Source organism: Streptomyces sp. NPDC111744 (assembly GCF_055634995.1).
Genome location: NZ_JBVKCG010000018.1, coordinates 1 through 56,845, shown reverse-complemented (window position 1 = coordinate 56,845; position 56,845 = coordinate 1). Strand labels below are relative to the sequence as shown.

Here is a 56,845-nt window from a genome sequence, read left to right as displayed (position 1 = left end):
CCCGAGGAAGCGAGGCACGACCGAGGTGGCGACATTCGCGAGGTCCGATCAGCTGCTTGTGATCATCGATCCGGCGGCACGGCAAACGGACGGTGAATCCGTCCGGATCGCGAAAGACGTGCTCAGCGCGGGTGCTACCACGAAGGTGTGCCTGCCGGACGGCCCCGAGGAATTCGCCCGGGTACTTTCCCGGCGGGGGTCGCGGCGACCGGTGGTGGTGGGCGACGACGCCGCGCTGATCCGTGCGGTGACCTTTCTGCACAGGCAGCGGGAGCTGGCCGAATGTGTGCTGTCCGTGGTCCCGGTGGGGGGCACGCTGGGCGTCGCGCACGCGCTGGGGGTGCCCACCGGTGCGGTGGCGGCGGCACGCGCGGTCCTGGACGGCGTGGAACGGCGCCTGGACCTGCTGGTCGACGACAGCGACGGGGTGGTGCTGGGCGCGCTGCGGATCCCGCCGGTGGCGGCGGTGCCGGAGGACGCGGACACGGTTGCGGCCCGGGGGTGGCTGCGGCCGTACCAGACCCTCGTACGGTCCCTTTCCGCCCGCCCGGCCCAGGCAGTGCCCCGCCCCGGGCCCGCGCGGCTGCGGGTCGAGGTCGACGGGGAGACGGTGGTGGACCTGGACCAGCCGGTGGAGGGCATCTCGGTGACCCCGGGCGGCCGCGACGGGCTGGCCGAGGTGGAGGTACGGCCGCTGTCGGTGGGCGCGGAGGCGACGCCGGTACGGGCCGCCGGGCGGACGGTGACGGTGACGGGGGCGGACTTCCGGTACCGGGCCGACGTCGGGGTGGCGGGTCCGGTACGGCGGCGGACCTGGCGGGTGGTCGAGGGGGCCTGGGGGCTCATGGTGCCGGGGGCCCCGTAGCAGCGGGCTCGGCGGTGCGGGCGACTCACTCCCCCGTGCCACTCCGCGGCGCGGGAGAACTCCCGGTGGCGTGGGACGGCCGCGGCTCAGTGGGGCCGCTCGGGCACCTTCCCGTGATCGGGTTCGGATTCGTCCTTCAGCGCCACGCCCGTGACCCCCAGCTCCCGCGCCCTCCTCAGCAACGCCGCCAGCTTCCCCGCCGCCGCCTCGTAGGTCAGCCCCAGCGGCGGCCGGATGTTGCTCAGGCAGTTCCGGTCCGCGTCCGTGGTCACGCCCGGCACCGGCCGGTACGTCAGGTAGGCGCCCAGGGAGTCCGCCGCCGACATCCCGGGCCGTTCGCCGATCAGGACCACCACCAGGGCCATACCCATCGCGTGGGCGATGTCGTCGCCGAGGGCCACCCGGGCCTGCTCGGCCAGGACGACCGGGGCGATGCGCCGGTCGGGGAGGCGGGCCGCGGTGGCCCGCACCATCGCCGCCCCGTGCTCGTGCACCGCCCGGCTGGACAGCCCGTCGGCGACCACGAAGACGACGTCCCAGTCACCGGCCGGCAGGTGCGCCCGGTCCACGGGGTGGAGTCGTCGGCCCAGGTCGGGGCGCTGGAGGTAGGTCGTCCGGTCGCCGGCCGCGCTGCGGACCCGTACCGTCGCGAGCCCCGCCAGCCCCGCCGCCACCGCGTCCGGGTCGAAGGGCGAGTGCACCGCGTCCCGGGCGGCCGCATGCGCGGACTGGAGGCCCAGCCGGTGCCGGGTGGGAAGCGCGGAGCCGGAGCGGCCGAGGCCGATCCTGGCCTGGGTGTGGCGGCGCAGCAGCGGCCACAGGTCGTCGGGTCCGGCGGCGGGCGCCTCGGTCAGGTCGGTCATGCGGCCAGTTCCCTTCCGATCGCCGTCAGCGGATGGCCGCTGACCTCGCGCAGACCGCCGTCCCCGTCCAGCAGCCCGATCGACTCCAGCCACGCCTCGAACTCCGGCGCCGGGCGCAGGCCGAGCACCTCCCGCAGGTAGAGCGCGTCGTGGTAGGAGGCGGACTGGTAGTTGAGCATGATGTCGTCGCCGCCCGGTGTGCAGATCACGAAGGAGGCGCCCGCGACGGCCAGCATGGTCAGCATGGTGGCGATGTCGTCGTCGTCCGCGTCGGCGTGGTTCGTGTAGCAGATGTCCAGGCCCATGGGCAGGCCGAGGAGTTTGCCGCAGAAGTGGTCCTCCAGGGCGGCCCGCAGGATCTGCCGGCCGTCGTAGAGGTACTCCGGGCCGATGAAGCCCACGACGGTGTTCACCAGCAGGGGCCGGTAGCGGCGGGCCACCGCGTACGCCCGCGCCTCCACCGTCTGCTGGTCCACGCCGTGGTGCGCGTCCGCCGACAGGGCGCTGCCCTGGCCGGTCTCGAAGTACATGACGTGGTCGCCGACCGTGCCCCGCCCCAGCCCGCGGGCCGCCTCGTACGCCTCGTCCAGCAGGCCGAGGGTGACGCCGAAGGAGGCGTTCGCCGCCTGGGTGCCGGCGATGGACTGGAAGACGAGGTCGACCGGGGCGCCGCGCTCCATCAGGTCCACGCTCGTCGTGACGTGGCACAGGACGCAGGACTGGGTGGGGATCGCGTAGCAGTCGATCACTCCGGCCAGGAGTTCCAGCAGGTCCCGTACCGCCTTCGGGCTGTCGGTCGCCGGGTTGATGCCGATCACCGCGTCTCCGGAGCCGAGCAGCAGACCGTCCAGGAGGGCGGCCGCCACTCCGGCCGGGTCGTCGGTGGGGTGGTTGGGCTGGAGGCGGGTGGCGAGGCGGCCGGGCAGGCCGATCGTCGAGCGGAAGGCGGTGACCACCCGCGCCTTGCGGGCGACGGACACCAGGTCGGCGTTCCCCATCAGCTTGGACACGGCGGCGGCCATCTCCGGCGTGACCCCGGGCGCCAGCGCGGCGAGAGCGCCGGCGTCCGCGGCCAGCAGCCACTCCCGGAACTCGCCGACCGTCAGCCCGGCCACCGGCGCGAAGGCCGCCGCGTCGTGGGTGTCGAGGATCAGCCGGGTCACGTCGTCGGTCTCGTAGGGGATCACCGGCTCGGTCAGGAAGGTGGCGAGCGGCACCTCCGCCAGCGCCCAGCGGGCCGCGACCCGCTGCCGCGCGCTCGCGGCGGCGAGGCCGGCCAGCCGGTCGCCGGAGCGTTCCGGACTCGCGGCGGCCAGCAGGCGGGCCAGGGAGTCGAAGCGGTGGCGTTCGCCGCCGAGGGTGGCCGTGTACGTGCTCATGGCGGCGACCGTACGGGCCGGGTGTTGCGGCCGGATTTCTAAAGGTCTGGTTGACAAACATTTAACGCACCGAGACCCTCTACCGACTCATTCGGGCTACAGAGTTCCGGTCCAGTACAGCCAGCGATCAGCAGGAGAGGGGCCACCCCGATGGCAGTGGACGAGGGAGTCGCCCCAGCGGCGAAGACAGACGGGGACAGCACGGTCCACCGGCTGAAGCCCAACGCGATCGGTCTGCTCGGGGTGGTCTTCATGGCCGTCGCGACCGCCGCGCCGATCACCGCGATGACCGGCAACGTGCCCTTCATGGTGTCGTCCGGCAACGGCATCGGTGCCCCGGCGAGCTACCTCGTCGCAATGGTCGTCCTGGCAATCTTTTCCGTCGGTTTCACGTCGATGGCTAAGCACATCACGTCGACGGGCGCCTTCTACGGCTTCATCTCCTACGGTCTCGGCCGCACCGCGGGCCTGGCGTCGGGGCTGCTCGCCACCTTCGCGTACGCCGTCTTCGAGCCTGCGCTGATCGGCATCTTCTCGGTCTTCGCCAACACGACCCTCAAGGACCAGACCGGACTTGACGTCCCGTGGTGGGCGTTCGCGATCCTGATGCTCGCCGTCAACGCGACCGGCACCTGGTTCGGCGTCAGCGTCGCCGAGAAGCTCCTCGTCGTCCTCCTCGGCACCGAGGTGACCGTCCTCGCCGCGATGGCGATCTCGGTGGCCCTGCACGGCGGCGGCCCGCACGGCTTCACCTTCGGCCCGGTCAACCCGGTCAACGCCTTCAAGGGCACGTCCGCGGGGCTCGGTCTCTTCTTCGCCTTCTGGTCGTGGGTGGGCTTCGAGTCCACGGCGATGTACGGCGAGGAGTCCCGCGACCCGAAGAAGATCATCCCCAAGGCGACGATGATCTCGGTCCTCGGCGTCGGCGTCTTCTACGTCTTCGTCTCCTGGATGGCCATCATCGGCAACGGCGAGACGGAGGCCGTCAAGGCCGCCTCCTCCGCCAACCCGCTCGCCCTCTTCTTCAACCCCACCGAGCACTACGTCGGCCACTGGGCGGTCGTCCTCATGCAGTGGCTGATGGTCACCGGCTCGCTGGCCTGTGGCATGGCCTTCCACAACTGCGCCGCCCGCTACATGTACGCGCTGGGCCGGGAAGGGGTCATCCCCTCGCTCCGGAACACCGTCGGCCGCACCCACGCCCGGCACGGCTCCCCGCACATCGCGGGCCTGGTCCAGACGGTGATCTCGGCCGTCCTGATCGGGGCGTTCTGGGCCGCGGGCAAGGACCCGTACAACGCCCTCTACGTGCTGCTGGCCATCCTCGGCACGATGGCGATCCTGGTCGTGCAGGCCGTGTGCTCGTTCGCGGTGCTGGTCTACTTCCGGAAGAACCACCCCGAGAGCCGGCACTGGTTCAGGACCTTCGCCGCCCCGCTCATCGGCGGCGTCGCGATGCTCGCCGTGGTCGTCCTGCTGGTGTCCAACATGGGCGTCGCGGCCGGCACCGAGTCCGGCTCACTGCTGCTGAAGGCGACGCCGTGGCTGGTGGCACTGGTGGCGGCGACGGGCGTCGGCTACGCGCAGTACCTCAAGCGCCGGTCGCCGGAGCGGTACGCGCTGCTGGGACGGACGGTACTGGAGGAGACGAAGGAGCGGTAGGGGCGCGTGCGCCCAACGGTTCGTGGAAGCGGAGTGAAGGTCCCACCGTCCGGGCAGACGCCCACGCATCCGCGTCCGTAAGGTGCGCACATGCCAGGTGAATTACGAGCGGGGCATACGGTCGCCGCATTAGCCGGACGTACGGTCGCCGCATGGGTGGCCGGTGTCCTCCTCGCCGTCACACCGGGGGCCGCGAGCGCGGCACCCGCTCCCCGCACCTTCCAGTACACCTGCGACTTCGGGATCCTCAGCGGCCAGTCGATGACGGCCTCGGTCGTGTGGGACGTCTCGGACACCCACGTGGTCGGCCGGCCCACTCCCCGACTGCCGGTGACCGCGTCGGCGACGGTCGGGGCGCTCATCCCGCAAGGGCTGCGGGTGGCCGGCGCGACGAGCCTCGAGGGCACGGCGAAGGTGACCGCCGTCGTGGCCGCACCGCAGGGGAACGTCCCCGTCACCATGTCGATGGACGTGCCCGTGACCCAGATCCCGTCCTCCGGGTCCATGACGGTCCCGGCGAACGGGACCGCGCCGTCGCTGACCTTCACCAAGGCGGGCACCGCGAGCATCGTCGTCGGCGCGATCAGGCTGAGCGTCACGCCGAGGCGGGCGGACGGCAGCACGACCCCGCTGGGCACGGTGAACGCGTCGTGCAGCGTGGACTCGGACCAGGACAAGGTTCTGGCGTCGTTCCGGATCCTGCCCAAAGCGCAGCGACAGCCGTCGCCCACGGCGTCGGGGACGGGGACCGGGACCGGGGGCGGGAGCCGTGGCTCGGGCTCCGGGTCAGGGTCAGGGGCAGGGGCGGGGTCTGGTTCCGGGTCCGGCTCGGGGGCGGGGGCGGGGGCGGGGGGCCAGGGAGGTAGGGGGACCTCAGGGACTCACCCCGGCGCCTCCCGCAGCCCCGACCCGAGCGGCTCGGTCACCGCGAGCGGTACGGCATCGGTGTCGGCGTCGCCCGCCTCGGGCGGCGCTCCGACCTTCGCCGCGCCCAAGGCCGGCTCCGACCTGCGCTCCAGCGCGCAGGACCGCACGGCTTTCCCGGTCGCGCTGCGCGCGGCGGCCGGCGTGCTGATCGTGGCCCTGGCCGCGGTGGGCAGCGCGATGTGGTTCCGGCGACGCCGGGGTGACGATGGCTGAGGGCACGGCAGGCGGGGAGGAGCAGCCGCCGCGCAGCATGAATGCGAACCAGTACGGCGACGGCACGCAGATCGTCGCCGGATCCATCGGGGTGCAGAACAACAACTACACCTACACCGAGCGACCTCAGAGCGGACTGCTGGCGAAAGCCGACCAGTTGGCCGAGTTCGTCCGGCAACGCCGGCAAGAAGAGGAGACACAGCTCGGTATCAGGGATCCCCAGCTGCTGCCCGTGCGCTGGGAGCCTCCGAACGACGAGACGTTGGCGAGGGATCACCCGGAACTCATCTGGGAAGACCTGGGCGAGGGGAACCTGAGCGGAGGTCTGAACGGGATCGCGGAGTTCTACGAGAGCATCCCGTCCGGCCGCCTGGTGGTACTGGGCAGGGCCGGTTCGGGAAAGAGTGTACTGGCCATGCAGTTCGTGCTGCAGTGGCTCAAGAAACGCCCCGCCGGCGCACCCGTGCCGGAGATCTTCAGTCTCGCCTCGTGGAACCCGGAAGAGGAACCGCTGAACGACCGGCTGAGTCACCAGCTGAGCCGTGACCAGCCCTGGCTGACCGCAGTCGACTCCGACGGGGAGATGACGCTGGCCGAGAAGCTGGTGAGCGTCGGGCTGATCCTGCCCGTCCTGGACGGTTTCGACGAGATCTCCAAAAGCCTCCGCGGGGCCGCGCTGAAGCAGCTCTCCGAGACCTCCCTGCCGTTGGTCCTCACCAGCCGCTACGGCGAGTACAAGAACGCGGTCAAGGGCAGGGGGCTGCACAAGGCCGCCGTCGTACGACTGGCCGATCTGCCTCCGGCCGACTCGGTGACGTATCTCCGGTTCAGCAGTCCCCCGGACGCCAAGTCGGCGTGGGACCCGGTGCTGGACGACATGGACGCCAACCCTGACGGTCCACTGCGCCGGGCGCTCTCCACACCGCTGATGGTGGTCCTGGCCGCGGCCGTCCACGGCGAGCGCGGCACCAGCGGTCCGGATGCGCTGCTGGACGCCGCGGAGTTCCCGACCCCGGACCGCCTTGAGCGGCACCTTCTCACCGCGTTCCTCCCCTCGGTGTACCGGCGCCCGTCGCAGGCGCGACGCGCCCAACGCTGGCTCACCTACCTCGCCCACGATCTGGAGCGGCGCAAGACCGGCAACCTGGCCTGGTGGGAACTGGGCACCACGTTGCCGCTGCGGCAGCGGACCGCCGTGATCGCAGTCCTCGCCGGGCTGTCCTTCGCCTTCGTCACCGCGGTCGGAAACATCCCCGTCGACCTGATCGGCACCTCGCACGGGCTCGGCTTCGCCGTCCGGCGCGGGCTGGTCGTCGGCTCCTTGCACGGGCTGCTGATCGGAGCGGCATTCGGCTTCATCTACCACCGGGCGAGCGGCAACCACCTGCTGAAACCGTCCCCGATCGAGATCACCTTCCGCCGTGATGCCCAACGGCAGCTGGGCGAGAGGTTGTTGACCAGGATGACCATTGGTTCACTGGTCGCTCTGGCGGGCGCGGTCGCCATCGTCGGTGTCGACCGCACCGTCGTGCCGTGGCTCGGACTCGACGACGGGCTCGGCGGCGGGCTGGTGTCCGCGGCCCAGTTCCCGCTCATCGTGGGTCTCGGAACCGGCCTGGTGCTCGGCATCACGGCCTGGCTGGAGGCAACGGTCGACCTGGACAAGTCCGTGAGCTGCGTCGGCCTGTTGCGGGTCAACCGAAGGAACGTCCACGCCCACATCCTCGTCTGGGCGATCGTGTTCGGCTTCATCGCCTGGTTCGCAGGCAGCTTCACCGAGACCCCGCTCCGCAGCCTCCAGCAGGGCCTCGTCTTCGGCATCGAGGGCGCGTTCGCCGGCGGCCTCGGGTACGGGCTCTGTCTGACCGCGTGGGGGCAGTGGATCGCACTCGCCCGCGTCTGGCTGCCGCTGACGGGCCGGCTCCCCTGGCGGCTGGTCACGTTCCTGGAGGACGCGTGCGACCGAAGGGCGTTGCGGCGGGCGGGGGCGGTGTACCAGTTCCGGCACGGACGGTTGCAGGAGCAGCTGACGGCACCGCCCGAGGGGCCGTCGGACGGCACCCCCTGACGGCTGACGGGGGCGCTTCACTCCTGCCCGAAGAGCTCCACCCGGCGCGCCCGCCACCGCTCCATCATCTCCGCGATCTCCTCGTCCACGAACTCGAAGAACGCGAGCGTCTCGGCCATCCGCCGCCCCGTTCGGCCGCACCCATGCCCTGGACGGCCTCGACCTGGACGTCGAGACCGGCGAGGTGCACGGCTTCCTCGGCCCCAACGGCGCCGGGAAGTCCACCGCCATCCGGGTCCTGCTCGGCCTGCTGCGCCCCGACTCCGGCGCCGCGCAGACGCGCAGATCCTCGGCCGCGACCCCCGGAAGGACGCCGTGGCGGTGCACCGCAGGATCGCCTACGTCCCGGATACGTGACCCTCTGGCGCAACCTCTCGGGCGGCGAGGTCATCAACCTCTACGGCCGGCTCCGCGGCGGCCTCGACAAGACGCGCCGCGCCGACCTGATCGAAGGCTGCTCAGTCGACGTAGTCCCTGAGCTCCTCGGTGTCGAGCTCGATGCCCACGGGGTTGGGGAGAGTGACCTTGCCCCCGAGCTTCACGACATGGATGTCCCGGTATCCGTCTTCCGGGTCCGGATCGCTGTGGACCAGAATCGAGAGAGCATCGCGGTCGATCAGCAGGTAGACGGGAATCCCGGCCTCGGCATAGGCCTTCGGCTTCTCCACACGGTCACGGTTGTGGGTGTCCGAGTCGTAGGAGGTGATCTCGACTGCCATCAACACACCGTCGGGGTCGGCCCAGTCGCCCTTCCCGCTGAAGTGTCCCGTCGGCGCGAGCACGGCGTCGGGCTTGGCGCGGCCCCCGCGATACGCCTCGACCTTCAACCCCTGACCGGTTGGGTTGAGGGTGAGGTCGGGCCGTGCTTGCTTGCAGCGGAAGACCAACCACATCGCGATCTCGCCGTGGCTGCCGTTTGTCACCTTCTTGACCCCGATCCGTCCGCCGATGAACTCGAAACCGACGGTCTCGTCTTCACGGGCGGCGAATTCGGCAATCCGCTCGAACACGTCCACGGACAACTGTGACGACGCGCGCTCTGCCATAACCGTCATGGTGCCTCCCCTCGCAGGCGTGCACCAACTTGACCGGTCGTTCGCGTCCATCGGCCGGAATCAGTCGGTGATCATCCGAACGGGTGATCACCTCACTTCCACGCCCAGCCCCTCCAACCCCCGGATCACGAAGTTCGGCTTCCGCCGCGGCTCCGCCGCCAGGCTCAGCGTCGGGGCCTTCTCCAGCAGGGCCGCCATCGAGGCCGCCAGCTCGATGCGGGCCAGCGGGGCGCCGATGCAGTAGTGGATGCCGGCGCTGAAGGAGATGTGGGGGTTGTCGCGGCGGGTGAGGTCCAGCCGGCCGGGGTCGGTGAAGACGGCCGGGTCATGGTTGGCGGAGCCGAAGAGCATCGCGACCTCCGCGCCCCTCGGGATCGTCGTGCCGTCGATCTCGATCTCGTCCAGTACCCAGCGTTCGAAGAGCTGGAGCGGGGTGTCGTAGCGCATCAGCTCTTCTACGGCGGTGGGGATCAGGGAGTGGTCGGCGCGGAGGGCGGCCAGCTGGGCGGGGTTGCGGAAGAGGGCGTACCAGCCGTTGACCGTGGCGTTGACGGTCGCCTCGTGGCCTGCGTTGAGGAGCAGGACGGCCGTGGAGATCATCTCCTGCTCGGTGAGCCGGTCGCCCTCGTCGTGCGCGGCGATCAGCCCGGAGATCAGGTCCTCGCCGGGCTGTGCCCGCCGCTCGGCGATCAGCTCCCGCAGGTATTCGGAGAACTCGACCGAGGCCCTGACGGCCTTCGCGGCCGTGTCCTCCGAGGGATTCAGCTCGTACATGCCGCAGATGTCGGCCGACCAGGGCCGCAGCGGCGCCCGGTCCGCCTCCGGGATGCCCAGCATCTCGGCGATGACGGCGACGGGGAGCGGTTCGGCCACATCGGCGAGGAGATCGCCGCCGCCCCTGTGGACCAGCCCGTCGACGAGTTCACCGGCGAGCTTCGCCACGTACGGTTTCAGCCGCTCGACCGTGCGCGGGGTGAACGCCTTCGACACCAGGCGGCGGATGCGGGTGTGGTCCGGGGGTTCGAGGTCGAGCATGCCGTGGTCGTTGAGCGTGTGGAACGGCTCGTGCTCCGGCGGGGGTGCGGTCCGCCCGAAGTCCTCGTGGCTGAACCGGTGCTGGTACGTCCGGCCCAGCCGCCGGTCCCGCAGCAGCGCCGAGACATCGGCGTGGTGCGGGACCAGCCACTGGTCGGTGGGCTCGTAGTACTGCACCCGGCCCCGGGCGCGGAGCTCGGCGTAGGAGGGGTACGGGTCGGCCAGGAAGTCCGGGTCCCAGGGGTCGAAGGCTGCCATGGACGGACGTTAGACCGACGGTCCCCCTCCTGACCAGGGGTGTCTCAGATGCTTACTGGGTGGGCAGGGTCCACCACTGCCAGGTGTTCGAGCCGCAGTTGCGCAGGTTGATGCCCGCGTGCTCGCGCTGGTCGCCGTTGTCCTGGATGCTCAGGCACTGGTTGTTGACATCCGTGCGCAGCCAGCTGCCGTCCTTGTACCAGCGCTGGTTGGCCAGTCCGTGGCAGTCGCCGACGACCTGGGCCGCGGCGTTGACCTCGCCGTTCCTGACGTCGAGGCAGTGCTGCTCGGCGCCGTTGACGAGCTTCTTGCCCGCCCAGTACCACAGCTGGTTGCCGGTGCCGTCGTTGCAGGTCTGCACCTCGACGTTGTCGCCGTCGGTGGCCAGGCACTTGCCGTTCAGCTGCGTGGTGATCTGGAAGTACTGCGGCACCGCGGCGGCCGAGTGCGCGCCCATGTGGATGGGCAAGGTGGAGAAGAGGAGAGGCAGAGCGGTCAGCGCGAGCGCGGTCAGGCCGCGCTCCAGGGGCTTGATCATGTCTCTTGATGTAGCCGGATCATGTGCTCTACCAACAGGCCGTGAGCAGGGCCTTCACCCGACTGGCGGAACGGTTTCACCGGCTCCGAGGTGATCGTTGCGGGAGCCACCGAGCCTTCCTGCAAGCACGCCCCGGAGATCGACTGAGCTCAGGAGGTGAAACGCCGGCTCGGCACGGGTCCCGGGTGCTCGGTGGGTCGCCGGTCGCGCCGGCCGCCCACGACCTCCGGGTCGAACATGACGATCGCTCCGACCGCGGTGTCGTAGTGCACGGTGCCGCCGGTGTGCACCGCCGTCATGCCGAGGTAGTGCATCGCCGCCACCCCGAGACCGGTGAGAACGCCCGCCGTGCCCAGGGAGACCGGGCCCGAGCCTCGATAGCCGACCAGGAAAACGTGCTGTACCGCATCGCCCCGCGCTAGCCCGGTGTCACCAGCCGTGCCTCGTAGGCGAAGACCGCCGCCTGGGTGCGGTCGCGCAGGCCCAGCTTCACCAGGATGCGGCTGACGTGGGTCTTGATCGTGGACTCGGCCACCACCAGGCGCTCGGCCATCTCCGCGTTCGAGAGGCCCTGGGCGATGAGGACCAGGACCTCCGTCTCGCGGTCGGTGAGGTCACCGTAGGCCGCATGGGCCGTGGGCATCAGGCGTGGGGTGCCGGAGAGTTTGGAGAACTCCGTGATCAGGCGCTTGGTGACCGAGGGTGCGAGGAGGGCCTCGCCTGCCGCCACGACCCGTACGCCGTCGGCCAGTTGGCGGGCCGAGGCGTCCTTCAGGAGGAAACCGGAGGCTCCGGCGCGCAGGGCCTGGTAGACGTACTCGTCCAGGTCGAAGGTGGTCAGGACCAGGACCTTGGCCGTGCTGTCGACGGCCACGATCTCCCTCGTCGCCTCGATGCCGTTCAGCTCGGGCATCCGGATGTCCATCAGGACCACGTCGGGGGCGAGTTCACGGACGCGGTCCACCGCCTCACGGCCGTTGACCGCCTCGCCGACGACCTCGATGTCCGGCATCGCGTTCAGCAGGACCGAGAAGCCCTCGCGCACCATCATCTGGTCGTCCGCGATCAGTACGCGGATGGTCATGCATCACCTTCGGTAGGGGTGGCGGCCGGCAGGAAGACCGTCACCTCATAGCCTCCCTCGGCCGTCGGGGCCGCTGTCATCTCGCCGTTCAGCATCGACACACGCTCCCGCATGCCCGTGATGCCGTGGCCGGCGCCGGGAGAGGGCTTGAGGAGGGCGGGCTGGGGCGGGGGACCGTTGACTATGCGCAGGCCGAGGCCGCCGAGGACGTAGCCGATCTCCACCCGGGCGGGCGCGCCCGGCGCATGGCGCAGGGTGTTGCTCAGCGCCTCCTGGACTATGCGGTACGCCGACAGCTCCACGCCCTGCGGGAGTTCACGGACCGCGCCGGTCACCGCCTTGTCGACGGTCAGGCCCGCCTCCCGCACATTGGCGAGCAGCCCGTCCAGGTCGGCGAGGGTGGGCTGCGGGGCGTCGGGGGCCTCGTAGTCCTCGGCGCGGACCACGCCCAGGACGCGGCGCAGCTCGGTGAGCGCCGCCACCGCGTTCTCCCGGATCGTGGCGAACGCCTTCTCCAGCTCCGGCGGCGGGTTCTCCACCCGGTACGGGGCGGCCTCCGCCTGGATGGCGACGACGGACATGTGGTGGGCCACCACGTCGTGCAGTTCGCGGGCGATCGTGGTCCGTTCTTCGAGGAGCGTGCGCCGGGAACGCTCGTGTGCCGTCTCCGACTGCTGGGCGGTCACCGTCTGTTCGGCCTCCCGGCGGATCTGCCGGACGGTGACGGCCAGCAGGGCTATCGCGGAGACGACCAGCATCGAGCCGACGTCGTTGGTGTAGTGGCCCCCGCCGAGGACCGAGACGAACGCGAAACCGTAGAACGCGGTGATCGCCCACATCCAGGCTGCCGTGCGCGGACGGGTGCGGATCGCGACGACGGTGAGCACCACCAGGTGGGAGATGAAGTTGCCCACCGTCCACGGCCAGTCGTCCCAGGATCTGTCCAGCAGGGTGCCGGCCCAGCTCGCGACGAGCGACAGCCAGAAGGCGCCGACCGGACGCGCCAGCGTGAGCAGCACCGGTGCCAGCACGGTCAGGCCGACCAGCAGGGTCCCGGCCGATCCCATCGGGCGGTCCGCGACGGTCGCCAGCAGCGCCACCCCGCCGGCCGCGGCCACCGCGAGATGCGGGGTCCAGGCCGCGTACTCCCGCCACCGCACAGGGAGGTGGCGGACGAACGGGCGGTCGATGCTCATCCGGGGCAACGGCCGGTAGGCGAAGGCATCCTGGAACAGGTCCTGCCGCAGCCTGCGCAGGGCGTCCAGCGCCGCCCGGATCTCCGGGCTGCGCGGCTTGTACGGCTCGAACATGCCGTCCGGTGGCTCCGGTGGCATCGACTGCGTCTGGGTCGTCTCGGTCACGTACACGACGGTATGCGGCGGGCAGGGTCACCGTCGTCACCAGTGAGACGGGTCCTTCGGCGTCCCTCTCAGGTACTACGGGGGGCGCCACCAGGGGTCCGGCTCCGTCAGTATCCCGACGGCCGTACCAACCCCGACTCGTACGCGAACACCGCTGCCTGCGTACGGTCCCTGAGGCCCAGCTTCACCGGGATGCGGCCCACATGGGTCTTCACGGTCTGCTCGGCGACGACCAGCCGTTCGGCGATCTCCGCGTTCGACAGGCCCTGCGCGATCAGTGCGAGCACCTCCGTCTCGCGCTCGGTCAGATCGCCGACGCGTGTCTTCAGTGGGGCGCGCACCCTGCCGCCGTCCAACTGGGAGAACTGGGCGATCAGCCGCCGGGTGATGCCGGGCGCGAGCAGCGCGTCGCCGGCCGCCACCACCCGGACCGCCTCGGCGAGCTTGTCGGCGGACGCGTCCTTGGCCTGGGCGGTGGTGTAGCTGCGGGTGGCGACATGGCCGCCGACCAGGAAGAACACGGCCAGGGTCTGGAAAAGCCAGGAGATCGGGGCCAGCCAGGGCAGATGCTGGAGGGGGCTGCTGGCGTGCAGCCTGCCGCCGTCCGCCACCAGTGCGGTGACCAGCCAGTGGCCGAAAACCACGCCGAGGACGGCGAACGCGCGGAGGGCGTCCACTGCGCGGTCCCGGTCGGGTGGGGTGGTGGTGTCGACGCGGTGGGCGAGATGACGTATGCGGTTCGGGAGCCGGGTCGGCGGCTTAGGCACGGGTGACCTCCGTTGTCTCGCCGAGGACGATCCGGGCGAGGTTGGCCAGGGAGGCCGAGCCCGGGGTGAAGTAGTCGCTGTGGCCGCCGGGGCCCGCCGCGAAGACGCGGGCGCCGAAGGGTGGGGACACGGGGTCGGTGCCGAAGCCGACGGTCGTGCCGAAGAGGTCGGCGTGAACGTGCGGGACCTCGGCTGTCCAGTCATCAGCGCCTCGGGCCGCCCAGATGCGGGCGGACGTATGCAGGGCAGCGGCCGAGTCGGCGCCGGTGCCGGGGCTGCCGACCAGCGCGATGTCGGTGACACCGAGGCCGGTGAGGGTGGGGGCGGTTCGGGCGCAGACCACCGTGCCGTAGGAGTGGCAGAGGAGGGAGACGGCCGCCGGCTCGGGGGCGGTGAGGGTGTGGACTTCGTGCATGAACTCGCGGAGTCGCGGGGCCGCTTGGTCGGCCCGGCCCGGGGTGAGGACGGCGGCGCTGATCGTGGCGGGGGTCTGGTAGCCGAGCCAGGCGACGACGGCGGTTCGGGTACGTGGGCGCTCGTGGGCGAGGCGTCGGTAGAGGGCCTCGGCCGCGGTGTGGAAGCGGGCGTAGGTGTCGAGGGTGGTGTCCGAGCCGGGGACGAGGACGGCGACGCGGGTGGCGTGCGCCAGGTCGCCGAAGACCTCGGTGGCTCGGCCGGTTCCTCGCGCGTCGAAGTGGAGGAGGTGGCGGGAGGCGAGGGCGCGGTCTGCGGCGGCGCGGGAGACGTCACCGTGAGCTGCGGCCATGCGGGCGGCTTCGGTGGCGTTCTCGCGGTTGGCTTTGTAGGCGGTGGTGAGGGTGGCCGGGGTGAGGGGTGCGGAGAGGGCGGCCGGGGGCGGGGCGGGGATCTGGGGCCGGGTGGCCGCGGAGAGGGGCAGGACCACGGCCGCGGTGAGGAGCGCGGCGAGCGTGGTGCGGCGCAATCTCCGGCGCCAACCCCCGCGCCCCCGAACAGCCCTCTCCCGCTCCCCCGTCGCCCCCGTCGCCCCCGTCATGGTCGGCCCTCCCCGCTCAGCTCGCCCGGCCCTCGGGCTTGTCTGATCGGGAAATTACGGATCGGGTGGTGTCGTTCGCGTCCCGCCAGGGAGCTCACCTGGGAGGTAGCTCTCAGGTATTACGGGTATGCGGGGGACGGCTCAGGGTGAGTAAGGACGGGAGGCCGTCACCAGGCCAGTTGGGCGATCTCCTCCGCAACGACCGCGCAGGCGTCCGCCGCCGGGTCGATCAGGGGGAAGTGGCCGACGTCCTCCAGCAGCGTCAGGCCCACCACCTCGCCCGCCTTGGCCGCCGCGTCCGCGTAGGACTCGGCGACCGCCTGCGGGACGTCGATGTCCGTACGGCCCTGGACCAGGGTGGTCGCGATGCCCGTGGGGAGCAGCAGCGCCGGGTCGGCGTAGCGTCGCCGGTCGGTGAACCGGTCGTCCCCGCCGAGGAGTTGGAGTGCCGCGTGGTCGCAGACCGCCAGCTTCTCCGCCACCTCGAGGTCCGCGATCGGGGCCAGCGCCACCACGCCTCGCAGCAGCGGCGGGCCGGAGGTGCGCCATGCGGCGTCCGCCGGGAGGACATGCCGGGCCGCCGCCCACAGCGCCAGATGGCCGCCCGCCGAGTGGCCGGTGAGGACCGTGCGGCGCAGGTCCGCCTGGGGCAGTGCCTCGCGGGCCAGTGCGGGCAGGGCGTCCAGCGCCGCCGCGATGTCGTCGAAGGTGTCCGGCCAGCGGCCGGCCACCGGCGCCGAGCCGCCCTGCGCGGGGAGCGTCGTGCCGCGCCGGTACTCGACGTTGGCCACCGCGAAACCGCGCCGGGCCAGGTAGTCGGCGAAGGGGGTGATGTGGCCACGGTCGTACGGCGCCCGCCATGCGCCCCCGTGCAGGACCACGACCAGCGGGGCCACGGTCTCGTCACCGCGCGGGACGTAGAAGTCGATCACCTGGTCGGGGTGGTCGCCGTAGGCCGCCGTGGCGTCGGGCGCGACGTGCGGGTGGGAGAAGGCCGACTCCTCCTCGGCGGCGGCCCGTACTGCTGCGGCGTCGTCCGGCATGCTCCAACCTCTCAGCGGCGATGGGGGTACCTCCCAGGCTTTCGGCACTGGGGGAGGAATTGGCGGACCAGGTGGGGAACTCGGCCGTTGGCCGGGACGGTATCAGGCCGGTGACGTGCGGGGACACGTGGATGTCACGCACGGTGAGGATTGCTCGGTTCTGTACCGTCCCGGCCCTTCCGGCACCGGTCGCCATGTCTCCAAGTCGCTAGCCGGCAGCGGCCCCCACGACCTCCCCGAGCACCCGCGCCGCCCGTTCCACGTCCGCGAAACCGACGTACAGCGGGGTGAAGCCGAAGCGGAGGACGTCGGGATGCCGGAAGTCCCCGACCACCCCGCGCTCGATCAGCCGTTTCATCACGTCCCCGGCGTCAGGGCAGCGCAGCGCGATCTGGCTGCCGCGCTCCTCGTGCGCCACCGGGGTCACGCACTCGACGCGGCCCGCCGGCAGATACGTCTCGACGCACTCCAGGAAGAAGTCCGTGAGGGCCAGGGACTTGGCGCGTACGGCCGCCACCGGCACCTCGTCCCAGACCTCCAGCGCCGCCTCCAGGGCCAGCATGGAGAGGATGTCCGGGGTGCCGACGCGGCCGCGCACCGCGCCTGCGGCCGGTTCGTACGCCGATCGCATCCCGAAGGGCTCGGCGTGCGAGTTCCAGCCGGGCAGGGGCGAGTCGAAGCGGTCCTGGAGGTCGCGGCGGACGTACAGGTACGCGGGTGAACCCGGGCCGCCGTTCAGGTACTTGTAGGTGCAGCCGACCGCCAGGTCGACCCGGTGCTCGTCGAGGCCGACCGGCAGCGCGCCCGCGCTGTGGCACAGGTCCCAGACGGCCACGGCGCCGGCCGCGTGGATCGCGGCGGTGAGGGACGGCAGGTCGTGCAGCCGGCCCGTGCGGTAGTCGACGTGGTTGAGCAGGACGGCGGCGGTACGGTCGCCGAGCGCGGCGCGCACGTCCGCCGGCGCCACCGGCCGCAGCGTACGGCCGGTGAGCCGGGCCGCCGACTCGGCGATATAGCCGTCGGTGGGGAAGGTGGTCGCGTCGACGAGGATCTCCGTACGCCCGTCCCCCGCCAGCCGTACCGCACCCACAAGTGCCTTGAAGACGTTGACACTTGTGGAGTCGCCGACCACGATCTGCCCGGTCGCCGCACCGACCAGCGGGGCGATCCGGTCGCCGATCCGCTCCGGCGCCGTCCACCAGCCGCTCTCGTCCCAGGAGCGGATGCGCAGCTCGCCCCACTGCCGCCGGACGACGTCCTCGACGCGGCCGGGGACGTGCGCGGGCAGTGCGCCCAGCGAGTTGCCGTCCAGGTAGACACCCGCGGCGTCAGCCGCATGATCGGACACAGTGTCGAGGACGAAACGGGAGCGCACCCCGGCGAGCTCGTCCTCCGCGTCCAGTTTCTCTGCCCTCAGGGCCAGTTCAGACATGGGACCTCGCCGTCCACAGCTCCGGGAACACGTTCTTGCGGGCGCGCTTCTCCAGCCAGGCGACCCCGGCCGAGCCGCCGGTGCCGGACTTCGCGCCCATGGCCCGGCGCGTGGCGACCAGGTGGTCGTTGCGCCAGCGCCAGACGAGTTCGGCGACGTCGGTCAACGCCTCGCCGAGCCGGGCCAGTTCGGCGTACCCGTCGCCCGAGTAGACGGCGGCCCAGGCGGCCTCGACGGCGTCCGAGGCCTCGTACCGCCCGGACACGTCGCGCTGTAGCACCGCGTCCGGGATCGGGTGTCCGCGACGCGCGAGGAGCCGTACCACCTCGTCGTACAGGCTCGGCTCGTGCAGGGCCTTCTCCAGTTCCGCGTGGACGCGGGGGGCTCCGCGGTGCGGGACGAGCATGGACGCGGACTTCTCACCGAGCAGGAACTCCATCCGCCGGTACATCGCCGACTGGAAGCCGGAGCCCTCGCCGAGGGCCGAGCGGTAGGAGTTGAACTGGGCGGGGGTGAGCTGGCCGAGCGGTTTCCAGGAGGCGTTGAGAGCCTCCAGTTCGCGGGTGGACCGCTTGAGCGCGGCGATCGCGGTGGGGACGTCGTCGCCGCGCAGGGCGGTCGCCGCGGTCTCCCACTCGTGGACGATGACGGTGAACCACAGCTCCATGACCTGGGTGGTGACCAGGAAGACCATCTCTCCGGGATCGTCGGAGAGGGTGTGCTGGAGGTGGGTGAGCACGTCCGCCTTGACGTAGTCCTCGTACGGCGTCGTGCCCGCGAAGTCGAGATGCGGGGTCTCGGGCTCCGAAGCCTCGTGGGGCCGAGCCTGAAGGGACATCGCTGTCTCCTGTTGTGTACTCCGGGTAGCGGTCCGCCCCTGCCGTTCTCGACACGGGGGCCCCGGTCCCCACCGGCATCTTCCGCAACGTACCCCGCACACGGCAAGGCCCGCCTGCTGCCAGACGGGCCACACCGGTCCCCAGCGGGGCGGTATCACCCGGTCGGCAGATCGGCGGTGGCAGACTGGCGCCATGACGACGCACAAGAACCTGCTCGGCGGCCCGGAGCCGACCTACCTGCCGGAGAACGAAGAGGCGTACCGCCTGCTGGGCGAGGAGTCGCTGGCTCCGGTCGAGGTGGCGGCGAGGTTCCCGACCTTCTCGCTGGCCTGGGCGCTGCTCGCCGACGACGCGTTCGAGCGCGGCGCGGTCGTCGAGTCGTACGCCTACGCACGCACCGGCTACCACCGTGGGCTGGACGCCCTGCGCCGCGCCGGGTGGAAGGGACACGGCCCCATCCCCTGGGACCACCGGGCCAACCGCGGCTTCCTGCGCTGCCTCGCCGGGCTCGCCCGGGCCGCCGGTGAGATCGACGAGAAGGACGAGAAGGAACGGTGCTGGCAGTTCCTCCAGGACAGCAGCGCGGAGGCGTACGCGGAGCTGAAGGGATAGCCCAGCCGTAGGCGACGGGAGGCGGGGCTCTACCGGCCCTCCGCCTCCAGTGGTGGCGAGGTCACGTTTCCGTGGGTGCGGCACTCCGGGCGTACACAGCCCGGGGCCGGCCTGCGGACCAGTGCGAACGCCAGGACCGACCCCACCACCAGCACCCCCGCGCAGATCGGCATCGCCCGGTGGAACGCCGCGTTGAACGCCGCGGGTGACCGGTAGGCCTCCGGGCCCATGCCCGCGAGCAGTGGCAGTGCCGCCACCGCGATCAGGCTCGCCGCGCGGGCCGCCGCGTTGTTGATGCCGCTGGCGATACCCGCCCGGGACGTGTCCACGGAGGCGAGGACCGAGGCGGTGAGCGGGGCCACCAGGGTGACCATGCCGGTGCCCATGACCAGGACCGCCGGGAGGACGTCCGTCAGGTAGTTCGCGTGCTCGCCCACCCGCAGCATCAGCAGCATCGCCGTGGCGCAGAGCAGGGGGCCGACGGTGAGCGGTAGCCGGGGGCCGATGCGGTCCGCGAGGGCGCCCGAGCGGGCCGAGAAGAGAAGCATCAGCGCGGTGGTGGGGAGCAGGGCCGTGCCGGCGGCCAGCGCCGAGTAACCCGCCACCACCTGGAGTTGGAGCGCGGTGAGGAAGAAGTAGCCGCCGAAGGCCCCGTACACGCACAGGGTGACCACGTTCAGCGCCGAGAACTGGCGGGAGGCGAAGATGTGCAGCGGGAGCATCGGGTCCCGGCGGCGCTTCTCGACGTACACGAAGGCCACACCGGTCGCGACGCCCGCGATGGCGAGCAGCGACGTGGTCCCGGCCTCGATCAGCGCGTAGGTCACGAAGCCGAGTGACAGGGCGGCCAGCACCGCGCCGAGCACGTCGAAACGGCCGTGGGCGCGGCCGTCCGCGGACTCCGGAACATGGCGCAGGGCGACGGGGACGCAGAGCAGGGCCAGCGGGACGTTCAGCAGGAACACCCAGCGCCAGCCGGGGCCGTCCACCAGCCAGCCGCCCAGGAACGGGCCGATGGCCGCGCCGATGCCGCCGAAGCCGGACCAGAGGCCGACCGCCTTCGCCCGGTCGTCGGGGTGGAAGGAGGCCTGGATGAGGGCGAGGGAGCCCGGTGTGAGGAGGGCGCCGCCGATGCCCTGGAGGGCGCGGGCGGCGATCAAAACGATGTCGTTGGGGGCCAGGCCGCAGAGCAGGGAGGCGGCCGCGAACCAGACGACCCCGATCACGAAGATCTTCCGGCGGCCGAACTGGTCGCCGAGCGAGCCGCCGAGCAGGATCAGCCCGGCCAGCGTCAGCATGTACGCGTTGACCGTCCACTGCAGGGCCGAGAGGCTGGTGTCCAGGTCACGGCCGATGCGGGGCAGGGCGACGTTGACGACTGTCGAGTCCAGCAGGGCCATGCTGGAGCCGAGGATCGTGGTGAACAGGATCCACTTGCCCTGCGATGAGGCCAGCCGGACGTCGGGCATGGTTCAAGGTATACAGCGGACCCGGCGCCGTAGACAGCCGTCGACAGACGCCGGGCCCATACCGTGATTCGGCTTACTTGATCTTGTTACCCGCCGAGCGCAGGTTCTGCGTGGCCTCGACGACACGCGCGGCCATGCCCGCCTCGGCCAGCTTGCCCCAGGTGCGCGGGTCGTAGGTCTTCTTGGAGCCGACCTCGCCGTCGACCTTCAGGACACCGTCGTAGTTCTTGAACATGTGGTCGGCGACCGGACGGGTGAAGGCGTACTGGGTGTCCGTGTCCAGGTTCATCTTCACGACGCCGTTCTCCAGCGCGGTGGCGATCTCCTGCTCGGTGGAGCCGGAGCCGCCGTGGAAGACGAAGTCGAACGGCTGGGAACCGGCCGGCTTGCCGAACTTGGCGGCCACACCGTCGGCCAGCTCCTTGAGCAGCTCGGGGCGGAGCACGACGTTGCCCGGCTTGTACACGCCGTGCACGTTGCCGAAGGAGGCGGCCAGCAGGTAGCGGCCCTTCTCGCCCAGGCCCAGGGCCTCGGCGGTGCGGATCGCGTCCTCGACGGTGGTGTAGAGGGAGTCGTTGATCTCGTGGGAGACGCCGTCCTCCTCGCCACCGGTCGGGGTGATCTCGACCTCGAGGATGATGTTGGCCGCGCGGGCCTGCTCAAGCAGCTCCTGCGCGATGGCCAGGTTGTCCGCGAGGGTCTCGGCGGACCCGTCCCACATGTGCGACTGGAACAGCGGGGTCAGACCGGCCTCGACGCGCTTCTTGGAGATGGCGAGCAGCGGACGTACGTACCCGTCGAGCTTGTCCTTCGGGCAGTGGTCCGTGTGCAGCGCGATGTTGACCGGGTACTTCTCGGCGATGACGTGCGCGAACTCGGCGAGCGCGACCGCGCCGGTCACCATGTCCTTGCTGTACTGGCCGCCGAGGAACTCGGCACCACCGGTAGAGATCTGGACGATGCCGTCGCTCTCCGCCTCCGCGAAGCCGCGCAGCGCCGCGTTCAGGGTCTGGCTCGAGGTGACGTTGATTGCCGGGTAGGCGAACTTGCCTGCCTTCGCCCGGTCGAGCATCTCGTTGTAGACCTCGGGGGTTGCGATGGGCATCTGTCCGCTCCTTGAGTGTGCGGGTCGGCGTACTGCTGTTTCTCTACGGCCCTGACCTAGACCTTGAGGTACGACGTCATCGTCGGTCCCATCTTTCCAGACATGAACCGATGCTCCGGGCGCCGGTCGAATCCGGGTCAATCCCACTCGTCAACCGGGGCGTCAGTCCAGCCCCAGTTCATCCTTCGAGAAGGCGAACAGATACGGCACACCCGCGCCTTCGCGGATCTTCTCGTCGGCGCCGGTGGCCCGGTCGACGATGGTCGCGACGGCGACGACCTCGGCGCCGGCCTCGCGCACGGCCTCGACGGCGGCGAGCGGGGAGCCCCCGGTGGTGGAGGTGTCCTCCACCACGAGCACCCGCCGGCCCTTGATCTCCGGCCCCTCCACCCGGCGCTGCAGCCCGTGCGCCTTCGCCGCCTTGCGGACGACGAAGGCGTCGAGGCGGCGGCCCCGCGCGGCGGCCGCGTGCAGCATCGCGCCGGCGACCGGGTCGGCGCCCATGGTGAGGCCGCCGACGGCGTCGTACTCCAGGCCGTCGGTCAGGTCGAGCAGCACCTGGCCGACCAGCGGGGCGGCCTCACCGTCGAGGGTGATGCGGCGGAGGTCGACGTAGTAGTCCGCCTCCAGCCCCGACGACAGGGTCACCTTGCCGTGCACCACGGCCTTGTCCTTGATCTGTTGCAGCAGCTCAGCGCGTACGTCCGTCATGCCGACCAGCTTAGAGGCGCGTCCAGGTCCAGGTGGTCGTGGCCTCCAGCGGCTCCAGCAGGGTGACGAGACGGGGGATCGTGTTGAGGCCGTTCGGCGGGCCGGTCTGCGGCTCCACGCACACGGCCGCCTCCTGCTCGTCGTAGACCACGACCCACTGCTCACGGCTGGTGATCTTCAGCTCCAGCTGTCCCGGCCAGGTGAGGGTGACGTCGACGCCGTCGGGCATGCCGAAGCAGTCGTCCCAGGGCCCGGGCTTGGGGTCGATGCGGTTACCGGTGGGCAGATGGTCCGCGCCGCGCTCCTCCTGCCAGGCCGGGGCGAAGTCGACCTGGGCGTCCTGGCCGCCGAGGCTGCGGTTGAACCAGGGATGCCAGCCGATCTGCGCCGGGAAGGAGTCGTCGTACGTCTCCACGGCCATCGTCAGCGTCAACGAGTCCTCGGCGAGCCGCACGGCGTGCGTGACACGGGCGGGGTGCGGCCAGGGGTCGCCCAGTTCGCACGTGATCACGGCCTCGTCCGCCGAGCGGCGCGCGGTGCGCCAGGCGCCGTCGCGGGCGGTGCCATGGATGGCGTGCGGTGGGGAGTTGAGGGGCATCTGGACGACGTTGGCGCCGTCCAGGAAGCGGCCGTCCCGGATACGGCCGCACCACGGCACCATCGGGAAGCAGCCGAAGCGCTCGCCCTGGCGAAGGAGTTCGAGGGAGCCGACTTCCAGTCCCGCGATACGGCCGCCGTTGCCGGGGTGCAGGTGGAGGGTGGCGTCGCCTGCGGTCAGCGTGATGTCTTCGTTACTCACGGGATGACAGTACTGACTCGGCTGCGGGCAGTCGTGCCGGGGCGTCAGCGGCGTCTGCGCAGCGCCCTCGTCACCACGATCGCCGACGCCAGTGCCAGCGCCGCCGCCGGTGCGGCCCACCGCAGTGCCGAAGCCGCCGCCACCGTCTGCGGTGCCGGCACCGGCGCATAGCGGCCGCGGGGCGGTGCGTGGTCGACCTCCTCCGCGCTGCGGCCGATCATCGTGCGGCGGGCGTGGGCCGCCTCGGCGAAGATCTCGGGCAGCGGCTCCTCGACCGGTTCGGGCGCCAGGGACGGCGGCGGGACCTCCGTCTCGAAGGTCGACACCGGTTGGTCCGGGGGCTCGGGCCGCGCCTCCCCCAGGCCCTCCACAAAACGGTTCAGCAGCCTTGTCGCCGCCGACTCCACCGCCTCCGCCGGCAGTTCCGCGGCCCGCCCGTCGGCGGAGGCCGTACCGGTCACCGTGACCTCGCAGCCCTCGTCCGTGTCCGCGAGGCGGAGCGTGAGCGCCAGCTTCACCGTGCCGGTGCCACGGGCCTCGGTGGCGTCGCCGTCGACCGCGTAGGAACCGTCGTCACGGGCGCTGACGCGCAGGGACCCCCGGTAGGTGATGGAGTGGCTGCCGATACGGACCTTGACGCGGCCGGTGCCGGGGGCGGCACCCACGTCCTGCTGGAGGCCGGGGACCGCCCTGGCGACCCGCGCGGGGTCGGCCAGCGCCCCCCTGAGCCGCGAGGCCGGGGCCGGGACGTACACCTGGTGCTCCATGCCGACTGAGCCTACCCACGAGTTGGGCCGGTATACCCTCCTCGACGCACGGCACGCGGCCGGGGCGTGGGCTCCTCCGGGGCGGCTCAGTACCGCGGATCCACCAACGTGGAAGCCGGCAGTCCCGTCGTCGGCGCCTCCAGCGCGTCCCTCTCCAGTCCCCGCTCCGTCAGTGTCAGCAGCCGCGGACCGTCGGCCGACAGCCGTAACCGCGGCGCGCGCGGACCCTCCGTCGCCAGGACGAAGCCCCAGTCGTGCGGGGGCCTGGACTCGCCCGCCGAGCGGTCGGGGCCCGCGGCGAACCCGGGGTCGTGGCCCAGGACCCGGTAGGGGGTCGTGGCCAGGCCGGCGGCCCGCATGGTCGCCGCCACCGTCCAGAAGACGCGGGGGCGGCCCTGGACCGGGCCGGCGTGCGCGACCAGGCGGCCACCGGGGGCGACGGCGCGGCGGGCCAGGCCGTAGAACTCCTCGGAGTACAGCTTGGTGCCGGCCGTGATGCCGGGGTCGGGCAGGTCGGCGATCACGACGTCGTACGCGGCGTGCGGTGCGGTCCGGCGCAGCCAGCAGAAGGCGTCGGCGGTGACCACGTGGACGTGCGGGTCGTCGTAGACGTGGCCGTTGAGTGTGGCGAGGGCGGGGTCGTGGCGGGCGAGGCGGACCAGGCCCGCGTCGAGTTCGACGACGTCCACGCGGTCGACCCCGGTGTGCCGGAGCACCTCGCGGGCGGCCATGCCGTCACCGCCGCCGAGGATCAGCACGCGCGCGTGCGGGCCGTTCATCGCGGGGTGGACGAGGGCTTCGGAGTACCGGCGTTCGTCGCGGCCGCCGACGCGCAGCCGCCCGTCGAGGAAGAGGTCGAGGGGACGGCCGTGGGTGCCGCCGGTGAGGACGATCTCCTGGACGTCTGTCCGGAGGGCGACCCGGACGTCGTCGCCGTAGACCGCGTGCCGTGCGGCCCGTTCGAAGTCGTCGACGTGGACGGCGGCGGAGGCGAGGACGCCGAGGACGGTCACGTTGGCGACGAGGAGGGTCCAGCGGGCCCGGCGGGACAGGTCGCGGCGGAACAGGCCGAGGACCAGGGCGCCCCCGGCGACGACGTTGACCGTGCCGGTGAGCAGGGTGCCCGTCAACTGACCGAGGAGGGGCAGGAGGAGGAAGGGGAAGGCCAGGCCGCCGACCAGCGCGCCGACGTAGTCCGCCGCGAACAGGTCGGCGACCGCGCCGCCCGCGTCCTGGCGGCGGATGCGCTGGATGAGCTCCATCAGCAGCGGCACCTCGGCGCCGATCAGCAGGCCGATGGCGAGGGAGAAGGCGACCAGGAGGCAGCGCGGCCCGGTCGACCACAGGCCGCCCCAGGCGCCGGTCCAGGCGAAGACGGCGTACAGCGCCATGGCGCTGCAGCCGCCGATCAGCGCCAGCGCGGCCTCCACCGCGCCGAATCCGGCCGCCGCGCGCCAGCGCAGCCGCTTCGCGACCAGCGAGCCGACGCCCATCGCGAAGACCATGACGGACAGCACTACGGAGGCCTGGGTGACCGAGTCACCGATCAGGTACGAGGCGAGGGCGACGAGTTCGAGTTCGTACACCAATCCGCAGGCCGCGCAGACGAACACGCACGCGAGCACCAGGAACCGGCCCGTCCCGGGCCGCACGGGAAGCGGCGCGGGGGCGGCCCAGGGCGGCGGTGTGCCAGGTGGGGCGGGTGCGTGCGGATCGATCACTCTGCGACGTTACGTCACTCGCTCGGTACGCTTCGTCACCCACACGTGTGGAAATCGGCCGCCCTTGACGCCCCGTTGGTTTATGTCACCCAGGGAGGGACCGGGGCACCGGAACCCGTACGCCGACCCTCGTCCGGGTCGCCACCAACTGGCCGTCCTGCGGGTACGCGTGCCAGGTACGCCAGTGCACCTGGCCCTCGTGGCGCTGGGCGAGCAGCGCGGTGAACGCGTGCGGGCTGCCCGGGAAGACTCCGGCGAGGCCGTGCGGATGCTCGGAGACGAGGGCGAGCAGTTCCTGGGCGCGGCCGGCGAATGAGCCGGGTGACAGCACCTCGACGCGGGCCGCGAACTCGTACTCCCAGTTGTTGACGCGCTTGGCGACCCCGAGCGGCAGGGGTGTGCTGGACCCCGCGATGCATGCCACCGTCTCCGAACAGCCGCCGCACTCCTCCTCCAGAATCACCTGGTGGGACGCGCCCAGCAGTCTCAACTGCAGCTTCGCCCCGGACAGTTCCAGGTCCAGGGTGGCCAGGGCGGGCAGCGGTTCGCGACCCAGTGCCCAGGCGAGGTCGGCCGCGCGCGTATCGGTGTAGGTGGTGTTCAGGGTCGTGAGCATGGATCGGCTCCGCTAACACGCAAAAGGGGAGGAGTGTGGTCCGGCGCACCTCGGCCGACACCGGGAGATCGGCCCGGCCGGCCCAGCCGGGGAGGGGTGTCGTCAGGACGTCCGAGGCGCCGCTTTGGTGATTTAGAGGGAATCATGAACTGTGGCGCTGCCACAGCGTTTTTACCCAACTTCGCGGGGTTTCCATCCCTCAGAGGGCTCCACAGCTCAACTGTTCAACGATGTGGTGCGCCCTGCTCCTTCCGGCGCACGCCGGGGCGCCCGGGGAGAGCTACCCGCTCTCCGGCCGGACCCCCCGGTCAGCTGCCCCCGCCGCAGCCGCCCCCGCCGCCGCACGACGAGCCACCGCCGCAGGACGAGCCACCCCCGCACGAGGAGTGCCCTCCGCCGCAGGAGTGACCCCCGTGCCCCCCGTGCCCGCCGTGACCGCCGTGCCCGCCGTGACCCCCGTGACCTCCGTGCGAGGACGACGACCCCGAGTCCCCGGCCCACCAGCTGCCCGAGCTGTCGTAGGAGGAGCCGCCCCGGCCGACCCCGCCCTTGCGGGCCGCGGTCCGGACGATCACCAGGCAGATGATCGCGGCCGCCACCACGATGAAGACGATGCCCATGGCGCCACCTTCTTTCGGTTCGCGCGGAGCGACCCCCCGTGGGCGCCCCGGTCGCCGCGTGAGCGCGGCGTGGACTGGGGATGCCCGGCCCTCCGGGCGACCAAAGCAGAGTTGAGGAACTCCAGAGCTTGGGCGCAGGATGACCGGCATGACCTCCAGCGAACGCCCTCTCCTCAACCGCCGGCTCGCAGAGTTCGGGACCACGATCTTCGCCGAGATGTCCGCCCTGGCGCTCAGCACCGGGTCCATCAACCTGGGGCAGGGCTTCCCGGACACCGACGGCCCCGAGGAGGTCAGGGAGGCGGCCGTGCGGGCGCTGCGCGAGGGGCGCGGCAACCAGTACCCGCCGGGGCCGGGCGTCCCCGAGCTGCGCACCGCGATCGCCGCGCACCAGCAGCGCCGGTACGGACTGTCGTACGACCCGGACGCCGAGGTGCTGGTCACGGCGGGCGCGACGGAGGCGATCGCCGCCGCCCTGCTCGCCCTCGTGGAGCCGGGTGACGAGGTCGTCGCCCTGGAGCCGTACTACGACTCCTACGCGGCCTGTATCGCGATGGCGGGCGGCACCAGGGTCCCGGTCACCCTCCGCCCGGACGGCGCCACCTTCCGCCTCGACCTCGACGAACTGCGCGCGGCTGTCACACCCCGCACCCGGCTCCTGCTCGTCAACACCCCGCACAACCCGACCGGCACGGTCCTCACCCGCGCCGAGCTGACCGCGATCGCCGAGCTGGCGGTCGAGCGGGACCTGCTGGTCGTCACCGACGAGGTCTACGAACACCTGGTCTTCGACGAGGCCGGGCACCTCCCGCTCGCCACCTTCCCCGGCATGCGCGAGCGCACGGTCACCATCGGGTCGGCCGGCAAGACGTTCTCCTTCACCGGCTGGAAGGTCGGCTGGGTTACGGCAACCCCGAATCTGGTGGCCGCGGTCCGCTCGGCCAAGCAGTTCCTGACGTACGTCGCCTCCGGGCCCTTCCAGTACGCCGTGGCCGAGGCCCTGCGCCTGCCCGACTCGTACTTCGCGGACTTCCGCGCGGACATGCTGGCCAAACGGGACCTGCTCGCGGGCGGCCTGGAGCGGGCGGGCTTCAAGGTCTTCCGCCCGGCCGGCACGTACTTCATCACCACCGACATCCGACCCCTCGGTGAGAGCGACGGTTTCGCCTTCTGCCGTGCACTGCCGGAGCGCTGCGGGGTGGTCGCGATCCCCAACGCGGTCTTCTACGACCACCGCGAGCAGGGTGCGCCATTCGTACGGTTCGCCTTCTGCAAGCGCACGGGGGTGCTGGAGGAGGCCGCCACCCGGCTCAAGACGCTGGCCGGCTGACAGCCGACAGCCGTACCGGCAAGGGTCCCGGCCTGACTCACGGCGCAGCGCGTAGATGACGCAGGTCATAGAGCGGCGCGGTGGAATGACGAGCGCGACTGCTGACGCGGAGCTGCACGACCGGGTGGAGCGACTGCCGGTCCACCGACCTCACCGGCCTCCCTCGGCGGGGACTGCCGCGCGGCAGCCACTCAGAAGATCCCCTTGTACCCCCGCCACCCGGTGGCGATCTTCGTGCGGGCGCCGAACGCCCCCTTGCCGTTGCCGTTGTTGCGCCACAGGTTGCCGGAGGTGTCGCGGGAGAGGAGGTCGGCCTTGCCGTCGCCGGTGAGGTCGCCGACGCCGATGACGGTGTTGTACGACCCGCCCCAGGCGGAGAACAGCTTCACGCGTGCGGAGAAGGTGCCCTTGCCCGTGCCGAGATAGCGGTACAGATTGTTGGACTTGTCCTGGGCGACCAGGTCGCCGATGCCGTCGCCGTTGAGGTCGCCGACGCCCACGATCTTCTTGTACGTCTTCCAGTCGGCGTAGAGCTTCACGCGCGCGGAGAGCTTTCCGGTGCTCGTCCCCCTGTAGAGGTAGACCGCGCCGGTGGCGGAGTTGCGGGCGATGAGGTCGGGACGGCCGTCGCCGCTGATGTCCCCGGGCGAGGTCAGGACGTCGTACTGGTTCCAGCCCTTGCCCAGCGAGGTGTGCGGGGTGTTGGTGAGGAACGCCTGACCGAGCATGGTCCGGTACACCCGCAGTTCGCCGCTGCTGAACCGGACGAGGATGTCGTTGCGCCGGTCGCCGTCGAGGTCGCCGAACGGGACGAGCTTCACGGAGGTGGGCCAGCCGGAGGCGGACATGGCTTTGCCCAGGGTGCCCGTGCCGGTGCCCGGCCGGTAGCTGATGGTGCCGGAGGAGTTGAGGGTCAGGATGTCGCCGGTTCCGTCGGGCGCCCAGGAACCGGCACCGGTGAAGTCGTGGCGTACGGCGGCCCCGTCGGACACCTTCACCGTCTGCGACACGGTCAGCGCGCGTCCCGAGCCGTCGGCGGGCGGGATCGTCACCGTGAGGGCGTAGGTGCCGTTGGGGACGAACGCGCCCCCGGCGTCGCGGGTGTCCCACCGGACGGTCAGGTCGCCCTGCACCGCCCCGCCGGACAGGGTGCGGACGACGGCACCGGTGGCCTTGCTGGCGAGGGTGGCCGTCCAGGAGGCGGCGGGCTTGGAGAGGAGTCCGCGCCACTGCCACCACGGGGCGCCGGCCGCGCTGCTCTCTCCGGCGTTGCCGCTCGTCTCGGACTCGACGGCGGAGAGCGGCTGGGTGGCGACCCCGCTGGGCACCAGGTGTATCCGGTGGTCCGCGTCGACGTAGGCGACGGGGCCGCCGAACTTGTCCACCGTCCAGGTCGTCCCGCGGCCGCCGGAGGTGGCCGCCGGAAGGTCGGCTATCTCACGGGTGGCCGCGGTGCCGTCGGCGAAGGCGGTGAGAAAAAGCGTCCCGGTCGTCGTGTCCTGCCGGACGAGGTATCCGTCGCCGAGTTGGACCTGGCCGGAGGGGACAGGGATGTTCTTCTTCGCCGTACGGTCCCAGACGCCGGCCGTCCCGCCCGTCCCGCAGGACCAGTAGATCCAGCGGCTCACCACCTGGAGCTCCTTGGGGACGCACGGCGCACCGGTGCTGACGGTGGCGGCGATCGCGCCGGTCTTCAGGTTCCTGGCGGTGACGACACCGTTGCCGGAACCCGGCGTCCACAGGCTGGTCCCCCAGACGGAGGCGGCTGTGACGGAGCGGGTGAGGACGGGCTGCAGGTCGGTGTAGACACCGAGGTCGCCGACGTACTGTTTGCTGGGGGAGGAACCGTTGACGACCGCGTAGCGGCCGGTGACGTCGAGGACGGTACCGGAGGCCGAGGGCAGGTAGAAGAAGCCGGCCTGGTCGTCGCTGTCGACGGACTGGACGTACGAGCCGACCGGGTCGGAGTCGGCGGTGAACGTGACAGCGCGGCCGTCCCCGGTGGCGTACGGCCCCGAACCGAGGCCGTCCCACTTCCGCCAGGTCCGGGTGCCGGGTGTGCCGTCCGCGGCGACCGGCCGGGTGTAGTACGCACCCATGAAGCTGCTGTCGGCCTCGTCGGTGGCCAGGGTGCCGTTCTCCAGCGACAGCCGCGTGATCTTCGCCGCCATCGGCGGTACGGCGGTCAGTTCGGTCGGTACCGGGGTGTCCGCGCCCGTGCCGGTGACCCGGCGTACCGCCCAGTGCCCGGCGTCGGTGCCGCCGACGACCAGCAGGCTGCCGTCGGGGGCGGGTACGACGGAGCTGTTCGCGTGCCGGAGCAGCGTGACCGGGGCGCCGCCCGTGACGGGGACGGCCATGAGCTGCTCGCCGGAGTCGTCGGCCAGATCGGAGGGGTCCGACGGCACGGCACGGGCCACCACCAGCCAGCCCCCGGTGATGCCGACCGACGGGGTGCCCTCGGTGCCGGGCAGAGTCACCGTCGTCCCGGGGGAGGTGAGGTCACCGCGGTCCAGGACGTGTGCCGTCGGCGTGGTGCCGGACGGGTACCAGACCAACCGGTCCGCGCTCAGCGCGACGGCTGCCGGAGCGGCGGACAGGGTCACGTCGCCGGTGACCTTCGCCGCAGCCAGGTCCACCAGCGCCAGGTGCTGCACGCCTCCCAGCGCGTAGCCGACGACGGCGGTGCCGCTGTCGCCGCCCAGCACCCGGAAGTTCGACGTGATCCCGGCCGGCCACCCGTCGGCGAGGGTGCCGTCGGCGGGGGCGCCGCCGCCGTAGAGCCACAGCCTGCGGCTGCCGTCCGTGTCCCGGGCCTGGGTCAGCACATGGGCGCCGTAGGTGGCCACGTATGTGCCGTGGGTGAGGGTGACGTCGGCGCTGGTGGCGGCGGAGAGGTCACGGAGGACGACCTTCTGGGTGGGCGAGACGACGTCGGTCACGATGTCGGACGACGAGCCCAGGTAGCCGGCGAGTTCGAGTCGTGACAGCTCGCCCAGTTCGGTCGTCGCCCCGGTGGCGTACGACGTCCACAGATAGCCGGAACGCCCCTCCTGGGCATGCAGGTAGCCGTCGGCACCGGCGCTGTAGAGCCGGTCGGCGCGGGGTTGGTAACGGTCGGACTGGAAGACCTTCTCGGTCGCGAGTGCGGTGCTCCCGGTGCCGTCGCCCGCATCGGCCGTGCCGACGAGCGGACCGGGACCGGCGACAACGGTGAGGACTGCCAGCGCGGCGACGACGCCGCGGGCGGTGGTACGACGAGCCATGTCGCCTCCTGAGGGCTTCCGGCGGAAAGAGGCGTGACGGAGGTCGACGGTAGAAAGGCGTGTGTTGATGCTGCCGCAAAATATCCGGCCCCCGAACTTCCCCCCGCACGCGGCAAGTTGAGGATAACAGTGGCCACAGGTTTCTCTGAGGTGCCGGTACGACGAGATCCTGATCGTCTTCGCGACGGCCACCGCGTCGGCGACCCCAGGCCCCTTCTCGGCGCACCTGCCGTTGTCGGTGACGTCGATGTCGTCGCCACGCGGCGGACAAAAAGCCCCTGCCGCAGCGGGCGCCCCTGCGTCCGGATCGCATTCTGCGCACGCAACGAGGTGCTGCCGGATGCGACGGAAAGGCTTCGCAAAGCACTCGCGCACCGACCGCCGCCGCAGGTCGGTCCTCGCATTCCCCGTCGCCCGCCCCGCCCCACCCGCCCGGAACGTCCACATCGGAGGCCGCATGCTCCCGACCGTCGTACCTGCGCTTGTCGCACCACGAGGTGGCAGCCACAGGACCGGAAGATCCTCAAGCGCATCAACACGCTTGTCGCGGACAGCGCCCGGAACGGCAACGAGGGGATCGGCAAACCGGAACCGCTCAAGCACGGATTCCAGGGCTACTGGTCGCGCCGCATCAACGACGAGCACAGACTGATCTACAAGGCCACCGAGGACGCCGTCCTGATCGCACAGTGCCGCTACCACCACGAGAGCTGACCGGTGAACCGCGGCGATCCACCGGTCCCGACCCATCCGCACGGTGCGTCAGTCGTACGGCCCAGAGCGGCGGACTTCTCAGCCCGCGCCTCGGTCGGCGACGGCTGACCCTGGTGGGCCCGGTGCGCCACGCGTGTATGGGTGTGCGAACGAGGCGTGGCCTGGGTGACGTCGACGCCGGAGCTGGTCACCGCGGTGCGCTCGGCGAAGCAGTTCCTGACGTACGTCTCCTCGGGCCCCTTCCAGTACGCGGTCGCGTCCCCGACCTCGTGATCGTCCGCGAAGGCGGCCTGAACGCCATGACCAGGGCCCTGGTCGACCTCTTCGGCACATACGGCACGGACACCAACGTCCTGCCGCGCTTCGAGGCCGGCGAGGACGAGGCCGACTGACCTCGGGTACACGACTGTGCCCCGCCAGGTGGATCCTGGCGAGGCACACAACCACGTGACCCCAAATGGGAGCCCCGGACTGTCCATGGTCCGGGCCTCCGGTCTGTCCACGTCCGGGCGGGCGATCACCTGTGATGGTCGGCTGGTGAATACCCGCCGTCCGACGCCTGTCCTCGGACGTTCGCCGCAGGACACGAGCGCAGCCGGTCCACCGACCCCATGGCGACTACGCCGTAAGGGGCACCGCCCCCGGCACCTCCCACCCCTGCGGCGCCCGCCAGTCCCGCCACCGCTCCCACCAGCCCCCGCGCCCCTCCACCAGCTCCACGACGGAGGCGGCGGCCTCGCGGACGGCTGCCGCCTCCTCGTCGGTGAAGCCGCCGGAGCGGTGCCGTTCGGCGAAGTGGTCCTCGTCCTTCCAGCGGTACGGCGATCCGTCCGCCGGCAGCAGCAGGTCCAGCTCCTGGTCGAGGGTGTCGAAGCCGTGCTCGGTGCGCCGCATCGGCTCCTGGAAGTTGACGTACCAGCCGGTGAACTCGCCGCTGGAGTAGCGCGCCCAGACCGAGTAGCCGTCGCCGGGGCGTTGCAGCTGGAGTACGCCCTCCGACTGCCAGTAGGGCTCGAAGGCGGTCCAGGGGTGGGGTCCCCAGCGGAACGGGCCGGGGCCGAAGGTGAGCGGGGTGCCCTGGGCGAGGTGGACGGCGAGCAGGTCGCCGGTGTCCTCGACCACGCGCACCGGGTAGACCATCCACTCACGCCCGTCGAGGATCTCCCGGCGGACGATCACCTCGTGCGCGGAGAACAAGCGGTTTCCCATGATCGCGAAACGTAGCAGCCGCGCCCGGTACCATTCCCGGGCCCCGGCGGCCCGCGCCACGCCAGGAGCCGGGTCCGGCCGCTACCCCATCGGGCGCACATTTCTCGCACTTACCCCCGGACCCCCGGCAGGGTGCGAATGTGAGCCACGCCAGCACGACCACCAGCACCGCCGCTCTCTCCCCGTCCGTCGCACAGCGGCCCGGCACCCGTCTGTCCGTCCTCACGGCGGGCGGCGTCGCGGTGGGGCTCTTCGCGGCGGCCCGGCTCACCGGCATGGCCGTGGTCGCACTGGCCGCCTGGGCCGGCGGCAGGCACCCGCTGACCCTGCTCGGCCGGTCCTGGGACTCCGTCTGGTACCTGGGCATCGCGGCGCACGGCTACGGCCGCACCCTGTACTTCCGGCCCGACGTCATCCACAGCGACCTGGCGTTCTTCCCGCTCTACCCGGCCCTGATCCGCACCCTCACCGCCGTCAGCCCGCTGAGCGGGGCGGGAGCGGGCCTGCTGGTGTCCTGGACGGCAGCCGCCGTGGCCGCCGCAGGCATCTACGCGGTGGGTGCCCGCCTGCACGGCCGCGCGGTGGCCACGGCCCTCGTCCTCCTCTGGGGCCTGCTCCCGCACTCCGTCGTGCTCTCCATGGCGTACACGGAACCGGTCCTGACCGCGTTCGCCGCCTGGTCCCTCTACGCGGTTCTGGCCGGTAACTGGCTGTGGGCGGGCACCCTGGCCGCCCTGGCGGGCCTGTCCCGGCCGAACGGCTTCGCGGTCGCGGCGGCCGTCCTTCTCGCCGCCGGCTGCGAGATACACCGCCTGCACCGCTCCCGCGGCCGGGTTGCCCACAGGCTGTGGACGGGCGCGGCACTCGCCCCGCTCGGCTGGTTCGCGTACGTCCTGTGGGTGGGCCGCCGCACCGGCGATCCGCTGGGCGGTTACTTCGGCGTACAGCGCCTGTGGGGCTCACGCTTCGACCTCGGCCGGGGCTCGCTGCGCTTCGTCCGCGACCTGCTCCTGCGCGGCGACCGCTTCGTCTTCCCGATGGCCCTGGTGATCGTGGCCGCGGCGGTGGTCCTCTACGCGCTCCTGCTGCTGGACCGGGCCCCGCTCCCCCTCCTCGCCTACACCGCCGTACTCCTCCTGATCACGCTCGGCGGCTCGGGCTTCTTCGAGTCCAAGCCGCGCTTCCTCCTGCCGGCCTTCCCTCTCCTGCTCCCCCTCGCCCGCGCGCTCGTCCGCACGGCGAGAGCCCGGCCCTGGCACGCGACGGTGGTGGTCGCGGCCCTGGCCGGGCTCTCGTTCGGCTACGGCGCGTACCTGGTCGTCATCGCCGGTACGCCTCTGTAGAGCTGCTTACTCCTCGTCGTCCTCGGGCTTGTCGGCCTCGTTCACGGCCTCCTCCAGGCCGAGCTGCTCGACGAGCCACTTGTCGAACTCGATCGCGGCCCGCACCCAGCTGACCGTGGACGACACGAAGTGGTTGATGTCGACGCCCGTGCCGATCAGCATCTGCGCCTCACCGATGAGACGGACGGTGCCGTCGTCATGGGTGTGGGTGTAGACCTTGGGCCACAGGGTCCGCCGGTTCCAGTCGTCGATGGACTCGAGCAGCTGCGGCTTCTCGTCGATCTTGTGGGGGCGGTCGTAGAACGTCCGCACCGAGAAGACCGCCTGCTCGTCCTCTCCACGGAACATGAAGTACGTACGGAACTGCTCCCACGGCGCCGCGAGGTCACCCTCGTCGTCGACGACGTACTTGAGCTCCATCTGGTCGAGGAGCTGCTTCACGAGATCCTGATCCGGGACGACGGGGCCCGCCGGTCCTTGGGGCTGCGGCTCGGGCTGGCCCCCGAAGTTCGGGATCGAGGACGGGTCGATGGTCACCGTGAATTTCCCTTCGTCTGGACTCCGCCATCCTCCCCCATCCGGGGAGGGGGGTGGCAACCCCAGCCCCGGCGGGTTCGTCTCCCGTTGGCGGAATTCCGCTCAGAGCGTTTTTCCGGTGCCCTGACCGGTGCTTTCGACGGCTTCCCCGGCCGTTCCGCCGACCGGTTCCCCGACCGGTTCCCCGATCGCTTCCCCGGCTGTTGCCGGGCCCACGATCAGGCCCTCTCCGAAGGCGTCCACGCGGATCGTGTCGCCGTCCTTGACCTCGCCGGAGAGGATCTCCTTGGCGAGGCGGTCGCCGATGGCGGTCTGGACCAGGCGGCGGAGCGGGCGGGCGCCGTACGCCGGGTCGTTGCCCTCCTCGGCGAGCCAGGCCAGGGCCTCCGGGGTGATCTCCAGGGCGAGGCGGCGGTCGGCGAGGCGCTTGGCCAGCCGGTCGATCTGGAGCCGGGCGATCCGGGCCAGCTCGTCCTTCGCGAGGGCGGAGAAGACGACCAGGTCGTCCAGGCGGTTGAGGAACTCCGGCTTGAAGGAGTGCCGGACGACGTCCAGGACCTGCCGCTTCTTCTCCTCCTCGCCGAGCACCGGATCGACCAGGTACTGGCTGCCCAGGTTCGACGTCAGCACCAGGATGGTGTTGCGGAAGTCGACCGTGCGGCCCTGGCCGTCGGTGAGACGGCCGTCGTCCAGCACCTGGAGGAGGATGTCGAAGACCTCGGGGTGGGCCTTCTCCACCTCGTCCAGGAGGACCACGGTGTAGGGGCGGCGGCGGACCGCCTCGGTCAGCTGGCCGCCCTCCTCGTAGCCGACGTACCCGGGCGGGGCACCGACCAGCCGGGCCACGCTGTGCTTCTCGCTGTACTCCGACATGTCGATACGGACCATCGCCCGCTCGTCGTCGAAGAGGAAGTCGGCGAGCGCCTTGGCCAGTTCCGTCTTGCCGACGCCGGTCGGGCCCAGGAAGAGGAAGGAGCCGGTGGGGCGGTCCGGGTCGGCGATGCCGGCCCGTGAACGTCGTACGGCGTCGGAGACCGCTCGTACGGCCTCGGTCTGGCCGATGAGCCGGCGGCCCAGCTCGTCCTCCATGCGGAGCAGTTTCTGGGTCTCGCCCTCCATGAGACGCCCGGCGGGGATACCGGTCCAGGCGGCCACCACGTCCGCGATGTCGTCGGAGCCGACCTCGTCCTTGACCATGGTGTCCCGGGCCGTCTCCTCCTCGGCCTCGGACGCGGCCTCCAACTCCTTCTCCAGCTGCGGGATCTCGCCGTACAGCAGCTTGGAGGCGGTGTCGAAGTCGCCGTCGCGCTGGGCGCGTTCGGCGGTGCCGCGCAGTTCGTCGAGCTTCTCCTTCAGCTCGCCGACCCGGTTCAGGGACTGCTTCTCGCGCTCCCACCGGGCGTTGAGACCGCGCAGGTCCTCCTCCTTGTCGGCGAGGTCGCGGCGCAGCTTCTCCAGGCGCTCCCGGGAGGCCGGGTCGGTCTCCTTCTCCAGCGCCATCTCCTCCATCTTCAACCGGTCGACGGAGCGCTGGAGTTCGTCGATCTCGACGGGCGAGGAGTCGATCTCCATCCGGAGGCGCGAGGCCGCCTCGTCGACCAGGTCGATGGCCTTGTCGGGGAGGAAGCGGGAGGTGATGTAACGGTCGGAGAGGGTGGCGGCGGCGACCAGCGCGCTGTCCGCGATCTGCACCTTGTGGTGGGCCTCGTAACGGCCCTTCAGGCCACGGAGGATGGCGATGGTGTCCTCGACGGTCGGCTCGGCGACCAGCACCTGCTGGAAGCGGCGCTCCAGCGCCGGGTCCTTCTCGATCCGCTCCCGGTACTCGTCGAGGGTGGTGGCGCCGACCATGCGCAGCTCACCGCGGGCCAGCATCGGCTTCAGCATGTTGCCGGCGTCCATGGCGGTGTCACCGCCGGCTCCGGCGCCGACAACGGTGTGCAGCTCGTCGATGAAGGTGATGATCTGCCCGTCGGAGTCCTTGATCTCGGCGAGGACGGTCTTCAGCCGCTCCTCGAACTCACCGCGGTACTTCGCGCCCGCGACCATGGCCCCGAGGTCCAGCGCCACCAGCCGCTTGTCCTTCAGCGACTCGGGCACGTCCCCCTTGACGATCCGCTGGGCGAGCCCCTCGACCACGGCGGTCTTGCCGACGCCGGGCTCGCCGATGAGCACGGGGTTGTTCTTGGTGCGGCGGGACAGCACCTGTACGACCCGCCGGATCTCCTGGTCCCGTCCGATGACGGGGTCGAGCTTGCCGTCCCGGGCGGCGGCCGTGAAGTCCGTCCCGAACTTCTCCAGCGCCTTGTACTGGCCCTCGGGGTCGGCGGTGGTCACCCGGCGCCCGCCGCGCGCCTTCCGGAAGGCCTCCGCCAGCTTCTTCGCGGTGGCCCCCTGCCGCTCCAGCACCTCGCCGGCCGCGCCGCCCTTCGCGGCGATGCCGATGAGCAGATGCTCGGTGGAGAGGTAGTCGTCACCGAGGTCCTTGGCGCGGTCCCCCGCGTCGGCGATGACCGCCAGCAGCTCACGGTTGGGCTGCGGGGGCGCGACCGTGGAGCCGGTCACGCTGGGCAGGGCGGCCAGCGCGCGCTCGGCGCCCTGGCGTACGGCGGCCTGGTCGGCTTCGACGGCCGAGAGCAGGTCGGTGATGTTCTCGTTGTCCTGGCCCTGGAGCAGAGCCAGCAGCAGGTGGGCAGGCGTCAGGTCCGCGTGCCCCTCGGTCACGGCCCGGTTGCCGGCCGCGTTGATCGCGTCCCGGCTCCTGTTGGTCAGCTCGGCGTCCACGTTCGCGTTCTCCTCCTCGGCGTCGTTCGGCTGACTCAGCCAACGTACACAAAGTTGAGTCTATTCCACTCAAGGTGAGGGCGGGAGTGCTTCCGGGGACCAGCTTCCACATGAAGCGTGCGCCATGCGCCGACGGCGGGGCGGGCGGGGTGGGCACAGGGAACGGCGCGCCGCCGGGGGGCCGGAAGCAGAGGGAGGGAGCGCGGCAGGGGCCGGGCGGAGACACGCGGAGCGTGCGGGAGGGCATCCAGGGCCAGGAGGGCGGGATCGAGCCGCCGCCCCGGGGTGGCCACCCCGTTCTTTCGGTGTTCCACCGGCAGTTTTAAGCCACCGTGGACCTTGGTCGAAACCGGCCGATACCGCGAAATGTCCCCAGAAAACTACAGCGGCGTCACCGTGTTCAGGTCACGGTGACGCCGCTGCGGGGGGAAGCACCTGAGCGATCTTTTACGACGGGGGAATCGCGTCAGGCACTGCGGGGGGTGGCCGAGATGGTCCTCACGTCCGGGACATCCGGCTCAGCCAGCCGGTGGTCCCGTTGGTCCAGATTCACAAAAATCATTCCGTACCGGACAGCGCACCGTACGGGCTGCGGCGCACCCCGGGGCTTGCGCAGGCACCGGTAGGCCCGTACGTCCTCGTCCTCGTCCCGCGTGACGACGACCGGCTCACCGAAGACGGTCACCATCAGCGAGTCACCGCTGTGGGGGATGGCGGTGACCAGGTCGATGAAGTGCCAGCCGGAGCGGTAGGCGGTGGCCATTTCGCGCCGGAAGGATCGGTCGTCGGGTGGGGTGGTCACGTCAGCTCCCGGCTCCATCGGTCGAGACAAGCCCATCGGCACTGCTGCCGGCAGCGACGTCAGTCGCCACGACGGCCGGCCAGGCGGTGTTCGCCTGAACGCCGTCCTTCGCATCGGAGAGGCCGCTCCACACACCGCCAAGCGCCGCGACGGAGAAGGCCGCCACAAGCACCGAGCGAAGCACTCCCTTGCACATGTTCCGCTTCGTCCTCACTTGAAGGTCCCCTCTTCCCCCGACTGGTATGACGATGGCTCATTCGGGCACGTCATGGCCACACGATCGGTGCATCATGTTCCTGCATGTTCAGGACCCTGGGGGGTGGAGATAAAGGGATGAATAGGGTCAACACGGCACATCCCCACGCGATGGCGGATCTGTGCGAGGAAGGCAGCCGCCTCTACGCCGCCGCCCTGCGTACAGGACGCGTCACGCGCTCGGACGCGGCGGAAGCCCCCTGCCTGATGGAATTCGCTCTGCTCCAGCCGGATCCGAGCGACCCGAACTGGCTGCTCCCGGTTCCCCCGGCAGTGGCCCTGGCCCACCGGCTCAGCCCGATCGAGCGCGAGATCACAGAGCGCCGACGACTGTCCATGCAACTCGCCGATGTCTTCGAGCCCTTCCTCGCGCTCGGTGGGCATGCGATGGCAAGCGGCGACTCGATCACCGTCCTGGAGGGCAGTGATCGCATCAACACCGCACTCAATCTCGCCACCGCGCAGTGCCAGACCGAGGTTCTCACGATCCAGCCGAGCGATCGCCTCTCCGAGCAGACCATGCAGCGGGCCATGGAGCGGGACAGGCCGCTGAACGAACGGGGTGTCCGGATCCGCACCCTGTATCAGCACACCGCCCGCTACAGCCCGGAGAAGCTGGCGTACGCGGCCCACCTCGCCGACGGCAAGGCGGAGTACCGCACCATCGACGAACTCGTGGAGCGGCTCATCATCTGCGACGAGACCGTCGCCTTCATTCCCATTCGCGAGGACCAGCAGGTCGCCCTGGAACTGCGTCAGCCGGGCCTCGTCCGTTACCTGATCAAGGTCTTCGATTTCATGTGGAACCGCTCGGTCCCGCTGAGCACGGGCGGGCATTACGAGGTCGCCTCCCACGGCATCACCGAGGTCCAGCACTCTATCGCCAAGCTCCTGATCGAGGGTCACGTCGACGAGGCCATCGCCCGTCGGCTCGGGATGAACGTCCGCACCTGCCGCGCCCACATCGCCAAGCTGGCCCAGGCTCTCGGCAGCGGCAGCCGCGCGCAGCTCGGCTACCTGATCGCCCAGTCCGGGATTCTGAACCAGGAGCCCCCCGAGGAGGGGGGCAGCCTTTGACCCCCATTCCACACGCCGAGCACGACATCGAGGAACTGTGCGCCGCGGGGACGCAACTGTACGAGCGCGCCCTTCGCGAGGGTCACCTGTCTGTCCAGGACGCCCAACGTCCGCACCGCGTCCACATCGCCAAGCTCGCCGCCCACCTCGGCAGCGACAGCCGCGCCCAGCTCGGCTCTCTCATCGGACGCTCGGGGATCCTTGATCAGGAAGGCTGATCACGGCAGGCGGCCCGCTCGTCCCGCCCGGCGGCCGGTCCAGCCCCACCTGTGCTATCCGCACGCCCAGCTGGGTACGGCTCGCCGCGCCCAGCGTCTCGGAGAGGCGGGCGATGTGGGCGCGGCAGGTACGGACGCTGATGCCCAGGCGTTCGGCGATGACGGCGTCCTGGTGGCCCTCCGCCAGCAGCGCGGCGATGGACTGCTCGCGGTGTGAGATGCCCTCGATGCCGGTGTCGGGGAGAGGCGCGGTGAGGGGGATCGCGAGGCGCCAGAGGCGTTCGAAGACGGTGACGAAGTACTCGACCAGGGCGGGGTGGCGCAGTTCCAGGGCCATCGTGCGGTCGGCATTGGCGGGGATGAAGGCGACCGTGCGGTCGAAGAGGATCAGGCGGTCGATGACCTCGTCGAGGGTCCGGGCCTCCACCGCGTCGCCCATCAGCTCCAGGTAGTTGAGCAGGCCCTGGCCGTGCCGGGCGACATGCGTGTACAGGTCCCGCATGCGCACGCCCCGGCCGCGCAGGGCGACCGCCCGGTGCAGCCCCTCGGTCAGCTCAGACTCACGGCGGATACCGCCCGGCTGCACGGTCAGCACCTCGCTGGTGCACGCCTCCGTCGCCTCGTCCATCGCCGCCTGGATCCGGGACAACCCGTCCAGGACCCGGATCGCCGCCGTGCCCTCGGCGGAGGCCGACGCGACCTGCAACTGCCGTCCCAGACCGGCGTACCGCTCGAAGGCCGCCACCGCCGAGCCCACCCGCCGCTGGCTGTCGGTGACCTCGTCGTAGACCTCGCGCAGCAGCTGGGTCATGACCTCCTGCGGGGATGTCGGCACCAGCCATTCCATGTCGTCGGGGTCCGGATGCAGCAGCGCCAGCTCCAGCAGACACGGCACCGCGTCGGCATCCGTGCGCGGCACCCGGCCCCGGCGCACGGCACGGGAATACACGCGATCCCCGGCGGCGCACAGTCGGTCGGCACCGTGTGGATGCTTCTCCGTCCCGTGCCCGGCCATCGCCCATTCCACCCCCGGTTTGCTGCCTCTTCCGCAGCGCAACTATGAGCGGTCCGGACCGGGTCCGCAACACGGCTCCCTTCACACCGGGCGTCGTAACGCACCGGTATGCCCCGGTATCTTCCGGCCTCCGCAGACCGCACTGCAACAAGATGACGGTGGCGGCGGCGGGTTCACGGGGGCATCGTTCGCGGTGCTTCCCACGGGTGTTCGCCGGACACCCGCCGGGGCCCCGGGCCATCCTCACCCGATCGGACCGGGGCCCCCGCAACGCGCCCACGGGGGAGGCGCGTTGCGGGGAGGGCCGCTCGCGGGCACGTCACGCGGCAGACCTGGCGGATCCCCGGAATGCGCCGGTGATCACCGCGTTACGTGCCCGCTCCGACGTCCCTTCATGGCGGACATCGTTGACGCGTACGCGTTGGCCGAGAGGGCACGGCCGGGTGAGGTCAGGACCGCCTACGAGCCGGTACTGGCGGCGACCACACGAAGAGGCGTGGCCCAGCGGGTCCGGGCCCTGGAGGCCTGTCTCGCCGACGCTACGGGCATCCCCGGGCCTTCGGGGACGGGACGGGCCCGGGCGGGAGCTGTACGGTCACTCGCGAAGCTGTCATCGCCGAGCGTCCGGTCGCCCTCTCCGCCTCCCCCACCCTCGTTGGTGAACGCGTGGCACCCCGTCACGTTGACCTGGGCCCGTTCGCCTGGACCGGACGGTACGTCGAGTACGCCGGCGCCGGCCCGGAGCCCGTGGACATGCAGCAGGTCCTGGACAGCTCCCCTGATGGGCCGGCGCCTGAGCCGCGACGACAGCCGGCGGGTCGTCGTCCCCGGCCGGAGCCGCGTAGTGGCCCGCGGCAGCCGCCGCGGGGCGGGGCCTACTTGAGGCCGGCCGCCGCGCACGCCGTCTTGTAGTCGGCGGTGCAGATCTGCGAGACCTTGTAGATGCCGTCCGCGACGACGGTGTCCTTGATCTTGCTCTTCGTCACGGCGTTGACCTGCACCAGCTGGGACGGGATGTTCTTGGTGGTGGGGCTGTCGACCTGGTCCTGGGTGAGCGCGTCGAACTGGATGTCCTTGCCCTGCACCTTGTAGACGGCCATCTCCGCGGCGGCCTCGGCCTCGTTCGGGTAGGGCTTGTAGACGGTCATGTACTGCTGGCCGACGATGATCCGCTGAATGGCGTCGAGGTCGGCGTCCTGGCCGGTGATCGGCGGCATGTTGGTGAAGCCGGCCGCCTTGAGGGCCTTGACGATGCCGCCCGCCATCGCGTCGTTCGCGGAGTAAACGGCGGCGATGTTGTTCTTGCCGATCGCGTTGATCGCCTTGGTGGTCTCCTGCTCGGCGATCCCCGGGTCCCAGTCCTTGGTGTCGAACGAGGCCGCGGACGGGATCGTCACCTTGCCGGTCAGCTCGGACAGGGCGCCCGTCTTGAACTGCTTGGCGTTCGGGTCCGTCGGCGAGCCGTTGATCATGATGACCTTTTCGGAGGTGTCGACGTTCGGCCCGAGACCCTCAAGGAGCGTACGGGCCTGCACCTCGCCGACCAGCTCGTTGTCGAAGGAGACGTAGGCGTCGATCGGGCCCTCGGCGAGGCGGTCGTAGGCGATGACCGGGATGCCCGCGTCCCTGGCCTTCTTCACCGTGCCCGCGATGGCGTGCGAGTCGACCGAGTCCAGGACGATGACGTCGACCTTGTCGTCGATCATCTTCTGCATCTGCTGGGCCTGCGCGGAGGCGGACGACCCGGCGTTGGCGTACGCGATCCGGCCCTGCTTGTTCGTGAGCTCGGCGATCTTGGCCTTCATGATCGGGTAGTCGAAGTTTCTGTACCGGGCGTTGATGATGTCCGGCATCAGCACACCCACCGTGATGTCGTTGCCCTTGGTCGGGCTCGCGGTGCTCGACGATCCCGTCGCGTTGAGCACGCCGCAGCCGGCGAGCGAGAGGGTCATCGTGGACGCGGCCACAGACATGGCTATACGACGCATACGGGGGCTCACTTCAGTGCGTTCCGGACATGGGGCTGCTTGCGACCCAGATGTCTGAAAAGACAACGCGTACGCCACACCCGGCGTCAAGCGGAACTACTTAACGAGTGCGCAACACTACCCTCCGCTGCACCTGTGAAGAGTAAGCGGAATCGCCTCCAAACACCCTTTACGGACCCTCCACTCAAAGGGAGTTCACGGGTGGGCAAAGATCAGTACAACCAACTCCATTCCTCATGGGTCGACATCGGTAACGGCCATCTCCGTCGTCACGGACACGACCAGAGGATCGAATGAACCCAGCCAGACGCGCCGCGGCCGCAGCCGTGGTGCTCGCCACCGCCCACCCTGCTCGGCGGCGCGGCCGTGGGCACGGTGTCCTACTACTGGGTGACCGGCGTGCCGGCGGACGGCACAGAGACGGCTCCGGCCGCCGACTGGACGGTCAGCGCACCCGCCGAGTGACACGCGAGGGGCCCGGAGGTTCAGGTGAACCTCCGGGCCCCTTCGCACAGGTGCTGCTAGTCCTTGGCCTTCTTCGGCCGCCACACCACCAGTGCGCTGGTGTGCTGGACCTCCTGATACGGCACCAGGTCGCGGCGGTACGAGGCGTGTACCGCTGCTTCCCGCTGCTGCATGGCGGCCGCCGCGCCGTCCAGGGCCGCTTCCATCTCCGCCACGCGGGCCTGGAGGGCGACGACCTGGTTCTCCAGTTCGATGATGCGCTTGATGCCGGCCAGGTTGATGCCCTCGTCCTGCGACAACGTCTGCACCTGCCGGAGCAGTTCGATGTCGCGGGCCGAGTAGCGGCGGCCCCGCCCGGCCGTGCGGTCGGGCGAGACCAGGCCGAGGCGGTCGTACTGGCGCAGCGTCTGCGGGTGCAGTCCGGAGAGCTGGGCCGCCACCGAGATGACGTAGACCGGGGTCTCCTCGGTCAGTTCATACGGCCCGCGGAAACTGTCACTGCGTCGACGGCCGTCCATCCCTGTCATGCTCCCTTCGCGGCCTCGAACAGCTCGGCGCGCGGGTCCTCGCCCGCGGTCGCCTCGCGATACGCCTCCAGTGCGTCACGAGCATTCCCCGACAGGTCCTTCGGGACACTCACCTCGACGGTGACCAGGAGGTCGCCGCGGGTGCCGTCCTTGCGGACCGCGCCCTTGCCACGGGCGCGCATGGTGCGGCCGTTGGGCGTGCCCGGGGGCAGCTTGAGGGTGACCGGCGGTCCGCCCAGGGTGGGCACCCTGACCTCGCCGCCGAGCGCCGCCTCGGTGAAGGTCACCGGGACGGTCACCGTGAGGTTGTCCTCCTTGCGGCCGAACACCGGGTGGGTGTCGACGTGGACCATGACGTACAGGTCGCCCGCCGGGCCGCCCCGCTCGCCCGGTGCGCCCTTGCCGCGCAGCCGGATCCGCTGGCCGTCCGTCACCCCTGCCGGGATCCGGACCTGCATGGTGCGCGACGACTTGGCGCGGCCGCTGCCCTTGCAGTCAGGGCAGGGGTTCTCCGCGATCAGGCCGCGGCCCTTGCAGTCCGGGCAGGGGTCGGTGAGCGAGAAGCCGCCGCCCGATCCCCGCGCCACCTGACCGGTGCCGACGCAGGTCGGGCACACACGCGGTGTGCCGTTCGCGTCGCCGGTGCCCGAACAGGCCTTGCAGGGGGCCTGCGAGGACATCCGCAGCGGGACCGTGGCGCCCTCGATGGCCTCCGTGAAGCTGAGCGTGACCTCGGACTCGATGTCCTGGCCGCGCCGGGGCTGGGTGCGCGTGCCCGCGCCGCCACCCCGGTTGAACAAGCCCCCCAGGACGTCGCCGAAACCGCCGCCGAAACCGCCCCCGCCCTGTTGCGCGGTGCCCCCGAAGAGGTCGCCCAGGTCGAAGTTGAAGTTGCCGCCGCCCGCGCCCGGCCCGGGGCGGAAGCCACCGTTGCCGAAGAGGGCGCGCGCCTCGTCGTACTCCTTGCGCTTCTTGGGGTCGCCGAGGATGTCGTTGGCCTCGGAGATCTCCTTGAAGCGCTCCTCGGCCTTGACGTTGCCCTTGTTGGCGTCCGGGTGGAACTCGCGGGCGAGCTTCCGGTACGCCTTCTTGATCTCGGCCTCGGTGGCGTCCTTGGGGACGCCGAGGACCTTGTAGTAGTCCTTCTCGATGAAGTCCTTGGTGCTCATCCCCGACGCGCCCCCTTTCCGGTGTTCCGCTCAATCTCTACGACTTCAGCCCTCCTCAGGGCCGTTGTCCTTGTCCTCGCCGGCCGCGGGGGCCTCGTCGGTCCCCTCGGCCTTCACCGCCTGCGCTCCCGGCTGCGGTTCGGCGACCGCCACCCGCGCGGGGCGGATGGTGCGCTCGCCGATGCGATACCCGGGCTGCAGAATCGCCACGCACGTCGTCTCGGTGACGTCCGGCGCGTAGCTGTGCATCAGCGCCTCGTGGATCGTCGGGTCGAAGGGCTCGCCCTCCTTGCCGAACTGCTGGAGTCCCATCTTCGCCGCGACCGTCTCGAGCGACTCGGCCACCGACTTGAAACCGCCGACCAGTTCGCCGTGTTCCCGTGCGCGGCCGATGTCGTCGAGCACGGGCAGGAGTTCGGTCAGGAGGTTCGCGATGGCGATCTCCCGGACCGTGATCCGGTCACGCTCCACTCGGCGGCGGTAGTTCTGGTACTCGGCCTGGAGGCGCTGGAGGTCCGCGGTGCGCTCGCCGAGCGCGGTGCGTACCTGGTCCAGCTGTGCGGTCAGACCGGTCAGTTCTGCGCTTGCGTCCCCGGCCGGGGCCGCCCCCTGTGCGGGAGCGGCCTTCGGCTCGGCGTCGTCGGGGGTGGCGCCGGAGGGGACGTCGGGCTTCTCCTCGAAGCCCGGGGTCTCCTCCGTCACGCGGCACCGTCCTTGCGCTCGTCGTCGACGATCTCGGCGTCCACCACGTCGTCGGCCTCAGCGGTGGGGGTACCACCGGCGGCGGCCTGCGAGGCCTGGGCGTCGGCGTACATGGCCTGGCCCAGCTTCTGGGAGACGGCCGCGACCTTCTCGGTGGCGGTGCGGATCTCGGCGGTGTCCTCGCCCTTGAGCGCGGCCTTCAGCTCCTCGACGGACGCCTCGACCTCGGTCTTGATCTCGCCCGGGACCTTGTCCTCGTTGTCCTTGAGGAACTTCTCGGTCTGGTAGACGAGTTGCTCGCCCTGGTTGCGGGTCTCGGCGGCCTCGCGGCGGCGGTGGTCCTCCTCCGCGTACTGCTCGGCCTCCTGGCGCATCCGGTCGACCTCGTCCTTCGGCAGCGAGGAGCCGCCGGTGACGGTCATCTTCTGCTCCTTGCCCGTGCCCAGGTCCTTCGCGGTCACGTGCATGATGCCGTTGGCGTCGATGTCGAAGGCGACCTCGATCTGCGGGACACCGCGCGGGGCCGGCGGCAGACCGGTCAGCTCGAACATCCCGAGCTTCTTGTTGTACGCCGCGATCTCGCGCTCGCCCTGGTAGACCTGGATCTGCACGGACGGCTGGTTGTCCTCGGCCGTCGTGAAGATCTCGGAGCGCTTCGTCGGGATCGTGGTGTTGCGCTCGATCAGCTTGGTCATGATGCCGCCCTTGGTCTCGATACCGAGGGACAGCGGGGTGACGTCGAGCAGCAGGACGTCCTTGACCTCACCCTTGAGGACACCGGCCTGGAGGGCGGCGCCGATGGCGACGACCTCGTCCGGGTTGACGCCCTTGTTGGCGTCCTTGCCGCCGGTCAGCTCCTTGACGAGCTCGGCGACGGCGGGCATACGGGTGGAGCCACCGACGAGGACGACGTGGTCGATCTCGCCGAGCTGGATGCCGGCGTCCTTGATGACGTTGTGGAACGGCGTCTTGCAGCGCTCGAGGAGGTCCGCGGTCAGCTGCTGGAACTGAGCGCGCGTCAGCTTCTCGTCCAGGTGCAGCGGGCCCTCGGCGGACGCCGTGATGTAGGGCAGGTTGATCGAGGTCTCGGTGGACGAGGACAGCTCGATCTTGGCCTTCTCGGCGGCCTCGCGGAGGCGCTGGAGGGCCATCTTGTCCTTGCCGAGGTCCACGCCGTGACCGGCCGCGAACTGCTTGACCAGGTAGTCGACGATGCGCTGGTCCCAGTCGTCACCACCGAGGTGGTTGTCGCCGTTCGTCGCCTTCACCTCGACGACGCCGTCGCCGATCTCCAGGAGGGACACGTCGAAGGTGCCGCCACCGAGGTCGAAGACGAGGATCGTCTGGTCGTCCTTGTCGAGGCCGTAGGCCAGCGCCGCCGCGGTGGGCTCGTTGACGATACGCAGGACGTTCAGGCCCGCGATCTCGCCGGCCTCCTTCGTCGCCTGACGCTCGGAGTCGTTGAAGTACGCCGGGACGGTGATGACCGCGTCGGTCACCTTCTCACCCAGGTAGGCCTCCGCGTCCCGCTTCAGCTTCTGCAGGATGAACGCGGAGATCTGCTGCGGGTTGAAGTCCTTCCCGTCCAGCTGAATCTTCCAGTCGGTGCCCATGTGACGCTTGACCGACCGGATGGTGCGGTCCACGTTGGTGACCGCCTGGCGCTTGGCGACCTCGCCGACCAGAACCTCGCCGTTCTTGGCGAAGGCGACGACGGACGGCGTGGTCCGGGCACCCTCGGCGTTGGTGATGACGGTGGGCTCGCCGCCTTCAAGAACGCTGACGACAGAGTTAGTCGTGCCCAGGTCGATGCCGACCGCACGTGCCATGGTGATTTCCTCCAGCTGACTTGAGTGGAACGGACTCAAGTGTGCATCAAGCCTCGCCGTGGGTCAACAGACCTGAGTCGCGACGGCTCAACTCTTATCCGTTCCTTACACGCAAGTGCCCGCTGACCTGCGTGGATTCCAGCCGACGGACCCCATAAACAGGCACCCGAAGGAGTAGGAGTACGACGCTGACGGTGACGCAGGCGACGCATGTGGCGCCCGTCCGCCCGACCCAGCCGCCGTGCACCAGCACCCCGACGAGCACCCCCGCGAAGGATGCGACACCGAGGACGACGGTCGCGCCCGGCGGGGTGAGCCCGAGCCGCCGCAACCGGTGTGCGAGATGGTCGGGCCCGCGCCGCAGCACCGGCCGCCCGGCGAGGAGCCGCGACAGCACGACGAGCAGCACGTCGGCGCTCGCGACGGCGGTGAGCGCGAGCAGCACGCCCGCGCTGGCGAAGGGGTCGTAACCGGTCCGCGTGATCAGCGCGGCCGCGGCCAGTACGAACCCCGCGAACAGCGAGCCGGTGGCACCGAGGGCGATCCGCGCGGGATGCCAGTTGTGCATCAGGAACCCGGTGAGCGCGGCGGCGAGCACGCTCAGCAGGACGGCCAGCCCGTCCATCACCTCCGCGGCGGCACAGGCCCCGACCCCGAAGGCGGTGATCACCCCCACGGTCCCGGCGAGCCCGTCGGCGTGGTCGAGCCCCTTGAAGGCGACGGCGACAAAGGCGATCCACAGGACACCGAGCAGCCCTTCGACCACACCGAACTCCCCGTACGGCACCACGCACGCGGCCGCCACAGCCGTACCGAACAGCAGGAACCGCGTCTTCAGCCGCCACACGTCGGCGACCAGCCCGAGCAGCGCCACGGCCCCCCCGGCGACCAGCAGCTCCCCGACCCCGGTACCGAGCGGTGCGGCACCGGTCCAGTCACCGGCGCCCGCGACCAGACACGTGGCGCCCACGACCGCCAGCCCGCCCAGCACCGGCACAGGCCGCGCCCGCCGGCGGTCGACGAGCCCCAGCCGCAGGGCGAGCGGCCGGATCAGCGCGGCGAGGAGGGCGGCGAGCAGCAGGGCTGTGGTGGCGGCGGCGATCCCGTAGAGCACACGTCTAAATTAGACCTAAATGTAACAATTCCAGATGAATAACACGAATAACACGATCACTTTGCCACCGCAAGGCAGCGGCAGGTCAGGGACACCTCAGCGATTCAGATCACCCCGCACCTGACTACAGTGCGAGTAAAGATGCGGGTAGTCTCAGACCGACTGCATAAGTTACCGCTTAGTAATTTCGGGAACCCTCGCGAAGAGACCCGAAGAGACCCCTCGCAGGCCCGAGGAGCCCCCATGCAACTCGCCGCGATCATCGTGTCGCTGGTTCTGATCGTGGTCGGCGTGGCGTTGTTCGCCCGCGCCGTCCTGCAGATCTACAACTTCATGCGGCTCGGCCAGAACGTGCCCGCCGGCACCCGTACCGACGAGCCCGTCCAGCGGACCGTCACGGTGGTCAGGGAGTTCCTCGGCCACACCCGGATGAACCGCTGGGGCATCGTCGGCGTGGCGCACTGGTTCGTCGCGGTCGGCTTCTTCTCTCTCCTGCTGACGATCGTCAACGCCGTCGGCCAGCTCTTCCAGGCCGACTGGCTGCTGCCGGTCATCGGCGAGTGGGCGCCGTACAACGTCTTCGTCGAGTTCATCGGCACCATGACGGTCCTCGGCATCCTGGTGCTGATCGTCATCCGCCAGCTGAGCAAGCCGAACCGGCCGGGCCGCAAGTCCCGCTTCGCCGGCTCCAACTTCGGCCAGGCGTACTTCGTCGAGACGGTCATCCTGATCGTCGGCGTCTGCATCTTCATGCTGCACGCCCTTGAGGGCGCCCAGCACCACGTGGATTCGTACGAGGCCTCCTTCTTCATCTCGTACCCGGTGGTGTCCTGGCTGCGGGACATGGACGTCTCCACGCTCCAGAACCTCACCTACTTCTTCGCCGGCCTGAAGATCGCGACCTCCTTCATCTGGATGATCGTGGTCGCCCTGAAGACCGACATGGGCGTCGCCTGGCACCGCTTCCTGGCCTTCCCGAACATCTGGTTCAAGCGCAACGCCACCGGTGAGACCTCCCTGGGCGCCCTGCTGCCGATGACCTCCGGCGGCAAGCCGATCGACTTCACCGACCCCGGTGACGACGACGTCTTCGGTGTCTCCCAGGTCGAGCAGTTCTCCTGGAAGGGCCTGCTGGACTTCTCCACCTGCACCGAGTGCGGCCGCTGCCAGTCGCAGTGCCCGGCCTGGAACACCGGGAAGCCGCTCTCCCCTAAGCTGCTGATCATGTCGCTGCGCGACAACGCCCACGCCAAGGCGCCCTACCTGCTCGCGGGCGGCGGCAAGACCATGGAGGGCGAGGAGAAGGCTTCGCAGGAGCAGCTGGCGGGCGTCCCCGCGGCGGCTCTGGCGGAGGCCGAGCGCCCGCTGATCGGTACCGCCGAGGAGAACGGCGTCATCGACCCGGACGTCCTGTGGTCCTGCACCACCTGCGGCGCCTGTGTCGAGCAGTGCCCGGTGGACATCGAGCACGTCGACCACATCGTCGACATGCGCCGCTACCAGGTGATGATCGAGAGCGCCTTCCCCTCCGAGGCGGGCACGATGCTCAAGAACCTGGAGAAGAAGGGCAACCCCTGGGGCCTGGCCAAGAAGCAGCGCCTGGAGTGGCTCAAGGAGGTCGACTTCGAGGTCCCGGTCGTGGGCAAGGACATCGAGGACCTGACCGAGGTCGAGTACCTGTACTGGGTGGGCTGCGCGGGCTCCCTGGAGGACCGCGCCAAGAAGACCACCAAGGCCTTCGCGGAACTCCTCCACATCGCGGGCGTCAAGTTCGCGATCATGGGCGGCGACGAGAAGTGCACCGGCGACTCGGCGCGCCGGCTCGGCAACGAGCCGCTGTTCCAGGAGCTCGGCATGGAGAACGTGGCCGCGCTGAACATGGCCTTCGGCGAGGATGACGAGGATCCGGCGACGAAGAAGCCGAAGTCGGCCAAGAAGATCGTCGCCACCTGCCCGCACTGCCTCAACACCATCGGCAACGAGTACCCGCAGCTCGGCGGCGACTACGAGGTCATCCACCACACCCAGCTGCTCCAGCACCTGGTGGACGAAGGCAAGCTGGTCCCGGTCACCCCGGTCGAGGGCATCATCACCTACCACGACCCCTGCTACCTGGGCCGCCACAACAAGATCTACACGCCCCCGCGCGAGATCATCGCCAGCGTCCCGGGCCTGCGCAACGAGGAGATGCACCGCCACAAGGAGCGCGGCTTCTGCTGTGGCGCCGGCGGCGCCCGGATGTGGATGGAAGAGCGCATCGGCAAGCGCATCAACAACGAGCGCGTCGACGAGGCGCTGTCGGTGAACCCCGACATCGTCTCGACGGCCTGCCCCTTCTGCCTGGTCATGCTCACCGACTCGGTCAACGGCAAGAAGAACGACGGCAAGGCCAAGGAGTCCATCCAGGTGGTCGACGTGGCCCAGCTGCTCCTCGACTCGGTCAAGACCCCGGTCGACCCGGCGGGCGAGGCGGAGCAGGAGAGCGCGCCGGAGCCGGAGCCGGTGAAGTAACCCGTCAGCACACCGGAACGCCCCCCGACCCGCATTGCGGGTCGGGGGGCGTTCCGGTGTGGTCCGCCTCGCTCAGCCGCGCGGGCGCTCGAAGGTCAGCAGCAGGCCCTCGACGGCGCCGGGACCTATCCGGCCCTTGACGTCGGCGGAGGTGATGGCCTTGAGGCCCCAGCCGTCCTCGGCGTGCTTGTTGAGGACCTTCTCCAGCTTGTCGCTGTCCAGCGCGTCGCCGATCAGCGACTCCCGGAAGGTGACGACCTTGTACTCGTACGCGTAGGCACTGCTCATGACTGCGGGATCCTCCTGCGGCGAAGCCGGTCGGGACGGGGTTGCCGGAGCCAGACAATCATCCCGGGGCACCGGCACACACCGCAGGACCGGATTTACGGGGCGGCGGTCGGGTCAGGCCTCGACATTCACACAACCGCCGACAACCTGGTGCCGGTCCAGCAGGAGAACCGCTTCGCCGCCCGGGTGCGGGCTGCCGGCGACGGCGCGCTGCTGCGGCAGGCGTATGTCGAACGGCAGGGCCACTGCACGTTCACCACCGCCGAGACCGTGGCCGCCCTGCACGCCCTCGAACACCGCGTCGGCACCGGCCACTGGGACGACGCCGCGACCCCCGCCGCGCTCCAGCGCTCGGCCACCGCGCTCGGTCTGGACGGGGCGGCCTATGTCCCGTACCGGCCGGGCCGGTTGACGGTCGGCCGGTCACCGTCCGGGATGTGAGGGCGGCGCCAGGGCCTGGAGCACGGACAGGGTAGGTCGGCCGGCCCCACGACAATCGGAACAATCCGCCATATCAGCCGGACGTCCGCGACCCGTAAGGATTGACAGCCGACAGCCCCCGGCTCAATGACCTGGGGGCAGTCCGACTCAGGGCTCGGGTTGATGGGCGCTCAGGCTCCTACGCTCCCGTCGATGCCCTCCCGCAGCAGGTCGGCGTGCCCGTTGTGACGGCCGTACTCCAGGAGGACGTGCGTCATCACCATCCGCAGCGACACCTCCGCCTCCCACCTCGGCTGATATCCGGCCTGGTCCAGGGAGCCGGCCTCGCGCTCGATACGGCGCGAGGTCTCCACCTCGTCCTCCCAAACCTTGAACGCCTCGTCCCGGGTCGACCCGCTCGCGTCGTACGCCGCCTGGAAGTCGATCCTGTCGGACCAGACCATGGGCGCGTCACGGTCCTCGAACACCCGCCGGAACCAGGCCCGTTCCACCTCCGCCATGTGCCGGACCAGACCGAGCAGCGAGAGCGTGGACGGTGGCATCGACTGCTGCCGCAACTCCTCGTCGGTGAGCCCTTCGCACTTCATGGCGAGGGTGGCGCGGTGGTAGTCGAGAAAGGCCCGCAGCATGTCGCGTTCACTTCCGAAAGCGGGCGGTCCTATGCGGTTGTCGCTGGTCACTGACCGTGCTCCTTTGTCCATTGCGGCATCCGGGGGGGGAGCCACGGTACCCAGTGCACCCCATCACATCTCTCGGAACAGGTCCTCCGAGTAGGGCGGGGACCGGGGGCGTCACAGCGGATGCCAGGTCGCGTTCTCGCCCTGCGGCCGCACCCGGCCGAAGACCACGTCCGCGAAGTGGATGCCGAAGCCGAGGGTGTCCGGGCGCAGGAGTTCGGCGACCAGACGGCGGCGGTGACGCTCCGACTGGGCGGGGTCGGCGTCGGAGACCGCGGACCACTCGGGGTGCCGTATCTGCAGGGAGGTGAGCAAGGCGTCGCCGAAGGCGAGCAGGCGGGTGCCGTGGGAGGCGATGACGAAGCCGGTGTGACCGGCGGTGTGGCCGGGCAGCGCCATGGCGTGGACGCCGGGGAAGACCTCGTCGCCCGCGAGCACCAGCCGGGTCCGGGGTTCGAGTGCCGCCACGGCGGGGTCGCGGTGATCCCATTCGGCCTTGGGGATCACGAAGGTGGCCCGGGTGAACAGGGGCGGATCGACGCAGGCCCAGCCGATGTGGTCGGGGTGGAGGTGGGTGAAGGCCACCGTCTCGATGTCCTCGGGCGACCGCCCGAGCAGGGCGAGGTTTCCGGGCAGCGATCCGCCGTGCACCGCGCCCCGGTCGGGGTGGCCGGGGTCCTCCGGTACCGCGCGCGGCCCGAACCCGGCGTCGATCAGCAGGGCCCGGGTGCCGTGTTCGACGAGCAGGCCACCGGTGTTGGCGACGAGTCGGCGGGTGTCGTTGAGGTAGGCGCCGTACCTGCTCCAGTGGCGGTCGACGGCCGCGGGCAGACTGCCGGCCGGCTTCAGCAGCATCGCCCCGTCGGGCACATAGCTGACCTTCAACTCACCCACGCGCAGGGTACGTACGGCGGAGGGCCTGCGCAGTCGGCTGTCGTTCACGGATGGTCCCCTCGCGGGCGGCGAAAACGCCCGGCGCGGCTCGGATACGGGGCCGGCGTGGCCGTCCGCCGAGTGGCGGCGGACGGCCACGCCGGGGTGCGTGGACGGTTCCGGCGGGCGATGCCGTGTGCCGGACACGGAACGGCCTACGCCGTGGTCCGCTTGCGCAGTGCGGCGCCGACGAGCAGGGCACCGGCGAGGGCGACGACACCGGCGGTGACCATGCCCGCGTGCAGCCCGCCCAGGATGTCGGCGCGGGACGCGGTGCCGCCCGACGAGAGGGCGTTGGTGCGGGCGGCGGCGATCGCGCTCAGGCCCGAGACACCGATCGCCGCCACGTACTGCGGCAGTTGCGACAGACCGCCGACGACGCCCTGGTCCTCCTCGGTGACGCCCGTGGTCATCACGGTGATGAAGGAGACGACGCTGAAGACGTGGCCGAGGCCCATGACGGAGGAGGTGACGAGCAGGGCGGCCAGGTTCACGTCCTGGGGCAGGGCGAACATCGCGACCGTGCCGACACCCTGGATGAGCAGGCCCGCGGCCAGCACCTTCACCCCGCCGAACCGGCCGAGCAGCCGGGCCACGTACAGACCGCCGAGCATCGCGGCCGCGCCCTCGCCGAGGTAGCTCAGACCGGCCTGAAGAGCGGTGAAGCCGAGCACGTCCTGCATGTACAGGCTGAGCAGCACGGTCGTACCGGCGCACATGCCGAAGGTGATGACACCGAACAGCCCCGACCACTTCACGGACGGCCGGTTCAGCACGGACAGCGGCACCAGCGGCTCCGGGTGACGGCGCTCGACCAGCAGGAACGCGGCCAGCATCACCAGGCCGCCGACGATCGGGCCGAGTGCCGCGGGACGGGTCCAGCCCTCGTCACCGCCGGTGGAGATGCCGTAGACCAGCCCGAACAGGCCGAGCGTGGCGAGGATCGCGCCCGGGATGTCCATCCGCCGGGCGGCACCGGACTCGTGGATCGTGGGCAGGGCCAGCGCACCTGCCAGCGCCAGCGCGCCCATCACGCAGAGCGCGACCATGGTCCAGCGCCAGCTGAAGCCGTTGGTGATGACACCGCCGCCCAGCGCGCCGAGCACGAAGCCAAGCGACATGACGGCGCCGTTGAGGCCCAGGGCACGGGCGCGCTTGGGACCTTCCTGGAAGTAGCCGGTCATCAGGGCGATCGCGGACGGGGCGATCATCGCGGCGGCGGTGCCCTGGCCGATGCGGGTGGCGATCAGCACGCCGGGGCTGTTGGCGAGGGCGGCGCCGAGCGAGAAGAGGGTGAAGACGGCGACGCCGAGGGTGAACAGCCGCTTGCGGCCGATCAGGTCGGCGACCCGGGCGAACAGGGGCAGCAGGCTCGCGGACGGCAGCAGGCTGGCGGTGGCCACCCACTGCAGGGTGCCGGCCGAGGAGAAGCCGAGGGCGGTGCCGATGTCGGGCAGGGCGACGGTGACGATGGAGAAGTCCAGGCCGCACATGAAGGTGGCGCAGCACAGGGTGATCAGCACCAGCCACTCGCGCGAGGCGAAGACACCGCCGGCGGCGGCCTCGGGAGGTGCGGCGACCTCGTGCGTGGGGGCGGGGGGTGAGGATTCGGTGACGGCCATGAGGGTCCTTCCTGGTGATCTCGCTGGCCAGTCCAGCTTCGAATCGGGGGACCTGCGCAACAAGGACGATCTGTGCAACGATCGATTCGCTGGGCTCATCGTTCGAGGTCACGGAAATGAGGGGCGCGGGAGAACCGGTCATGGAACGCCAGGAGATCGAGATTTTCCTGACCCTCGCGGAGGAACTGCACTTCGGGCGGACCGCCGAGCGCGTGGGCGTCTCGCAGAGCCGGGTCAGCCAGACCGTCGCCCGGCTGGAGCGCCGTATCGGTGCCAAGTTGTTCGACCGCACCAGCCGTCAGGTCACCCTCACGCCCATCGGGGAACAGCTCGGGGACGATCTCGCGCCCGCGTGGCGAGGGGTCGAGGAGGCCGTCGCCAGGGCGATGGCGGCCGGGCGGGGGATCACCGGTTCGCTGCGGATCGGGTTCTCCGGCGCGTTCACGGGCCATCTGCTGCACAGCATCGCCGAGGCGTTCGGGCGTCGGTACCCGGATGTGGACGTGCAGATACGGCAGGTGCAGATCTCGGACCCCTACGGCCCGCTGCGCGCGGGGGACGTCGAGCTCCAGGTCACCGAACCTCCGCTGGCGGAGCCGGATCTGACGCTGGGTCCGGTGCTGGTGTCACAGCCGCGGGTGCTGCTGATGTCGTCCGGGCACCCCTTCGCGCGGCGTGCGTCGGTGAGCGTGGAGGACCTGGCGGAGGCGACGCTGCTGACGGTCGCCGGGAACGTGCCGGCACACTGGCTGGACCACCACTTCCCGCGGCAGACCCCGTCGGGGCGTCCCATCCCGCACGGGCAGGCGATGACGCACTGGGAGGACGCGCTCTCCCTGGTTCTCGCGGGCAAGGGCGTGACACCGGTGGCGGCCGCCGGCACGCACTACTACAGCCGTCCCGGCCTGGTCTTCAGGCCGCTCACGGACGCCCCTGCTATCGACTACGCCTTCGTCTGGCCCACCGGCCACGAGACGGCCCGGCTACGGGCGTTCGTCCAGGTGGCCATGGAACGGGTACGCGCGGTGGGCGGCCCTTCGCGGGCCGTGGAGAGTCTGTGGACGAACGAGGGCACCGGCCACTAGTACTACAGGGCTAGATCTGGATCACGGAGTGATGGGAGGCTCTGGCTGTGGCCACGACACAGCCCCGTGATTCAGATCGTTCGTCGGACGCCGTCAGCCCGGCCGATTTAGCTTTCTGGG

Annotated in this window: 48 protein-coding genes and 4 pseudogenes; 14 read left to right on the top strand and 38 right to left on the bottom strand. The window is 70.7% G+C overall.

The genetic code is table 11. The features are described from left to right. The first annotated feature begins 25 nt into the window (after positions 1-25). Positions 26-865: a diacylglycerol kinase family protein gene (locus ACZ7OO_RS32080; RefSeq protein ID WP_471510154.1), complete on the top strand. Its 840-nt coding sequence runs from the start codon at positions 26-28 to the stop codon at positions 863-865. An 86-nt stretch (positions 866-951) separates the two neighbouring features. Here the strand turns inward: ACZ7OO_RS32080 and eutC are convergent, their stop codons facing one another. After that, complete coding sequence (gene eutC, locus ACZ7OO_RS32075; protein ID WP_471510152.1) at positions 952-1,728, bottom strand: ethanolamine ammonia-lyase subunit EutC; 777 nt, start codon at positions 1,726-1,728, stop codon at positions 952-954. Next, positions 1,725-3,107 carry an ethanolamine ammonia-lyase subunit EutB gene (locus ACZ7OO_RS32070; RefSeq protein ID WP_471510150.1) on the bottom strand — a complete coding sequence of 461 codons (1,383 nt, stop codon included), beginning with the start codon at positions 3,105-3,107 and terminating at the stop codon, positions 1,725-1,727. The genes eutC and ACZ7OO_RS32070 overlap by 4 nt, the downstream gene beginning before the upstream one ends. A 150-nt stretch (positions 3,108-3,257) precedes the next feature. Between ACZ7OO_RS32070 and ACZ7OO_RS32065 the strand changes: the two genes are divergently transcribed. From ACZ7OO_RS32065 to ACZ7OO_RS32055, 3 genes are all read left to right on the top strand, one after another. Beyond that, entirely contained in the window at positions 3,258-4,769 is a 1,512-nt protein-coding gene (locus ACZ7OO_RS32065) for an APC family permease (RefSeq protein ID WP_471510148.1), read from the top strand. A 156-nt stretch (positions 4,770-4,925) separates the two neighbouring features. Beyond that, positions 4,926-5,909, top strand: coding sequence for a DUF6801 domain-containing protein (locus ACZ7OO_RS32060; protein WP_471510146.1), 984 nt, complete (start codon positions 4,926-4,928; stop codon positions 5,907-5,909). Positions 5,910-5,946: 37 nt separating this feature from the next. Continuing rightward, complete coding sequence (locus ACZ7OO_RS32055; protein ID WP_471510144.1) at positions 5,947-7,977, top strand: NACHT domain-containing protein; 2,031 nt, start codon at positions 5,947-5,949, stop codon at positions 7,975-7,977. Between the two features lie 17 nt (positions 7,978-7,994). Here the strand turns inward: ACZ7OO_RS32055 and ACZ7OO_RS32050 are convergent. Beyond that, a pseudogene (locus ACZ7OO_RS32050) lies at positions 7,995-8,105 on the bottom strand (MarR family transcriptional regulator); the annotation flags it as partial. A 20-nt stretch (positions 8,106-8,125) separates the two neighbouring features. Between ACZ7OO_RS32050 and ACZ7OO_RS32045 the strand changes: the two are divergent. After that, positions 8,126-8,444: pseudogene (locus tag ACZ7OO_RS32045) on the top strand (ATP-binding cassette domain-containing protein); the annotation flags it as partial. On the opposite strand, the gene ACZ7OO_RS32040 reads toward ACZ7OO_RS32045, so the two are convergent. The 11 genes from ACZ7OO_RS32040 to ACZ7OO_RS31990 form a co-directional block, all read right to left on the bottom strand. Beyond that, a complete protein-coding gene (locus ACZ7OO_RS32040; RefSeq protein ID WP_471510313.1) occupies positions 8,436-9,032 on the bottom strand; it encodes a Uma2 family endonuclease in 597 nt (198 codons plus the stop codon). The pseudogene ACZ7OO_RS32045 and the gene ACZ7OO_RS32040 sit on opposite strands and share 9 nt — an antisense overlap. A gap of 87 nt (positions 9,033-9,119) precedes the next feature. Beyond that, complete coding sequence (locus ACZ7OO_RS32035; protein ID WP_471510142.1) at positions 9,120-10,325, bottom strand: cytochrome P450; 1,206 nt, start codon at positions 10,323-10,325, stop codon at positions 9,120-9,122. 52 nt (positions 10,326-10,377) lie between these two features. Then, positions 10,378-10,863 carry an RICIN domain-containing protein gene (locus ACZ7OO_RS32030; protein WP_471510140.1) on the bottom strand — a complete coding sequence of 162 codons (486 nt, stop codon included), beginning with the start codon at positions 10,861-10,863 and terminating at the stop codon, positions 10,378-10,380. Between the two features lie 149 nt (positions 10,864-11,012). Continuing rightward, positions 11,013-11,186: an MHYT domain-containing protein gene (locus ACZ7OO_RS32025; RefSeq protein ID WP_471510138.1), complete on the bottom strand. Its 174-nt coding sequence runs from the start codon at positions 11,184-11,186 to the stop codon at positions 11,013-11,015. Positions 11,187-11,281: 95 nt separating this feature from the next. After that, positions 11,282-11,947, bottom strand: a complete 666-nt coding sequence (locus ACZ7OO_RS32020; protein ID WP_360492690.1) for a response regulator transcription factor — start codon at positions 11,945-11,947, stop codon at positions 11,282-11,284. Next, on the bottom strand, positions 11,944-13,308 hold the full coding sequence (locus tag ACZ7OO_RS32015) for a sensor histidine kinase (RefSeq protein ID WP_471510136.1): 1,365 nt from the start codon (positions 13,306-13,308) through the stop codon (positions 11,944-11,946). Before ACZ7OO_RS32015 ends, ACZ7OO_RS32020 begins: the two co-directional genes overlap by 4 nt. A gap of 107 nt (positions 13,309-13,415) precedes the next feature. Then, complete coding sequence (locus ACZ7OO_RS32010; RefSeq protein ID WP_471510134.1) at positions 13,416-14,075, bottom strand: helix-turn-helix transcriptional regulator; 660 nt, start codon at positions 14,073-14,075, stop codon at positions 13,416-13,418. After that, a complete protein-coding gene (locus ACZ7OO_RS32005; RefSeq protein ID WP_471510132.1) occupies positions 14,068-15,090 on the bottom strand; it encodes an alpha/beta hydrolase in 1,023 nt (340 codons plus the stop codon). Before ACZ7OO_RS32005 ends, ACZ7OO_RS32010 begins: the two co-directional genes overlap by 8 nt. A gap of 167 nt (positions 15,091-15,257) precedes the next feature. Further along, positions 15,258-16,133 (bottom strand): alpha/beta hydrolase, encoded by an 876-nt coding sequence (locus ACZ7OO_RS32000; RefSeq protein ID WP_471510130.1) that lies wholly within the window; start codon positions 16,131-16,133, stop codon positions 15,258-15,260. A 208-nt stretch (positions 16,134-16,341) separates the two neighbouring features. Continuing rightward, complete coding sequence (gene kynU / locus ACZ7OO_RS31995) at positions 16,342-17,565, bottom strand: kynureninase (RefSeq protein ID WP_471510128.1); 1,224 nt, start codon at positions 17,563-17,565, stop codon at positions 16,342-16,344. Next, positions 17,558-18,403, bottom strand: a complete 846-nt coding sequence (locus ACZ7OO_RS31990) for a tryptophan 2,3-dioxygenase family protein (protein ID WP_471510126.1) — start codon at positions 18,401-18,403, stop codon at positions 17,558-17,560. Before ACZ7OO_RS31990 ends, kynU begins: the two co-directional genes overlap by 8 nt. A 193-nt stretch (positions 18,404-18,596) precedes the next feature. Here ACZ7OO_RS31990 and ACZ7OO_RS31985 point away from each other — a divergent pair, with 193 nt between their 5' ends. Further along, the gene (locus ACZ7OO_RS31985; protein WP_471510124.1) at positions 18,597-19,016 is read left to right on the top strand and encodes a DUF3151 domain-containing protein; all 420 of its coding nucleotides are present in this window, start codon (positions 18,597-18,599) and stop codon (positions 19,014-19,016) included. A gap of 29 nt (positions 19,017-19,045) precedes the next feature. Here ACZ7OO_RS31985 and ACZ7OO_RS31980 read toward each other — a convergent pair whose 3' ends face one another. From ACZ7OO_RS31980 to ACZ7OO_RS31945, 8 genes are all read right to left on the bottom strand, one after another. Beyond that, positions 19,046-20,485, bottom strand: coding sequence for an MFS transporter (locus ACZ7OO_RS31980; protein ID WP_471510122.1), 1,440 nt, complete (start codon positions 20,483-20,485; stop codon positions 19,046-19,048). A gap of 73 nt (positions 20,486-20,558) precedes the next feature. Beyond that, positions 20,559-21,590 carry a class II fructose-bisphosphate aldolase gene (gene fbaA / locus ACZ7OO_RS31975; protein WP_471510120.1) on the bottom strand — a complete coding sequence of 344 codons (1,032 nt, stop codon included), beginning with the start codon at positions 21,588-21,590 and terminating at the stop codon, positions 20,559-20,561. Positions 21,591-21,752: 162 nt separating this feature from the next. Next, on the bottom strand, positions 21,753-22,301 hold the full coding sequence (pyrE, locus tag ACZ7OO_RS31970) for an orotate phosphoribosyltransferase (RefSeq protein WP_352222360.1): 549 nt from the start codon (positions 22,299-22,301) through the stop codon (positions 21,753-21,755). Positions 22,302-22,311: 10 nt separating this feature from the next. Then, positions 22,312-23,100, bottom strand: coding sequence for an aldose epimerase family protein (locus ACZ7OO_RS31965; RefSeq protein WP_471510118.1), 789 nt, complete (start codon positions 23,098-23,100; stop codon positions 22,312-22,314). Positions 23,101-23,144: 44 nt separating this feature from the next. Further along, positions 23,145-23,867 carry an SRPBCC family protein gene (locus ACZ7OO_RS31960; protein WP_471510116.1) on the bottom strand — a complete coding sequence of 241 codons (723 nt, stop codon included), beginning with the start codon at positions 23,865-23,867 and terminating at the stop codon, positions 23,145-23,147. Positions 23,868-23,953: 86 nt separating this feature from the next. Further along, entirely contained in the window at positions 23,954-25,588 is a 1,635-nt protein-coding gene (locus ACZ7OO_RS31955) for a polyamine aminopropyltransferase (protein ID WP_471510114.1), read from the bottom strand. Between the two features lie 85 nt (positions 25,589-25,673). After that, complete coding sequence (locus tag ACZ7OO_RS31950; protein WP_471510112.1) at positions 25,674-26,204, bottom strand: DUF2617 family protein; 531 nt, start codon at positions 26,202-26,204, stop codon at positions 25,674-25,676. Positions 26,205-26,512: 308 nt separating this feature from the next. After that, complete coding sequence (locus tag ACZ7OO_RS31945) at positions 26,513-26,824, bottom strand: hypothetical protein (protein ID WP_471510110.1); 312 nt, start codon at positions 26,822-26,824, stop codon at positions 26,513-26,515. Between the two features lie 139 nt (positions 26,825-26,963). Between ACZ7OO_RS31945 and ACZ7OO_RS31940 the strand changes: the two genes are divergently transcribed. After that, complete coding sequence (locus ACZ7OO_RS31940; RefSeq protein ID WP_471510108.1) at positions 26,964-28,154, top strand: pyridoxal phosphate-dependent aminotransferase; 1,191 nt, start codon at positions 26,964-26,966, stop codon at positions 28,152-28,154. Positions 28,155-28,345: 191 nt separating this feature from the next. On the opposite strand, the gene ACZ7OO_RS31935 is transcribed toward ACZ7OO_RS31940, so the two are convergent. Beyond that, entirely contained in the window at positions 28,346-31,420 is a 3,075-nt protein-coding gene (locus ACZ7OO_RS31935) for an FG-GAP-like repeat-containing protein (RefSeq protein WP_471510106.1), read from the bottom strand. 498 nt (positions 31,421-31,918) lie between these two features. On the opposite strand from ACZ7OO_RS31935, the pseudogene ACZ7OO_RS31930 reads away from it, so the two are divergent. Then, positions 31,919-32,134, top strand: a pseudogene (locus tag ACZ7OO_RS31930) (Txe/YoeB family addiction module toxin); the annotation flags it as partial. A gap of 618 nt (positions 32,135-32,752) precedes the next feature. Here ACZ7OO_RS31930 and ACZ7OO_RS31925 read toward each other — a convergent pair. Next, positions 32,753-33,343, bottom strand: a complete 591-nt coding sequence (locus ACZ7OO_RS31925; protein WP_471510104.1) for a ribonuclease FAU-1 family protein — start codon at positions 33,341-33,343, stop codon at positions 32,753-32,755. Positions 33,344-33,618: 275 nt separating this feature from the next. On the opposite strand from ACZ7OO_RS31925, the gene ACZ7OO_RS31920 reads away from it, so the two are divergent. Next, positions 33,619-34,686, top strand: coding sequence for a hypothetical protein (locus ACZ7OO_RS31920; RefSeq protein ID WP_471510311.1), 1,068 nt, complete (start codon positions 33,619-33,621; stop codon positions 34,684-34,686). A 6-nt stretch (positions 34,687-34,692) separates the two neighbouring features. Here the strand turns inward: ACZ7OO_RS31920 and ACZ7OO_RS31915 are convergent, their stop codons facing one another. The 3 genes from ACZ7OO_RS31915 to ACZ7OO_RS31905 all read right to left on the bottom strand — a co-directional run bounded on the left by ACZ7OO_RS31915 (position 34,693) and on the right by ACZ7OO_RS31905 (position 38,770). Continuing rightward, positions 34,693-35,223, bottom strand: a complete 531-nt coding sequence (locus ACZ7OO_RS31915) for a type III secretion system chaperone family protein (protein ID WP_471510102.1) — start codon at positions 35,221-35,223, stop codon at positions 34,693-34,695. A gap of 102 nt (positions 35,224-35,325) precedes the next feature. Beyond that, positions 35,326-38,007 carry an ATP-dependent chaperone ClpB gene (gene clpB / locus ACZ7OO_RS31910; protein WP_471510100.1) on the bottom strand — a complete coding sequence of 894 codons (2,682 nt, stop codon included), beginning with the start codon at positions 38,005-38,007 and terminating at the stop codon, positions 35,326-35,328. Positions 38,008-38,473: 466 nt separating this feature from the next. Then, entirely contained in the window at positions 38,474-38,770 is a 297-nt protein-coding gene (locus ACZ7OO_RS31905; RefSeq protein WP_351317863.1) for a (2Fe-2S)-binding protein, read from the bottom strand. Positions 38,771-39,142: 372 nt separating this feature from the next. Here ACZ7OO_RS31905 and ACZ7OO_RS31900 point away from each other — a divergent pair, with 372 nt between their 5' ends. Continuing rightward, on the top strand, positions 39,143-40,141 hold the full coding sequence (locus ACZ7OO_RS31900) for a helix-turn-helix transcriptional regulator (protein ID WP_471510098.1): 999 nt from the start codon (positions 39,143-39,145) through the stop codon (positions 40,139-40,141). Further along, positions 40,138-40,359: a hypothetical protein gene (locus ACZ7OO_RS31895; protein ID WP_471510096.1), complete on the top strand. Its 222-nt coding sequence runs from the start codon at positions 40,138-40,140 to the stop codon at positions 40,357-40,359. The genes ACZ7OO_RS31900 and ACZ7OO_RS31895 overlap by 4 nt, the downstream gene beginning before the upstream one ends. Here ACZ7OO_RS31895 and ACZ7OO_RS31890 read toward each other — a convergent pair. The 7 genes from ACZ7OO_RS31890 to ACZ7OO_RS31860 all read right to left on the bottom strand — a co-directional run bounded on the left by ACZ7OO_RS31890 (position 40,322) and on the right by ACZ7OO_RS31860 (position 49,168). Then, positions 40,322-41,374, bottom strand: coding sequence for a helix-turn-helix transcriptional regulator (locus ACZ7OO_RS31890; RefSeq protein WP_471510095.1), 1,053 nt, complete (start codon positions 41,372-41,374; stop codon positions 40,322-40,324). The genes ACZ7OO_RS31895 and ACZ7OO_RS31890 overlap by 38 nt on opposite strands. A gap of 875 nt (positions 41,375-42,249) precedes the next feature. Further along, the gene (locus ACZ7OO_RS31885; RefSeq protein WP_471510093.1) at positions 42,250-43,362 is read right to left on the bottom strand and encodes a sugar ABC transporter substrate-binding protein; all 1,113 of its coding nucleotides are present in this window, start codon (positions 43,360-43,362) and stop codon (positions 42,250-42,252) included. Between the two features lie 521 nt (positions 43,363-43,883). After that, complete coding sequence (locus ACZ7OO_RS31880) at positions 43,884-44,345, bottom strand: heat shock protein transcriptional repressor HspR (RefSeq protein ID WP_471510091.1); 462 nt, start codon at positions 44,343-44,345, stop codon at positions 43,884-43,886. A gap of 5 nt (positions 44,346-44,350) precedes the next feature. Continuing rightward, positions 44,351-45,523: a molecular chaperone DnaJ gene (dnaJ, locus tag ACZ7OO_RS31875; protein WP_471510089.1), complete on the bottom strand. Its 1,173-nt coding sequence runs from the start codon at positions 45,521-45,523 to the stop codon at positions 44,351-44,353. A gap of 45 nt (positions 45,524-45,568) precedes the next feature. Next, positions 45,569-46,225, bottom strand: coding sequence for a nucleotide exchange factor GrpE (grpE, locus tag ACZ7OO_RS31870; RefSeq protein ID WP_471510087.1), 657 nt, complete (start codon positions 46,223-46,225; stop codon positions 45,569-45,571). Beyond that, positions 46,222-48,054 carry a molecular chaperone DnaK gene (gene dnaK / locus ACZ7OO_RS31865; protein ID WP_471510085.1) on the bottom strand — a complete coding sequence of 611 codons (1,833 nt, stop codon included), beginning with the start codon at positions 48,052-48,054 and terminating at the stop codon, positions 46,222-46,224. The genes grpE and dnaK overlap by 4 nt, the downstream gene beginning before the upstream one ends. 94 nt (positions 48,055-48,148) lie before the next feature. Then, a complete protein-coding gene (locus tag ACZ7OO_RS31860) occupies positions 48,149-49,168 on the bottom strand; it encodes an MraY family glycosyltransferase (RefSeq protein ID WP_471510083.1) in 1,020 nt (339 codons plus the stop codon). Positions 49,169-49,411: 243 nt separating this feature from the next. Here ACZ7OO_RS31860 and ACZ7OO_RS31855 point away from each other — a divergent pair, with 243 nt between their 5' ends. Continuing rightward, positions 49,412-51,679, top strand: a complete 2,268-nt coding sequence (locus ACZ7OO_RS31855; protein ID WP_471510081.1) for a (Fe-S)-binding protein — start codon at positions 49,412-49,414, stop codon at positions 51,677-51,679. Positions 51,680-51,751: 72 nt separating this feature from the next. Here ACZ7OO_RS31855 and ACZ7OO_RS31850 read toward each other — a convergent pair whose 3' ends face one another. Then, a complete protein-coding gene (locus tag ACZ7OO_RS31850; protein ID WP_352222334.1) occupies positions 51,752-51,967 on the bottom strand; it encodes a DUF4177 domain-containing protein in 216 nt (71 codons plus the stop codon). A gap of 120 nt (positions 51,968-52,087) precedes the next feature. Between ACZ7OO_RS31850 and ACZ7OO_RS31845 the strand changes: the two are divergent. Then, positions 52,088-52,408, top strand: a pseudogene (locus tag ACZ7OO_RS31845) (alpha/beta hydrolase); the annotation flags it as partial. A gap of 170 nt (positions 52,409-52,578) precedes the next feature. Here ACZ7OO_RS31845 and ACZ7OO_RS31840 read toward each other — a convergent pair. The 3 genes from ACZ7OO_RS31840 to ACZ7OO_RS31830 form a co-directional block, all read right to left on the bottom strand. Continuing rightward, positions 52,579-53,088 (bottom strand): DinB family protein, encoded by a 510-nt coding sequence (locus tag ACZ7OO_RS31840; RefSeq protein ID WP_471510079.1) that lies wholly within the window; start codon positions 53,086-53,088, stop codon positions 52,579-52,581. Between the two features lie 111 nt (positions 53,089-53,199). Continuing rightward, positions 53,200-54,027: an MBL fold metallo-hydrolase gene (locus ACZ7OO_RS31835; RefSeq protein ID WP_471510077.1), complete on the bottom strand. Its 828-nt coding sequence runs from the start codon at positions 54,025-54,027 to the stop codon at positions 53,200-53,202. Positions 54,028-54,173: 146 nt separating this feature from the next. Continuing rightward, positions 54,174-55,640 (bottom strand): MFS transporter, encoded by a 1,467-nt coding sequence (locus tag ACZ7OO_RS31830; RefSeq protein WP_471510075.1) that lies wholly within the window; start codon positions 55,638-55,640, stop codon positions 54,174-54,176. A 140-nt stretch (positions 55,641-55,780) separates the two neighbouring features. On the opposite strand from ACZ7OO_RS31830, the gene ACZ7OO_RS31825 reads away from it, so the two are divergent. Then, positions 55,781-56,725, top strand: a complete 945-nt coding sequence (locus tag ACZ7OO_RS31825; protein ID WP_471510073.1) for a LysR family transcriptional regulator — start codon at positions 55,781-55,783, stop codon at positions 56,723-56,725. Positions 56,726-56,845 lie beyond the last annotated feature (120 nt).

Coding starts and splice junctions, on each gene's coding strand:
- ACZ7OO_RS31950 (WP_471510112.1), bottom strand. CDS start 26,204: ATGCTCACGACCCTGAACACCACCTACACCGATACGCGCGCGGCCGAC.
- ACZ7OO_RS31890 (WP_471510095.1), bottom strand. CDS start 41,374: ATGGCCGGGCACGGGACGGAGAAGCATCCACACGGTGCCGACCGACTG.
- ACZ7OO_RS31980 (WP_471510122.1), bottom strand. CDS start 20,485: ATGCCCGACGTCCGGCTGGCCTCATCGCAGGGCAAGTGGATCCTGTTC.
- ACZ7OO_RS32070 (WP_471510150.1), bottom strand. CDS start 3,107: ATGAGCACGTACACGGCCACCCTCGGCGGCGAACGCCACCGCTTCGAC.
- ACZ7OO_RS31990 (WP_471510126.1), bottom strand. CDS start 18,403: ATGTCCCTTCAGGCTCGGCCCCACGAGGCTTCGGAGCCCGAGACCCCG.
- dnaJ (WP_471510089.1), bottom strand. CDS start 45,523: ATGAGCACCAAGGACTTCATCGAGAAGGACTACTACAAGGTCCTCGGC.
- ACZ7OO_RS31945 (WP_471510110.1), bottom strand. CDS start 26,824: ATGGGCATCGTCTTCATCGTGGTGGCGGCCGCGATCATCTGCCTGGTG.
- ACZ7OO_RS31905 (WP_351317863.1), bottom strand. CDS start 38,770: ATGGCCACCGCCTACCGCTCCGGCTGGCACTTCATCGACCTGGTCACC.
- ACZ7OO_RS31880 (WP_471510091.1), bottom strand. CDS start 44,345: ATGGACGGCCGTCGACGCAGTGACAGTTTCCGCGGGCCGTATGAACTG.
- pyrE (WP_352222360.1), bottom strand. CDS start 22,301: ATGACGGACGTACGCGCTGAGCTGCTGCAACAGATCAAGGACAAGGCC.
- ACZ7OO_RS31925 (WP_471510104.1), bottom strand. CDS start 33,343: ATGGGAAACCGCTTGTTCTCCGCGCACGAGGTGATCGTCCGCCGGGAG.
- ACZ7OO_RS31830 (WP_471510075.1), bottom strand. CDS start 55,640: ATGGCCGTCACCGAATCCTCACCCCCCGCCCCCACGCACGAGGTCGCC.
- kynU (WP_471510128.1), bottom strand. CDS start 17,565: ATGTCTGAACTGGCCCTGAGGGCAGAGAAACTGGACGCGGAGGACGAG.
- ACZ7OO_RS32030 (WP_471510140.1), bottom strand. CDS start 10,863: ATGATCAAGCCCCTGGAGCGCGGCCTGACCGCGCTCGCGCTGACCGCT.
- ACZ7OO_RS32020 (WP_360492690.1), bottom strand. CDS start 11,947: ATGACCATCCGCGTACTGATCGCGGACGACCAGATGATGGTGCGCGAG.
- ACZ7OO_RS31855 (WP_471510081.1), top strand. CDS start 49,412: ATGCAACTCGCCGCGATCATCGTGTCGCTGGTTCTGATCGTGGTCGGC.
- ACZ7OO_RS31825 (WP_471510073.1), top strand. CDS start 55,781: ATGGAACGCCAGGAGATCGAGATTTTCCTGACCCTCGCGGAGGAACTG.
- ACZ7OO_RS32035 (WP_471510142.1), bottom strand. CDS start 10,325: ATGGCAGCCTTCGACCCCTGGGACCCGGACTTCCTGGCCGACCCGTAC.
- fbaA (WP_471510120.1), bottom strand. CDS start 21,590: ATGCCCATCGCAACCCCCGAGGTCTACAACGAGATGCTCGACCGGGCG.
- ACZ7OO_RS31900 (WP_471510098.1), top strand. CDS start 39,143: ATGAATAGGGTCAACACGGCACATCCCCACGCGATGGCGGATCTGTGC.
- ACZ7OO_RS32000 (WP_471510130.1), bottom strand. CDS start 16,133: ATGCCGGACGACGCCGCAGCAGTACGGGCCGCCGCCGAGGAGGAGTCG.
- ACZ7OO_RS31960 (WP_471510116.1), bottom strand. CDS start 23,867: ATGGAGCACCAGGTGTACGTCCCGGCCCCGGCCTCGCGGCTCAGGGGG.
- ACZ7OO_RS32055 (WP_471510144.1), top strand. CDS start 5,947: ATGAATGCGAACCAGTACGGCGACGGCACGCAGATCGTCGCCGGATCC.
- ACZ7OO_RS32040 (WP_471510313.1), bottom strand. CDS start 9,032: ATGACGGTTATGGCAGAGCGCGCGTCGTCACAGTTGTCCGTGGACGTG.
- ACZ7OO_RS31850 (WP_352222334.1), bottom strand. CDS start 51,967: ATGAGCAGTGCCTACGCGTACGAGTACAAGGTCGTCACCTTCCGGGAG.
- ACZ7OO_RS32065 (WP_471510148.1), top strand. CDS start 3,258: ATGGCAGTGGACGAGGGAGTCGCCCCAGCGGCGAAGACAGACGGGGAC.
- ACZ7OO_RS32005 (WP_471510132.1), bottom strand. CDS start 15,090: ATGACGGGGGCGACGGGGGCGACGGGGGAGCGGGAGAGGGCTGTTCGG.
- dnaK (WP_471510085.1), bottom strand. CDS start 48,054: ATGGCACGTGCGGTCGGCATCGACCTGGGCACGACTAACTCTGTCGTC.
- ACZ7OO_RS31920 (WP_471510311.1), top strand. CDS start 33,619: ATGGCCGTGGTCGCACTGGCCGCCTGGGCCGGCGGCAGGCACCCGCTG.
- ACZ7OO_RS31940 (WP_471510108.1), top strand. CDS start 26,964: ATGACCGGCATGACCTCCAGCGAACGCCCTCTCCTCAACCGCCGGCTC.
- eutC (WP_471510152.1), bottom strand. CDS start 1,728: ATGACCGACCTGACCGAGGCGCCCGCCGCCGGACCCGACGACCTGTGG.
- ACZ7OO_RS31935 (WP_471510106.1), bottom strand. CDS start 31,420: ATGGCTCGTCGTACCACCGCCCGCGGCGTCGTCGCCGCGCTGGCAGTC.
- ACZ7OO_RS31985 (WP_471510124.1), top strand. CDS start 18,597: ATGACGACGCACAAGAACCTGCTCGGCGGCCCGGAGCCGACCTACCTG.
- ACZ7OO_RS31885 (WP_471510093.1), bottom strand. CDS start 43,362: ATGCGTCGTATAGCCATGTCTGTGGCCGCGTCCACGATGACCCTCTCG.